Raw genomic sequence first — 57073 nt, 5'->3', positions numbered from 1 at the left:
CCCCGCCAAGGGCTCGATGAAGACCAAGATCAAGCGCGCCGGGTGGGACAACGCCTTCCTGCTCTCCATGCTCGGCCATATGCGATAGCCCTGCCATACGAAGGAAGCAAAATGGGGCCAGGGAGCATCATCGTGAATGCGGGCCGCCAGGCGGAGACTCTCGCGGACGGGCTACTCGGGGCTCCCTTTGACTGGCAGATCGAATTCAACCCGCAAGAAGACGTCGGCCAGGACAGCAGAGATAGCCGCCCCGGCGAACTTGTCTGGGGCAAATATGGGATCGCCGTTTCGGCTGTAGTCGATCATGGCATTCGCGGCTATGTCGCGCCGATCCTAACTGACTCTTGGACTGTGGAATCCACCCGATCCCTACGCCCGGTCGCCAGGGTCGGGAAATGGGATTGGGTTCTCGATGTCGGGGGAGGACGTACGTTTCGAATTCCGGTCGAGGCGCGAGTTCCGCAAAACTGACGGCGAATGGCGCTCGGCTGCCACCACTGAACGACGCTGAATTTCACGCCGGCCGAAGCCCAAGCCGATGCGCCGTCCAGCGAAGCAGGAGGACGATTTTCGCGCTCACTCGATATCGAACAGATCGAGCTGGTTCCGACGCGCTTTCGGTCGCGCCAAGCGCACGATCTGTATGGAGGGGCTAGACCTGTGGGAAATGCTTGGCCGGGGCATTCCCTTCGATCAGGTAGTTGAGCGAAAGGTTCGGCGCACGGCGGAGAGCCGAGAGCCCTTCGTGCGGGTGCGCGACCTCTTCCAGAGACTGCCCTCCCCGCCTACGAGCCGACATTCCGAAGGTCCGCTAGGAGCCCATCCGTTCATCGCCAGACAGGCAGCGTTCACCGCCCTGAAGCGGACGCACCAATCGACCGCAATGAGCCCCTACCGGCCCTTGCATCTCATCGCTGGCGGCCATCTGAAACCGCCTGAAGCGAAACTCCCAGCAAGTCGTGGGATGTGTAAGGCCATCGCCATACGCCATTGAAATTGTTGATTAGAAGCGGAGGCCGTCTCACCTCCCTTTTATCTTGCCCTCCCCATGCTCTCCCGGCTCCTCGTCGCCAAGCCCTCAACCGCCTCCACTATTCCACCGAAAGCCCGAAGCGTTGTCACGGGCAGACCGGTCGGCGCGCCTTTCGCTCGGCGGGTGGAAGTGCGCGGCGGGACAGACGCCCGCCGCGCCGCCGCTAGTCGTTGTGCGGCTGCTTTGCGACCAGGTAGTCACAAGCCTTCTGTGCATGGGCAGCCGCGGTGAACAAGAACCGTGGCTCAGCTTTCAGTACCGCCAGCCAATAGCCGAGGTAGGCCGCGTGATCCTCGCGCGGCGTCAACTCGAGACCGAGGTCAGCACACAGGAAGGCCGCGCCCAGCTCAGCGACAAGTTCCTCGCGCGCATAGCCCTCGTCACCGAAGCGCTTACCACACCGACGCCGGCCGCAAGATCGACGCCTGGACCACGGCCGATCTGCAGCTGCGCTGGACGCCGCAGACCTCGGTCGAAGCGCTCGACGGACTGTCGGTCGCGCTCAACGTCCAGAACCTCTTCGACAGCGACCCGCCGTTCTACGATGGGCCGACCGGCATCGGTTACGACCCGGCCAACGCCGACCCGCTCGGCCGGTTTGTCTCGCTGCAATTGACCAAGCGCTGGTAGCGCCACCCCGATCCAAAGACCAGGACCATCCCATGCGATTGCCTTCGCAGATCGCGGCCCTGTGCCTGGCCGCGATCGCAGCCCCGGCCGGCGCGCGTTCCTTCACCACCGACGACCTGCTCTTGGCCGAAGAGTTCGGACAGATGGCGTTCACGCCCGATGGCCCGACCCTGATCTTCGAGCGCCAGCGCCCGATCACAGAGGCCGGGCCGTTCGAGTACGACACCTACCCGCCGCTTCGCCGCAGCCGGATCTATGTCGCGAGGGTCGGCTCGTCTGACCCGCCGCAGTTGTTGCTGAAAGCGCGAGACGATGAGGGCCATACGGCCGGCCCGCTCTCTCCCGACGGTAAGGCGATGGTGGTCCTGCGCCTGAAGGGGCGCGACTGGGAGGCCGGCGTCGTGCAGTTGGCCAGCGGCAAGGTCCGTTGGCTTGGCGTGATCCCGGAGCTCGCCCAACTTGGCCAGACCATCGCCTGGCGCTCGGACCGCGAGCTGGTGATCGCTGCGCGCGCAACCATTCCGCTTCGACTCCGCGCCGGCTGGCAGGCTCGCGATGTCCTGCAGGCCAAGTGGAAGGCGACCGCCCGCGGCGAGACTGCGCTCGCCCAAGTCAGTTCAGCCGGGGCGTTCTCCGGCGAGCGTGCGGGCGGCGGACGGCTCGTGCTTGCTGACGTGACGAGCGGCAAGGTCAGCGATCTCGCCAGCGGGGACTTCTACGACCTGCAGATCTCGCCGGACGGCCGCCAGGTCGCCGCGATGGCCAACCTGGAGGCCCTGGCGCCGACCGCGGCCCCACGAGCGGTCGCCAGCCCCAACCGACGCCGCAATCTGGTCCTGGTCGATCTCTCCAGCGGCGCGGCCGTGACGCCCTGCGGCGACTGCGATCTTGCCCCCCACTTGATGGCCTGGTCGCCCGACGCCCGCGAGGTGCTGGCCTATGGCCGCCGCCCAGACTGGCCCCAGGCCGCGCTGATCCGGCTTGGCGTCGCCGGCGTCCGCCAGATCGCGACAGGAGACGCCGCCCTTGCGCTTGGCCAGACGAGCGAGGGCCATGTCATTCCCTACGCCGGGTGGCTGGGCGCGACCCCCATCGGCTATCTCGAGCCGGCGGCCGGCCGGCGCGACTGGTATGCGCTGGGCGATCAGCCACGCAATCTCACGAGCGCCCTGCCTGCTGCGCCGGCTCCAAGGCTTCTGGCCAACGATGGCGAGGCGATCTTCGTCACAAGCGCCGGGCAGGTCTGGCGCGTCACACTCTCGCAGGCAGCTCAGATCGCCGAAGGCGCCGCGCCGCTGGCCGCGCCGGGCCTCTCCTTGTCCAGCCGGGAGCGTCAGAACTCGGCGCCCGTGGTCGGCTGGTTTCGGATCCAGCGCGATGGTCGCCCCGCTCTGATCTCGACGCGCGGCGAGACGGCTCCCGCATCAAACGACCCCGCGCCGCCGATCGCTATGCCCGGCGCCAGCGCGAGCGTGGTCGCCACCGACCACGGGGGCCTGGAACTGCAGCTGAGCGCGCCGGCCCCACGGACGGTGATGACGCTCAATAGCGAGTTCGCAACCATCGACTTCGCGCCGGTCACCGAGATCAGGGCGACCGGTCCGGGCGGCGAGCCGCTTTTCCACTATTTGCTGACGCCCCGCCGCCCGCGGACCTCGCCGCCGCAACTGATCGTCATCCCCTATCCCGGGCTGAGCGCCTATCCGCCGCCTCGCCCTTATGGCGGCGGCACGGGACGCTTCCCGGTCAACGCCGAACTCATGGCCGCCGCCGGCTACGCCGTCCTCATCCCGGCGCTTCCGCGCTCGCGGCAGGCAGAACCCGGCGAAGGCCTCGCCGATCAGATCCTGGCGGCGATCGACCTCGCCGCGGCGCAGGCCGGCGGGTTCGATGCGAGCCGCCCGATCCTCTGGGGCCAGAGCTTTGGCGGCTATAGCGCTCTGATGGCGGCCAGCCAGAGCCGGCGCTTTGCGGCGGTCGTCGCCTCGGCCGCCCCGGCCGACCTCGCCAGCGTGCGCGGCGTCTTCGATCCGCATGGCGAGGTGCTCCCGGCCGACGGCCTCAGTCCCTACCTGCTCGGCTGGTCGGAACTCGGCCAGGCGAACCTGCGCGCCTCGCCCTGGGAGGCGCCGGGCCTCTATGTCCGCAACAGTCCCTTGTTCCAGGCCGGCCAGATCGAGGCGCCGGTGCTGCTCATCCACGGCGACATCGATTTCGTACGGCTGAGCCAGGCCCAGGAGATGTTCACCGCACTCGCGCGCCAGGCCAAGGACGTGACCCTGATCACGGCCTTTGGCGAGGGCCACATCGTCTCCTCGCCAGGCAACGTCCGCGAGGTCTATCGCCGCGCCTTCCTCTGGCTCGGCGCGCGGGCAGGCCCACGGCGCGATGGGCCGTGACGGCTATGGCCCAGTGTTGCGCGCCGTTCGCGCCTCCCAGCTGCGGACCCAGAGTTCCAGGGCCGCGCTGGTCATGATCGCCCCATAACCGCCCCTCCAGGCCAGTTGCTCGACCGTGAGCATCTGCTCGAGCGCCTGGCGATCAAGCAACCCTTCGGCCGCCAGCCGGCCCTCGAGCAGCAGCGGCCGCAGGTCTGCCAGGCCTGAAGCGATCAGGCGCCCATAGTGGCTGGTGAGCCGGCCCTTGCCCTGACGCGCGATGACGCTGGCGGGCAGCCGTTCGGCGAAGGCGGCGCGCGCGAGCGCCCGATCGTGTCCGCCCGCCGTCAGTTGCACGACGGCGAGCGGCAGACAGGCCTCCATCACCGGCTGGCTGAGCAAGGGATGGCGCAGCCTGGCCGCCGTTCCGCGCCGGCTCGCGCCGTTCAGCGACAAGGCCGCGGCCAGGCACGCGACCTGCAGCGCCTTGGCCGGCGGGAGACCGGCTGCGTCGGCGAGCCAGGGATGGACGCCGGCCGCCCTGGCTCCGTCCCAGGCGGCGGGCGAGAGGTGCTGTGGCCGGGCCTTTATTCCAGGCGCGCCGACCCGCGCGCCGAGCGCTTCGCGCAGGATGCTCCAGGCCGAGCGGCCGGTTCGCCTGGCGAGCACCGCGAGCAGCGCCGGACGAATCGCGCCCGGAAGCGCATCGGCGGCGATCAGCGCGCTGGGCGCCTGGAAGAACAGATGATCGCCGCCCTGGCCGGTCATCAGGACATCGGCGCCCAGCTCCCGGCAGCGACGGGCCATATCGCGGTCATGCTCGAAATCGAGCGCATTGAGCGCCGGCCGCGCCCCCGTCGCCCGTTCCTCCAGCGCGGCGAGGTCGAACGCCGGCGGGGGCTTTTCGATTTCGATGAGCTCGAGCCCAAGCCGACGGGCGATCTCACGCGCAAACGGACGCTCGTCGGCGCCAAGCTCGCGCGAATAGTAGTTCACCGCGACCACGTCGCGGCCCTTGAGCGCGCTGGCGACGATCGCCGAGTCCAGGCCGCCGGAGAGTTCGATCACGGTCCGCGTCCCGGCCTGCGCGCCGACGACCTCGTCGACCACCGCCCGCAGCCGCTCCTCTGCCTGCCCCCCGCCGCTTTCCCTCCGACGGGCGACATGCGCCGGGCGCCAGATGGGCCTCGCCCCGTCGCGCACCGACCAGAGCTCGCCCGGCGCGATGGCCTGCACGCGGCTCAGGGCCAGTTCGCCAGAGGCCATGGCCGGGTCGGCGAGGATCGCCCCGAGCCGCCCCCAGTCGACGCCCAGGCCGGGCGGCAGCCAGCGGCCCAGCCAGGCCGGCAGGTCGTCGGCGATCAGCAGGGCCTCGCCAAATCGCCAGGCCAGCGCGTCGAGTTCGCCGGAAGGACAGCGGAGCACCGACCAGGATCCGCCCGGCCCGTTACCGAGGACCGCGACATAGCCGCCCCAGGCGGTTGCACAGAGAAGTTCGGCCATCTCCCGCGCAGGCCGCAAAGCGATCGGCGTAACGGCGCCCGCGCGCTCGTGCAGGTCCCCGATCAGAACGCCGCCTGCGATCGCGCGGACCGGCGGCGGACATGGTCCGCCATGCGCCACCGTCAGGCCGTCCGCCCGCAGGGCGATCGCCCAGTCCTCCGGCGCGGCCCGCTTTAGATCGGAGAGCCATACAGGCCGTTCCCCCGGCCAGGCGATGACCAGGTAACTCATGGCTCGAGCGCCAGGATCGGCTCAAAGCCGGCGACATGTTCGAGATGGTCGTCGAGCACCAAGTCCCCGGCCTGAAGCCAGCAGTGGGCCTCGAAGGTGTAGGTCTGCACCCCGAACACCCAGCTTGCCGAAACGCCGTGGCGTCGCAGAAAGGCGAGCAGAAAGCAGCTGCGGTAGAGGCAGACGCCCTGCGCCGGAACCCAGGGCAGCATCCTTGCGAAGTCGTGCGCCAGGCGCCCGACCAGCGCCTCGTCCCCACATGCGCCGTTCGCCTTGCGCTGCGATCGCGCGATCATCTCGCCAAAGGGAACGCGCCAGTAGCTGCGGGCAAGCTCGCTCCACGCCAGCGCCATCGTAAGAGGACGGGCGCGCCGCCCAGGCCGGCGGGCGGCGAGATCGCGCGCCGCCGGCGGGGCGACGAAACGCAGCTGGGCTGGCCCCGTCTCGATCGCGCCGGCCTCGACAAGCGCCTGGGCCAGATCCTGGGCGCCGACCCTGAGCGCCGTCGTTCCGGCGCTCAGGGCGATGTAGGGCGCGCAGCCCGGAAGGCAGGCATAGGAGCCTTGCCTCAGATTAAGGAGAACCAGGTCCTCGCCGCAGCAGGCGGCGTGGACGTGGGGCGAGAGGCGATGGGTCATGGCGGTGATGAGATTGCGAAGGAGCGAGCGCCGCCCCGGGAGCGCGGCGCTCGCAAAGTCGCCTTACGGGTGCGGCTGGTAATCCAGCTCGTAGTCGGCGCCCACGATGCCGCGGGTCAGGGACTTGGCGTCACCGAAGGTGATGAGCTTGAACTTCGAAGACATGGCTGCCTCCTTGCTGGTGTTCGTCGCGGTCTTGCGACAGGACCAGGAAGCATTCGCCTTGAAATTGATTCAAAGCATATTTCGACTATTGCGGGACTATATTCTCATCCTGCCCGGCCTGGCTCCGCAGCGCCGCGACGATGGCGCGGCCGCTCGACAGCCTGCGCTCGTGATAGGCCGCCAGTTCCTGACGCAGGTCATCGATCTCAACGACCCCTAGCAGCGCCGACAGCTCGCCTTCCACGTCGCTGAGCACACGCTCCTCGACACGGCGAGGCGCGGCGAGCCGGTCGGCGAGCAGGCGGTTGGCCCTGGTCAGCGCAGCGCTGTGGCTCTGGTGGACGATGTGGGCGAAAAGATCCTCTGCGCTTGCGGCCGCGCTCGGTTCGAGACCGGGCCCACGGGCGCCTGCGCGCGACAGCGCAATGTCCAGATAGGCGCCCTGCAACTCATAGAGATCCGTCAGGTCGACGACATCGAGGCGCCAGGCGAAGTAGCCCTGTCCCCGGCGGTCCTCGATCAGGCCTTCGCCGGAGAGCCGCGACAAGGCCTCGCGGACAGGCGTGGCGCTGAGGTCGAGATCGTTCGCCAGCTCGGTGATCGCCAGGCGCTCGCCCAGTACATATCGACCTGCCCGCACGCGTTGACGCACTGCACAGATCGCCTGCCCGAATGGATCGCGATCCTTCTCCATGACCTGCCTGAACCGCCCCGATCCGCCTCGACCACTGGTTGTCGTCTCTATGGCAGGGTGGGAAGAGACGGCGGCCCCGAAAATCCCGCAGACGGAGAAAATCGCACCCTACCCCGCGCTTGCGGCGAATATACGCAAACTTCTTTCGCAACCAACTGCCGTTTCCAAAAGGTTTCCACCGCGAAAACACGCGATGCGGCGCCGGCGCGGCGCCCCACAGGATTGCGGGGAGCACGCTGGCGCAAATTCAGCTAACGATGGGATGCTCGACAGCCGGAGGTTGCGACGCATGACGACAGGCCTCGGCGAACGCCAGAGCCTTTCCGCCGCGTTGGAAGAGATCCGCCGTCGTCGCGGACTGCGACGGCGTGACGTCGCACGCGCCATGGGCATGAAACTTCGAACCTACGAAAACTTCGAGAGCGGGCGCGGGCCGATGACCTACGCGCGCCTGGCGGCCTTCGCGGATGCGACGAACTGCGACCTCGTGGCGCTCCTGCTCTGCCATCACCTGGGCGGCGCGCGGCTGGCGCTGGCCTGCGCCGACAACAAGGCCGCGACCATCGCCCTTTCCACGCTTCAGGACATCGACGCCGGTCATCTGGTCGGGGTCGGCGCTATGACCGCCGCCAACCTGCTCAGCGCCTTCGAGCTGGCGCGCATCGAGGCGCTGGCGGCGCCCGGCGACGACGGCGGGGCGATCCCGATCCTGGCGCCGCGGCAGGTCGAGTGCCTGCGTTGGGTCCAGGAAGGAAAGAGCTCGTTTGCGATCGGAGCGATCCTTGGGATCTCGCAGCACACCGTTGACGACTACATCCGCGAGGCCTGCGCGCGACTGGGGGTGAGCACCCGAATCCAGGCGGTGTCGCGCGCCATCGGACTTGGCCTTCTCTCGCCCTGATGCTCACGCTTCGCCCCCTGCGACTTGAGGGGTCGCCGGTTCAGGCGATCGCCTTTGAAAGTCTTACCGTGGGTTGAGACCATGCAGGGAGACACGCGGTGTCGAGGGCAAGAGACGTGTGGTCATGGGCGCGCCGCTGCGGTTGAGTTGCGCGCTGGCCGGCCTGATCGTCGGGCTGACCGGCGCCAGCCAGTTCGTCGGCTGGACGTTTTCCGCCGCGCCGGCGCTCGGCCGCCCCCTGCCGCTGAACCTGGGCGTCCCCCTCTACGCGCCCTGGGCGCTGCTGGGCTGGAAGGACCTGCTCGCCAGGCAAGCCCCCGCCGTCTGGCGTGCGGCTGCGTGGATCACGATGCTGGGCGCCCTGAGCGGCCTTGGATTTGCGCTGCTCGTCGAAAGGCCTCAGTCCCACACTGCGAGTGACTGGGGCGGCCTGAAGCAGGCCCGGCGCGCCGGGCTGCGGCATCGCTGCGGCTGCATTCTGGGTGAACTCGGCGGCCGGGTGCTGGCGACGGAAGATATGCGCCCCAGCCTGGTGACCGGCGGGACCCGGTCGGGAAAGGGGCGCGGCCATGTCACGCCGACTCTGCTGAGCTGGCCGCAAAGCGTGCTCGTGCACGACCCCAAGGGCGAACTCTGGCCTCTGACCGCCGGCTATCGGGCGAAACTGTCCCACGCGCTCTATTTCGACCCGCGCTCGCCGACGACCGCACGCTGGAACCCGCTGGCTGAGATCACGCCCGGCGACGGCGAACTCGCCAGGATCCAGCGACTGGTGGCGATCCTGTCCGATCCTGGCGGCGTGCGCAGCGAAGAGGCGATCTGGGACAAGGCCGCCTGTGAGATCCTCGAGGCGGTCATACTCCATGTCCTCTACTGCGCGCCGGACGAGGCCAAGACGCTGCTGACGGCGCGCGAGATGCTGGCCGACCTGGACGCCAGCGCCGACCTCATGCTGCGCACCCATCATCGCCCCGGGCCGGACGGCGCGCCGGCCTGCCATCCGTTCATAGCCACCGCGGTCAAAGGCTATGGCGCGATGCACGACCGATTTCGCACATCGGTCCAAGGGACGGCGCGCTCCTATCTGAAGTGGCTCGCCGGCGAAGACGTCGAACGCGCCTTGGCCGCCTCCGATTTCGCGATCAGCGATCTGATGTGCGCCACGCGGCCGATGTCGCTCTACGTGCAGGTGGCCCCGGCCGACGCCGTCGCGCTCCGCCCGCTGGTCCGCCTGGTCTTCCATGCGGCGACCCAGGCCCTCACCAGCCACCCGAACCGCGATAGTTGCGGGCGGACCAAGGCGCACCGGCTGCTGCTGGTGATGGACGAGTTCCCACTGCTCGGCCGCCTGGAGTTCTTCGAGAAGAGCCTTCGCCTGATGAGCGGATATGGCCTGAAGGCGATGTTCGTCGCCCAGAGCCTCAACGACATCGTCGAGACCTATGGTCCCAACAACACCATCCTCGACAACTGTCACACCTTCACAGCCTTTTCGGCGCTCGATCCCCTGACCCAGGACAAGGTCAGCCGCCTCTCCGGCACGGCGCTGCGGCCGCAGGTCAGCCGCAGCGGCCCGCCGTTTCCGCAGGCCGGCCGCCACTCGGTCAGCATTTCGCACATCGAGCGCCCGCTGCTGACGCCTGGCGCGGTCGGGGCGCTTGGCGAGCGTGAGCAGATCATCTTCACCCCTGGAGGAAAGCCGATCCGGGCGCGCAAGCTGCGCTACGACAAGAAGGCGCCGTTCCGGGCGCGCGCCGCCCTGCCGCCGCCCGACCAGGGCGCAGGCCCCGACGTGCCGCCGCGCCGCCCACACCCATGGCAGGGCCGCCGAGCGCTTGGGCAGGCCGACGAGCATTCGCTCGCGCCGTTCAAGGAAGCCAAGGCCGCCATCCTCGACAAGCAGACCGCGGCCAAGGTCGCTGAGGCCATCAGCCAGGTCGCCCAGGATTACGCCGCCCAGAACGCGGCGATCGACCACCTGCGAGGGATGAGCCGCGATGAAAGCTGAGCCGCGCACCGCTCGGGTGCAGGTCTATCTCACCGACCCCAAGCTCGTGTCGGCCCTCAACCGAGAGGCGCGCCAATGCCGCCTGCCGCTGAGCCAGGCCGCCGGACGGGCGATCGCCAGGGGACTGCTGCGCACCTCGCAGCCCGACGCCGACGACAGGCTGCTGCACCTGGATCGCTCGCTGCGCGACCACATGCGCTCCACCGCCCGCGACGTGCAGATCATCCAGGAGCTGGTGGTGGAGCTGGCCCGGGCGTTCTTTCTGCGGTTGCCGGATGCGGTGATCGACAACGACCCCACGGTCCAGGCCGCGGTCGAACGACGGATCGAACTGCTGCTGCATGCGACGGCCTCGCGTATCGCCTCTGGAAGAGCCGTTCGCCATCAGGACGACGCCCCCGTCCATCCGTCGGCGCGCTGATGCGCGACCATCCGATCGTGCGCGAGCGCAAGCTCGAAGCGCTGCGCCATGCGCTGGGAGACGACGTGTTGCGGGCGCTCTGCGATCCGCTGGTGGTCGAGATCCTGGTCAATCCGGACGGGCGGCTCATAGTCGACCAGATCGGCCTTGGACGCATCGACACCGGCAAGCTGATCGCGCCCGAGGCCCGCGAGCGGGCGGTGCGGCTCATCGCAGATCATGTCGGCGAAACCGTCGGACCGCAGGCCCCGCGCCTGGCCGGCGTGCTGCCGACCGGAGAGCGTTTCCAGGGCATGCTGCCGCCGGTGACCCGCCAGCCCGCCTTCGCCATTCGCAAGCGCCCTGCCGTCGTCTTCAGTCTCGACGACTATGTCGCAGACGGATCGATGAGCCCCGACCAGGCGCAGATGCTGCGCCATTGCGCGCAGACCCGCGGCAACCTGCTGATCAGCGGCGGCGCGGGTTCGGGCAAGACCACGCTGGCCAACGCCATCCTCGCCGAACCCGCCTTCGCCAGTGACCGGATCATTCTCATCGAAGACACGCCCGAACTGCAGTGTTCGGCCTGGGACGTCCTGCCGCTTCTGACCAGGCGCGCGCCTCACGCCGTCAGCCTGCGGGACCTCGTGCGCGATGCGCTGCGGCTGCGGCCCGACCGGATCGTGGTCGGCGAGCTGCGCGACGGCGCCGCCGCACTTGAAACCCTGAAGGCGTGGAACACCGGGCACTCGGGAGGCCTGGCGACCCTGCACGCTAATTCAGCCCGCGACGCGCTTCGCCGCCTTACGGATCTGCTGGGCGAAGTGTTGAGCTCGCCGGCCATCCCCCTCGCAGCACAATCGATCGACGTCATTGTGCACATTGCGCGCACCAAAGCCGGGCGGCGTTTGGAAGAAATCCTATCGCTGTCCGATGGCCATCGGCCGCCTGTGAGACAGTGAAATAAACACCAATATATTAGTCATTTTGTGCGGAATTCCCCCACAAGCACCATTATTTTGGTTCCGACTGGCGCTTGACGTCGCCATTAACCCATCTCCTCACAATCGCCATTATATGGGGGATTAGATGGTCAAATATGCATCAAATACCCATATTCGGGTTTCTACATGTCAATCTCCGAAGCAGCCCTGCAAACCCGCATCAATGAGCTCGGCGAGCGCCTGGCCGCCGTCAGGCTTGGCCGCAACCTCACCCAGCGCCAGCTGGCCCAGGATGCAGGCCTTTCGCTCAACACCCTGCGCCGCCTCGAGGCTGGCGAAAACGTCTCGCTCGACACGCTGATCCGGGTGCTCGAAGTCCTGGACCTGGCCGACCGGCTCGAAGTCCTCACCCCGCCTCTCGACGTGCGGCCGGTCGACCGCGTCCGGATGACCACCAGGGCCGAGCGCAGGCGCGCACGCCCCACGCAACCGAAGACGCCTGAACCGTGGACCTGGGGCGACGGCGAATGACCGACGCCATCGTTCGCCTTTGGGGGCGCGACATCGCAGCAGTGAGCTGGCAGGACGACCGCGATTATGCGGTGTTCCAGTACACGCCGGAGTTCGCCGCGAGCGGCATCCTGGTGGCGCCGCTGACCATGCCGCCGCGTACGACGCCCTACGACTTTCCCGCCCTTCCGCGCCCAGCCTTCAAGGGCCTGCCCGGCCTGCTGGCGGACTCCTTGCCCGACAAGTACGGCAACGCCCTGATCGACGCCTGGCTGGTGCGGCAAGGCCGCGAGGCGTCCACCTTCAACCCGGTCGAGCGGCTCTGCTACATCGGAACCCGCGGCATGGGCGCGCTGGAGTTTCATCCGACCCTGCTGCGCGCTGGGGACCGCTCACGGCGCCTTGAGATCGACGCCCTGGTCGAGCTCGCCAACCAGGTGCTGAGCCAGCGCACGGACCTAAAAGGCGTGCTGGCCGGCGAGGACGACCATGACACCCTCGAGGAGATCTTGCGGGTCGGCACCTCGGCCGGAGGCGCCCGGGCCAAGGCGGTGCTGGCGTGGAACGCCCGAACCGGAGAATTCCGGTCAGGCCAGGCTCCTGCCGAACAAGGCTTCTCCTACTGGCTGATGAAGTTCGACGGCGTCAGCAACAACCGCGACAAGGAGCTCGCAGATCCACAGGGCTTTGGCCTGATCGAGTACGCCTTCTACGAAATGGCGCTCGGCGTCGGCATCGAGATGTCGCCCTCCCGCCTGCACCAAGAGGGCGGGCGCAGCCACTTCATGACCCATAGGTTCGACCGCACGGACACTGGCGGCAAGCTGCACATGCAGTCCTTGGCCGCACTACGGCACTACGATTTCAACGCCGCCGGCGCCCACAGCTACGAGCAGGCGGTGGAGACGATCCGCCTGCTCGGCCTGGGAGGCGAGGCGATCGACCAGCAGTTCCGAAGGTCGGTCTTCAACATCCTCATTCGAAACCAGGACGACCACGTCAAGAACATCGCGTTCCTGATGGATCGCGCCGGAGACTGGGGCCTGTCGCCGGCCTTCGACGTCGCCTACGCCTACAACCCGTCCGGCCCCTGGACGAGCGCGCACCAGATGAGCCTGAGCGGCAAACGCGACGACTTCGAGCTCGAGGACCTCGTCGTCTTTGGCGGCTTCTGCGGGCTCAAGCGGCGCAAATGCCTTTCGATCATCAAAGAGATCGCGCAGGGCGTGCGCCAATGGCGAACCTACGCGCAGTCCGCCGGAGTCGCCGACGCCGACATCGATCGGATCAACGCCGCTTTGCGTCTAGATCTCACGCCGCCTTAAAACCTGGCCGCGCTTCGTCGGCATCCGGCAGCCAAGTCGCAGCGGAACGCGACGAGCCGCTATCACCCTGAAACGACGCACGAATTCGCCACCACCCGAAGGTCGTGTTCGCCCGCCGCGCAGCTCTGAGCCGACGCGCTTGCGATGTGCCGCCAAGTCACCGGCAACTTGCCGGCAAGTCTTTGTTTTTATTATATTTTATTCGTTGACATCCAAGCAAATCCGGCTTTGCCTTGAGTCGTCGCCGCATCCATCTGCGGCGCGCTGACAAGGACCCCATCCATGCGCAACCCTCTTGCGCGCGGCCTTTGCGCCGCGACGGCTTGACCTGGCTGGCGCCGCGGGAAGAGACCGCGGCCTTGGACCGCTGGCTGTTCGACGGGCTCTCCAGGAGCGGCCGCGACTGGCGCGCCAGCCTCGAAGCGTTCTCGCGTCAGGCCGCTGGCCTGCTGGCCCTGCTCACCGAATGCCTGCCGCATGCGCGCCCGCTCGACGACGGTGAACTGCTGAGCTGGCTGCACGCCTGCATTTCCACCTCACAGCTTGAGATCGCCCCGCCGCAGACCCCGGTCTTCCTGGATGCGCAGCTGGCCGATTGCGACCTCACCGGCGGGCTCTCGCCGCGGCTTGGCGGTCAGCTCCTCAAGGTGATCTCCCTTCGAGGTCTCCCGGCCGCCACGCAGCCGGGTCTGCTCGACGGGCTGGGCGAGCTGCCGTTCGAGCACCGCTGGTGCGCCCGCTGGATCGCGCTGTCCAAGGACGAGGCCGAACTCGAGATCGCCAGGATCCGCAAGCGCTGGTTCTCCAAGCGCAAGGGCGTGGGAACGCTGCTGCGCGAGGCGCTGACGCGCGAGGAGGTCCCGCTCCTCGACACCGATGCGAGCGCCAAGACGCTGCAGTGCGACGCCGCGCTCGAAGCGCTCGGCGCCGACGCCTGCGCCTTCGGCTATCTGACCATGACCATCTGCCTGCTCGAGGGGGACCCCGACCTGGCCGCTGAGCGCGCCCGCCAGGTGCTGGCCGCGCTGAACGCCCGCGGGTTCGTCGCCAAAGAAGAGGACTTCAACGCCGTCGAGGCCTGGTTGGGCTCGCTGCCCGGGGAGCCCTACGCCGATGTTCGCCGCCCGCTCGTTTCAACCTTGAACCTCGCAGACCTCTTGCCGCTCTCGGCGGTCTGGGCCGGGCCGCAGCGCGACGAGGCGCTCGCCGGCCCGCCGCTCGCCATCGCCCGCACGGCCGGCGCCACGCCCTTTCGGCTTTGCCTACACGTGGGCGATGTCGGCCACGCGATGGTGGTCGGACCGACCGGCTCCGGAAAGAGCGCGCTGCTGGCCTTCCTGGCGTTGCAGTGGGGACGCTACCGCGGCGGGCGGGTGGTCTTCTTCGACAAGGGCCGCTCGGCCCGGGCTGCGACCTTGGCGGCCGGCGGCTGCTGGCGCGCGCTCGAGGCCGGGGCGAGCGAGCCTCTGCAGCCGCTGGCCAGGATCGACGATGAGGCCGAGAAGGCCTGGGCGGCCGAATGGCTGGAAGATCTCGGCCTGGCGGCCGGCCTCGCCGAAAGCCCCGATCGGCGCGAAGCGATCTGGACGGCGCTGGCCGCCCTGGCGCAGGCCCCCGTCGCCCAGCGCACCCTGAGCGTCTTCTGCGCGCTGGTTCAGGACCGCGAGCTTGCCGCGGCCCTGGCGCCCTTCACGCTGGCCGGACCTCATGGGGCCTTGCTCGACGGCGCCGCCGAGCCGGCGCGGGCCGGCGCCTTCCAGACCTTCGAACTTGAGACCCTCATGGGCTCGCGCGCGGCGCTTGGCGCAACGCTCACCGCCCTCTTCCATCAGCTCGAGCGCGACTTCGACGGGCAGCCGGTGCTCCTCATCCTTGATGAGGCCTGGCTGTTTCTCGATCAGCCGCGCTTCGCCGCCAAGATCCGCGAGTGGCTCAAGACCTTGCGCAAGAAGCGGGTCGCCGTGGTGTTCGCGACCCAGAGCCTGGAGGACGTCGCCGCCTCAAGCATCGCCGCCAGCCTCATCGAGAGCTGCCCGACGCAGATCTTCCTGCCCAATCCGCGCGCCCTGGAACCGGCCAGCGCCCGTCACTACGAGGCCTTCGGTCTCAACGCCCGCCAGCTCGAGCTCATCGCGTTCGCCCCTCCCAAACGCGCCTACTACCTGCGCCAGCCGGCCGGGCGCCGCCTCTTCGACCTCAAACTGACGGGCGCGGCCTTGAGCGTCTGCGGCGCCTCCAGCCCCGAAGATCAGACGCTGATCGACGAAATCTGCGCGCGGGCCGCGCCCGCCGACTTCGCCCGCCAATTCCTCAAAGCCAAGGGACATCACCATGTCGACGAGATCTTCGATGCGCTCTGCGCCGAGGACTAGGCTTGCCGCCGTACTGGTCCAGGTCCTTGCGCTGTCTCTGGCGACCAGCGACCCGGCGCGCGCGCAGCTGACCGTGTTCGACCCGGCCAACCACGTCGAGAACGCCCTGCAGACCGCTCATCAGCTCCAGAGCCTCACCAACGAGGCGCAGATGCTGATCAACCAGGCCCGCGAACTGGCCGCCTCGCCCTACAGCCATCTCCTTGAGACCTCCCAGGCCCTGAAGGACATCGGCGACCTCGCCGCCAGCGTCAGGGGCATCGCCGCCGACATCGCTCGCCTGGAAACCCAGTTCGAAGACCTCTACCCGTCGGCCGTGGAGGGTCTTGATCCGAGGACCGCCCTGTCTCAGGCGAGCGCGCGGGCGACGACGGCCCGAGCCAGCGCCCTCGACCTGGCCAGCACCGCCGCACAGCTCGAGCAGCTGAGCCAGGGCCGGGGCGCGCGGCTGCAAGGCGCTCTTTCGGCGAGCCAGGCCGCGGCCGGTCAAGCGAGCCAATCTCACGGGCGATGCGGTAAACATAGACCTCAAGCGCTTGTTTCGCGTGCGGCGCGTTGCTGGCCAACAGCGTGACCATGTCCCCGCTCAGCCCCGAGAGGCCCAAGAGACCCGACCGTCGGTAGAGCAGATCGCTCACGGCCGCCGGACTCATGCCCCTGGATTCGAGCAGATATAGGATGACGCCCGGATCTATGGACCCGCTGCGGGTGCTCATGGGCGGCCCGTCGAGCGCGGAAAAACCCATCGTCGTGGCGACGCTCCGGCCGCGGTCCATAGCGCAGAGAGAGCCCCCGCTGCCAAGATGCAAAACAATGGCCCGACCACCGGCTTTCTCTCCATCCCGCTCGCGCAGCACGCCGGCGATGTAGTCGTAGGACAGGCCATGGAAGCCGTAGGCCACGACGCCATCATCGATCAGCTCTCGCGGCAGGGCATAGAGTCGGGCCGCCTCCGGCTGTTCCGCATGGAAGGCCGTGTCGAACACTCCGACCTGCAGTACGCCCGGAAGGCGCCGTCCGGCGATCTCCACTCCGCGCAGATTGAATGGCTGGTGAAGCGGCGCAAGCGAGCACAGTTCCTCCAGCTTCGCGCGGACCTCCCCGCTCAGGATGCAAGGCTGGCGGAAATCCCGTCCGCCATGCACGATCCGGTGCCCGACCGCGGCCAAGTCGGCGGTCCATCCGTCGCCCTCCAGCCAGTCGAACAGCCGCTCAAGCGCCGCATCGAGGCCCGCTTGTTCGCCCCAGAGCTCGTCAATCCGTGTTGCGCCCTTGACGCCGGCGCGCATCCGAGCCGTTCCATTCAGCCCGGAGATCTGGCCCTCCATTTTCAAGGGCAGATCCGCCACGGCCTCATAGACGGCGAACTTCACGCTGGAAGACCCCACGTTCAGGGCCAGAATGAAACGCCGCTCTCTCATCTCACATATTTGGCGGGCTTGTGTTGGGTGACGAGGATCGCCAGCGCGCAAGAGGCTAGGCGCGAAGCTTCCGGTTCGGAGCGGCTTGTAAGCATGATTGGGACGCGGGCGCCGAGAACGATCCCTGCCGATTGCGCGCTCGAAAAATAGAAGAGCTGCTTGGCCAGCATGTTGCCGGATTCAATGTCGGGGACGATCAGGATGTCAGCTTCGCCTGCTACCGGTGAGACGATGCCTTTAGCCCTTGCCGCTTCCGGCGATACAGCATTGTCGAAAGCCAGGGGCCCATCCAGCAGCCCCCCGACGATCTGCCCGCGATCGGCCATCTTGCACAAGGCGGCCGCATCGAGGGTCGAGATCATTTTGGGATTGACGGTTTCGACAGCTGAAAGAATGGCCACTTTGGGCAGCGGCGCGCCCATCGCGTGAGCCAGATCAATGGCGTTCTGCACAATGTCACGTTTGGTGGCGAGATCCGGCGAGATGTTCAGCGCCGCATCGCTGATCAGTAACGGCCGCGGGTAGCTCGGCACGTCGAGAACAAATACGTGGCTCATCCTGCGGTCTGTTCGCAGACCGGAGGTTGGCGCCACGACCGCCTCCAGCAGTTCGTCCGTATGCAGCGCGCCCTTCATGATGGCGGCCGCCTGCCCCTTCGCCGCCATCGCACAAGCTGTCGCTGCGGCCTGATGGCTGTGCTCGACATCCACGAGTTCGAACGCCGAAATATCCCGTCCGGCGTCTCTGGCCGCGGCCTCGACCCTCGCCCTGGGTCCAATGAGTATCGGGGCGATCAGCCCGCGTTTCGCCGCCTCTACCGCGCCCGTCAGGGATAGAACGTCGACGGGATGGACCACGGCCGTCAACAGCGGCGGCTGATCTTCGGCCATCCGCATCAGTCGTTGGAGTTGGCTCCCAGGGTTGGAAGCGCCCTTTCCGGCATCCTTCTCAGCGATCATCACGTTCTCCGGCGTGGCCCCTCATCGCACGCAAGCCTGGAGATCATTGCGCGCCGCGGCGACTGCGGCCAAGACTTTGGCATCATGTCGCCAGCCGCCAGACGCGCGGCCGCACTGGCTGTCACCGTGAGCCAGAGCACAGCGGACGCCGGCCTGTCGCCATTGATACCTACCGGAGCGGCTCCTGACCCCCGCTTGACCTGCATCAACTCCCTCCGTGGGGCGTGGCTCAGAATGAGAGCGCCACGATCCTGTGGCTGGAGCTATCGCCATGCTGAAAGTCATCGAGGTCCTCGCAGAGTCCGAAACCAGCTGGGAAGCTGCTGCTCGCTCCGCCGTTGAGGAGGCCAGCCGGACGCTGCGCAATGTCCGCTCGATTTATATCAAGAACTTCGAGGCGCAGGTCGCGGACGACCAGATCGTCAGCTACCGCATCAACGCCAAAATCACCTTCGAACTTGAAGAAGGCCGTTGAAATGGCCGTCTCGATAGCGTCGTTTCGGGGCCGCCCAGCGATAGGGTAGAGGCTCGGAGGCGTCGCCCCCCCCAAAGCGCTCCGCGCTGGACAGGGCGTGCGGCCGAGCGGTGGGCTTGCCGCCAGGCTAGGGCCTCGCTGAAACCCTGGAATACGGCGGCTCGTCGCTGCACCGACCCACGCGCACGGCGCGCGCGAATGCTGTCGTTAGGCCCTATTGGCTAATCAGTCTCGTCACGCAGGAACTTCTGGTCGTCATAAACCGAATGGATAGATGTCCGGCGCCCCCTCCGCGGCGATGCCTGGCAATGGGGACAGTGCAGAGGTCTCCGCAATCCAAACGAGCGCATCGAATTGCCCTGACAAGCTTGCGTGGAAATAGTGGCTCTGGAGCTCAGTATCGGGGCGGTAGATCACGCCGATGGCGCGCTCCAAGCGAGGCTTCGACAGCGATTGCGCAAGATCGGAGTTCGCGCGCCAGTCGATCAGAGCGCGTGGGCGTCCCCCGGCGTTGAAGACATGCTCCCAACTCTCCGGCCGAGCAGGGACAATGCTCATCGCCCGTGGCTCAAGACCCCATTCATCGGCTGCAAGAACGCTCCCCCGATCGGTACTAAAGCCGATCGAAACGCAGCGCGTGCCGAACGCCTCCTTGCAGAGTTGCCCGATGTTGAACTCGCCCGACGCTCCCATGGCGGTCGCTGCCGCATCGCCGATGTGGGAGTTGTGCGCCCATACGATCGCCTTGCTGTCAGATCCGCGCGATTCCATGAGCCGCAGCAGGGTCGCAAACATGTGCCCGTCGCGGCGGTTCCAGCTCTCGACCGAACTGCGGTACATGGCGCGATAGTAGGTTTCGGCCGCGGCCACCACACGCGCGTTCTGCTCGGCGTCCAGGTAGTCATGCCCATCCATGGCGCTGTAGGCGAAACGCTTCTGCACCATCGACGCCAACTGCCCCACGACGGCGTCTTCGCAATCGGCGGCCCCAAGGCGGGCGGCCGCGCCGTAGTGGCTCGGATGCTCAAAGAAGGGACTGAGACATCCGTATCGGTGGCGAGCCTGCGCCGCCGCCGCAGGGTCGACGCGATCTAGATAGTCGATCACGTGTGCGGCCGATTCCGTGAGACTGTAGACGTCGAGTCCGCGGAGCTCCGCGCGATCATCGGGCTCGCGGGGCAGGTTCCACGCGCGCAAGTCACGCAGAAAGCCGTGAAACTCGGCGTTGCGCCACATCCAGCGCGGAAACCTCAAGAAGCTGTCCTGTTGGCCCCAGACGCCTCTATTTCGCACGAACCGATCGAGGTCGGCGACGTCGGGCCAGTCGGCTTCCAGCGCCACAATCCGAAAGCCGTGCCGCTCGATAAGGCGCCGGCTGATGGCGGCTCTGGCCCGATAGAACTCCGACGTGCCGTGCGTGCATTCGCCGAGCAGGACGATCCGAGCGTCGCCGAAACTGTCGAAGGCGGCGCCGAAGGCCGGATCGTCATAGTCGGGCAGCGGTCGCGCGGCCTCCCGAACTTTGGCGGACAGGTCCAACGCTGCATCTGCGTGCGTCATGACGATCCTCCTCAGGCGTCGAGAGCGCCTTTGCGATAACGTGTCGCGCGGCTCGGGGCTTGAGCCGCGTCAAAGCATGGATCGTCAGAGGGGCTACGCATCAGGACAAGTGCGGGAGAAGCCTGATGCAGCCGCCGCCTTGGTTCTGAGGCGTCTCCCGCCAGCCGCCCCCAGACGTCCGGTCAGCCGCGACGATTGACTTCGCGCAGGGCGTCGACCACCTCGGCGTCTGACAACTGATGGAAGTCCCGGTACGAGGCGCCCACCCCATAGAAGGGCTCCGGTTGTTCCAAGCATATCACGTCGTCGAAGATATCGGTCAGTGTGGCGACAGCTTCTCGAGACGCAACTGGCGCCGCAAGCACCAGCCGCGCCGGCCCCTGCGTGCGCAATGCCGCGCCGGCGGCCCGGGCGGTTGCGCCGGTGGCCAGACCATCATCGGCGACGATCGCAGTGCGACCCTTCGGGTTCGGGCGCGGACGATCCCCAAGGTAAATCGCGCGCCGACGTTCGATCTCCGCGAGTTCGCGCGCGCGCGCTTGCTGCAAATAGGCGGTGTCCGCGCCGCTGCGGCGCGCGATCTCCGGGTTAACGACGGTAAGCGCCTCGTCCCCATCCGTCACGGCGCCGACCGCCACCTCCGGATATCCTGGGGCGCCGATCTTGCGCACGAGCACAAGATCGACCGGGGCTCCGAGCCGCCTGCCAATCTCAAGTGCAATGGGCACGCCGCCTCTCGGCAGCGCGTAAACGATCGTCTCGCCGTAGCCGCGTTCCGCGATGACTTCAGCGATCCGCCGTCCAGCATCAGTCCGGTTTTCGAACATGCGTGGCCTCCTGGCAGGACGCGGCGGATCGGCGCCTTTCCTGTCGGCGGCTACTCCGCGTGCTCCAGCGGGCCGACAATTTCTCGAACGGTCGGCGCATCCGCCTTGATCTTGCGCAAAGTCGCCGCCAGGACCCGCGGCTAAGCCGCGACGCCGCTGGCTTCCTCGAGTGCGCGCCGCACTGCGATCGCCAGGTCGCTGACCCTGAACGGTTTACGCAAGACCTCCTCGGAACTGACGAGATCCTTGATGTCGCGAGCCTCCGCATAACCCGTGACGAGAAGCACGGCCAAGCCTGGGGCTGCCAGCCGGGCCTTGGCGGCCACCTGCGCGCCGCTCATCCCTGGCATGGCGAAGTCCACGACCAAGAGATCGGGTCGATCGTCGTGTAGGCGACCGAGGCCTTCCCTGCCGTTGACCGCTTCGGTGACGACGTATCCGAGCGACTTCAGGCACTGGACGATGAAGCGGCGAACGCCAGGGTCGTCGTCGACCACGAGTATCCGTTCGCCCTGGCTGAGGGGGGTCTCGCTGGTCAGGATCTCACCGGAACGAAGCCGCTCGGCTGCATCGCTAACGGGTAGCCAGATCTCCATTACCGTTCCGACCCCGACCGTGCTGTCGACGCGGACTGTACCGCCCGACTGAATGGCGATGCCATAGACCTGGCTCAATCCAAGGCCCGTGCCTTTGCCGACGCTCTTTGTCGTAAAGAATGGATCGAAGACCTTGTGCAACACATCGGCGGGGATTCCGTGACCGGTGTCGCTTACCGATATGACAAGATGCCGACCTGGCTGCAGGCCTTGATGCCATTCGTCCGCCAGCCGGCTGCCTATCGTGACCACGCCCCCGTCCCCCATGGCGTCGCGTGCGTTGATCGCCAGATTAAGTATCGCCAGCTCCAGCTGGTTAGGATCGGCGTTGGCGCGCATCGATCCTGAGCGCAGATCAGTTCGCACCTCAACCTTATGGCCCAGGGTCCGGGTCAGTAGATCGTCCATGCCCGCGATCAGGGCGTCGATCTCCACGGCCTGCAGGTCGAGCTGCTGGCTGCGCGAAAAGGCCAGCAACTGGGCCGTTAGCTTTGTGGCGCGCTCGACGCCCTCACGGGCGTTCGCCGCCATGCGCGCAATGCGCGGGTCGTCGCTGCGCCGCTCGATCATGTCGACATTGCCGACAATTGCGGTCAGCAGGTTATTGAAATCGTGGGCGATTCCCCCCGTCAGCTGGCCTATGGCGTCCATTTTCTGAGCCTGGACCAGCGCAGCTTGGGCCTGCTCGCGGGCGCCGATCTCGGCGACCAGCCGCGCGTTGCTGCGCTTGAGCTCGCGAGTGCTCTCAGAGATCCGCCGCTCGAGGGTCTCATTCATTGAAATCAGCGCCGCTTCTGCAGCTTTGCGCGCCGTGACGTCGAGCGTGACGCCCGACATCCGGCGAGGCTTGCCAGGCGCCGGATCGGTGGGACGCCCCCGCACCTGAAGCCAGTGAACAGACCCATCGGGCCAGATCACCCGGTATTCGACATGATAGTCGCCGCCCTTTGTGATCGAGAGATCGAGGTTGGCGCGCCGCCGCGCAGCATCGTCGGGATGAATGGCCGCCACGGCCTCGGCTAGGGTGAACTCTTCATCGAAGCCGCGTCCAAAATGGGCCCGGGCTATGGGAGAGGTGGTCAGGGCCTGGCTTTCCAGGTCCAAATCCCAAGCGCCCAGGTCGCCGGCCTCTAGAGCAAAGCGCAACTGCTCTTCAGCCTTGGTTCGAATTTCGAGATCGTCCCGCGCCAGATACTGGCGCCGGCGCGCACGAACGGCCGAACGCGCCGCACTAAGCAGGGTCTCGGCGTTGATGGGCCGCTCCAACAGCACAATGTTGCCCATGCCCTGGAGCCGCTCGGCGTCAGCCTGGGCTCGCCGTCCCGCTTGTTTGGTCACCAGAACGATGAACGGAAAATCCGACCATGGCGGCTGGTCCGCCAACCAATCGGTCAGCACCGAGCTCCCCTGCTCGGCAAGCGCCTCCTCGGTAATCCGCGCCGCCGTGATAGCTTATGCGAAGTGCGTCCCTCTCGACGCCTCCGGCCTCGACCCGTTCAAGCGCGCTGAGCACGCCCAGTCCGTGGTCCTCGTGTATCACGACATCTCCGACCCTCAGATCTGGTTCGGCCAGCAGAGGGACGGAGTTCCCAACGCCCGCGCCGCGCGGTGCGATGCGCCCCCCCAGCACGTCTGCGGCCGCGACGACCAGCAGCTTGGCTCCCCGGTCGTGGAACCCGCTGTCGATATCGGCCTCGAGGCTGATGAGGCGGCCCGGCGCCGAAACCAAAGCCGCCTGCCAGTCGGTGATCGGCTGAGGCGAGAGGTCCAATTGGCGTTTCACAAGGCGCGAGACCGAGCGGAGCTCGTGCGGCAGACCGGTCAAGATCACCCTAATTCCGTCATCGAGCGCGTCGCGCAGGAACGCCGCAAGGTCTCGCCCGGGATTTCTGGCCGTGGGGAACCGTGGAACGAGGGCTACGCCTGAGGCGTCCAACGTCAGGCGCGGGCGTTTGGTGATGGCCGTTTTGAATGCCCTGAAGCTCAGGTAAAGCGACTTGGGCGCCAGGGGCGGCTCTATCTCTCCGGCGAGGCCAAGACGCCCCTCGTAAGCCTCCGCCACCTGCGCTGCGAACTCGGCGGCTCGCAGCTCCGCCAGCGGATCGAAAAGCAGCGCCGCCCCCGCCAGCCTCTCAAGCACGCCGCCCATCCGCCCGTAGATTTCCACGGAGCGATGCTCGGTGCCCGGTCGTCTGGATTGGTCGTGCGACTTCAGGATCAGCTCAGAGGCGGGACCGACCCGCACAGCCTCGACGAGTTCCCCGGTCCGTTGGGTCAGGGGATCGAAGCGTTTGATCTCAATAATTCGGTCGTCGTCATCGAGGCCGAGCCGCACAGGTCCGCCCGCCGCGGCAGGGAAGATGTCGACGACGCCTCCGCGTATGGCGATCTCGCCCGGTTCGTCGATCCGATCGTCGAAGACGTAGCCTGTCCGGTGCGCGAAGGTCTCGAGCCCGCCCCGATCGAGACGCTCGCCGCACGCCAACTCCAAGAAGGCCTCGCTCATGGCTCGCGCCGGGGGGATGCGTTGCAGAAGCGCTTGGACCGGAGCCACCAGGATCCGGGGGCGATCCCCCGGCTCGGCGAGCCGCGCAAGAACGGCCATCCGACGTCCCATCACATCGCGTGAGGGCGAGGCCCGGTCGTAGGGCAAGCAGTCCCATGCTTCCAGAACCAACACCTCCAGGTCCTGAGCGAAGCAACGCAGGGCGCGACCGACCTCCTCCGCCCGCCGCTCGCTCGAGGCCGCATAGACCAGCCCAACAGCCAAGCGGTCCCGAGGCGTCGCCGCAATGCGCATCGCGCACCAGGCGGGCGGCGGCTGCCTCGGGGGACCGCCGTCATCAGACGCAGGCGCCGCCTGGCCGGAGGGCGCCAATGGGATGTCCCCAGCCGCGTCGATGCGGCTCAGCGCCTTTGACTTTTGCTCCATGGTCCCTCCGTCAGCGGCTGCATCAACCCGCGGGCGGCGCACACGTTCCTCGGCCGTGACCGCCCGCGCCGGCCCGCCAGATGCCGACTTCCCGGCTTTGCCCGCTGGTTGGCGCGGACAGAGGCGGCAGCCCGAGGCGGCGGTTTGACCTGGTTGCAAACCCGCAACCTAACCGACTGACATTCCAGCAATAATACGCAAGCAAGATGGCTAACGGACGGGCCCATGGAGGCGCCGTTCTCGCTCGGATCCTCGGCACAGTCGCCGATGGCGGGGGTCAGGACTGCGCCGCCCTGCTGGCTTTGTTGATGGCCCGGTCTAGATCCTGCGCCGTATAGGGCTTGGGCAAGAAGGCGCCATCGTCCGGCACCGGACGGTCGACCCGCTTGCCGGAAGTGACCACGAGCCTGACCGCAGGCCATGTGCGGTGCACGAGTTCTGCGAGCTCCATGCCGTTCAATGAACCTGGCATGTCGACATCGGTGAACAAGAGACCCACATCCTTGCGGGATTGAAGGATCTGCAACGCTTCGTCGGCGGTCCTCGCGGGAATAACCTCGTGGCCCGACTCTTCAAGAATCTCACGGGCCACCCATTGGACGAGCGGCTCGTCCTCGACCAGCAGAATGATTTGGGATGCACGGGACATGCCTATACAGGCGCTCCAACTGCACGTGGTTCCCGGTCCAATGGTTACACGCCAGGCTGCGGCCCCTTAAACAGCCGTATCAGCCATGCGCGCCAAGCTTGAGCGGTCCCCTCTGCGCCGGGCCGCCTAGTTCGTCGGATAGATGCCGTGCATCACGCGATCGAAGTGGTCTTCCAGGGCGGTCGTACAGGGGCAGGCTCGCGCCGCCAGAGCGCGCTCGTCCTTGACGATAAACCGTCCACGCCGGGTCGCGATCAAGCCGTCATCGCGAAATCGCCGCACGATCCGGGTCACGAAAGTGCGTCCGACGCCAAGCATCTGGGCCAGCTGCTCCTGGGTCATTTCGAATTCGCTCGCGCCGGTTCTGGCGACAGCCGCCAGCAACCATTTAGCGGTGCGCTGGGTGATCGTGTGCGTGGCGTTGCAGGCTGCGGTCTGAAAGACCTGAGCCAGAAGGCAATCGGAATATCGGGCGAACCAGTGGCGCAAGGTGATCGAGTCTAGCTTGGCTTGCTCAAGGGCGGAGGTTTTCACCCGCAGGAAGCGCCCGCCAAATCGCACCTGAGCGGTGGCGTAGGCCGGTAATGAGCCGTTGGAGACGATTCCGCCGATCGCTCCTTCGCGTCCAACCAGCGCAACTTCGACCGCCTCCTCATTGCGATCCGCGCCCACGCAGAAGGCGGCCATAGCCGCGCCGCACGGAAACCACGTATCGACGACATCCGCGCCAGCCTCCTGCAGAACATCATGCGGCTTCAGATCGAACGCCAGCACGTGCGGGATCAGCCTGGCGCGATCGGCCTCGGTCAGCCTGGCCAGCAGGAGGTTGGCTGTAAAGTCGGCAGGCTTCGGCTGGGTCATGCTTGGCCGTTTCGCCGAACCGACGCCTCCTTGGCGCAGTGTCCACAAGTGGACCGACAGCCCCGCCAGCCAATGTTACTCGTGAACATAGCTTCTCCAGATGGTGTTGATCAGCGTGCAGATTTTAAGGAGCGGCCGGGGCCGCGATGCGACGTCGATCGTCCACCAGCGTCACCCCCCGCCCGCGTCCTCTTGTTGGGCCAGGCCAGGGCGCCCACGGCCCCGGCGGGGCTACAACGCCAGATCTCACCGAGCGTTGCACGGCCAACGATTTGGGGGTCGTTCCCACGCCGCTCCCGTGCTCCCGAGCCGCCATCGTCTCGCATGACCGATCCTGTCGACCTCACAAACTGCGATCGCGAGCCGATCCACATCCCCGGCAGCATCCAGCCGCACGGTGCGATGCTGGTCTGCGACCCGTCGAGCTATCGGGTGCAGTTCGCTTCAGAGAACCTTGCCAGGACAATCGGCCATGATCGCGACCCGCTCGGCGCGGAGCTTTCGGCGATCATCGGGCCCGAAGCGGCGCACGACGTACGCAACGCCGCGGCCCAGGCGGGCGGGTCTCAGATCGCTGGAATCGTGTTGGCGGCGAGACTGCCGCGGACCGAAGACCTGTTCGACCTGATCGTCCATCAGCACGGAGGGCGCACCTTCGTCGAGATCGAGCCTTCGGACCGTTCCGGCAAGAGCGCCGAGGACGCGCTTGAAACGACCCAGAAGCTGATCCGCCGGATCGGACGGGAAAGCGAAGTGCAGTCCATCGTCAGGTCCGCGGCCAGGCTGGTGCGCGGAATGCTGGGCTACGACCGGGTCATGGTCTACCAGTTCTTGCACAATGGGGCCGGACGCGTCATCGCAGAGGCCAAGCGCCCCAACCTTGGCAGCTTTCTGGGGCAGCATTTTCCCGCCTCCGACATTCCGGTTCAGGCGCGCAGCCTCTACCTCGCCAACACGATCCGGATGATCGCCGACGCCAGCTACGCCCCGGTGCGGCTTGTCCCGCCGCTGGGCGCGGGCGAGACGCCTGTCGATATGACCTTCGCCCAGATGCGCAGCGTCTCGCCCATTCACTGCGAATATCTGGCCAACATGGGCGTTCACGCCTCCCTGTCCATTTCGATCGTGGTGGATGGTGAACTTTGGGGGCTGATCGCGTGTCACCACGCGGTCCCGAAGGTGACGCCCCTGCCTCTGCGGATCGGAGCCGAGTTGTTCGGCCAATACTGTTCGTTGCAGATTGCGCTGGCCGAACGCCGCGAGGAGGTGACGGCGGCGAAGCTCGCGAGCGAGCGCCTCGACCAGATCGTCAGCCGCTTGAACTCCGAAGCCCCCTTGGCGGAGAACTTGCGCAGTCACCTGCCCGACCTCGCCGCCCTTATTGACTGCGACGGGGCGGCTCTCTGGTCGGCGGGAGAATGGACCGCCGTGGGGGCGGCGCCGCCCTCCGCGGCTGCGCCAGTTCTCATCGAGAAGCTGCGGGCTCAGGGTGCGGCAGATGCTATATGGTGGACGCAGAACCTGCAGGGGTTGCTCGGATCTGAGCACTATGGCCGCTCTGTCGCCGGCGTTCTCGCCGCCCCGCTGTCGTCCACGTCCCGCGACTACTTACTGTTCTTTAGGTCCGAGGAAGCCCACGAATTGGAATGGGCGGGCGAACCTATCAAGATTTCGCTCAGCACGCCTCAGGGCGAGCGGCTTAGTCCGCGCGGCAGCTTCGAACTTTGGCGCGAGGAGGTGCGCGGGCTCGCCAGGCCCTGGACCCGCGCCGAACAGGCCGTCGCCGAAGCGATCCGCACCTACCTGCGCGATGTGGTTCTGCGCCACAGCGAGCGATCGGCCGAAGAACATAGCCGCCTTGAACATCGTCGCCGGATCTTGAATGACGAGCTCAATCACCGGGTTAAGAACATCATCGCTTTGGTGAAATCGATCGCCCAGCAGACCGGCGCCCACGCCCAAAGCGTCGCCGACTACACCGTGTCTCTGGAGGGACGTCTGCGGGCTCTCGCTTTCGCGCACGATCAGTCGCTCGCCGGTCAGAACAGCGGCGATCTGGCGACCCTGATCGAAGCCGAGGCGGGCCTCTATCGCTATCGGGGCGCGCCTGAGCGGGTGGTTCTTTCGGGGCGGCCGGTGCGTCTGGATGACCGCGCCTTCGGCGCGGTCGCCTTGGTGATCCACGAACTCATGACGAATGCGGCCAAGTACGGCGCGCTGTCGCTGCCAACCGGCTGCGTCGAAATCTCATGGGGGATCGCTGAGAACGGCGGCTGCGAGATTGACTGGGTCGAAGTCGGTGGACCCAAGGTAGAGCCGCCGCAACGGACAGGCTTCGGTTCAAGACTGATCCAGTCGACTCTGGCCTACGATCTCGGCGGCGGCGCAGAAATCAAGTACCTGCCTGGGGGTGTGCAAGCGAGGCTGACGATTCCGGCGCGGCATCTCGCCCTCATTGCCGCCGGAGCCCCCGCTCAGCCCCGTTCGGAAGCGCGGCGAACCTCGCTTGAAGGCCTTGATGTCCTACTGGTGGAAGATCAATCGTTGATCGCCATGGATCTCGAGGACACTCTGCGGCAACTCGGCGCCCGCGAGGTGCGGGCCTTCCCCTCGGTCGCCGAGGCGATCCATTGCCTCGCGGAATTTACGCCGCACATCGCCGTGCTGGACTTCAATCTGGGGACCGAAACATCCGAGGCGGTCGCCGAACGGCTGGAGGCGCGCCAGGCCCCGTTCATCTTCGCGACGGGATATGGGGACAGCGTCATGCTGCCTTCGCGCTTCGCGTACGCGCCGGTTATTCGCAAGCCCGTGAGCGCGATTGCGCTCGCTGCGAAGATCGCCGAAGCCCTCGGCGCCGCCCTGCCGCGCCCTAGGTCGTAGCGTATGGACGCCGGACAACGCCCTGGGTCCGGTGACGCGATGGCATGAGCATTCGCGTTCCTGAGAACTTTAGATCCTCTCAGCGAGTTGGGAGGATGCTCGAGCACGCATCGAGCCTAGACTGGGAAACGCCGATGTCCCACTTGAACCTCGCAGCCGTCAGCGTCCTTGCCGGCCTGCTGATCACCGCCCCCGCCGCCGCCCAGACGCCCGCGACGAGCGGCATGAGAGAAACCCACAAAATGATGTCGGACGCCGACAAATCCGCCTGGGCCAAGTGTAAGGCCATGCCGCACGAGGCGATGGCCAAGGACGCGACCTGCGCGCGGATCGCCAAGGATTACCCGCACGCAGGAAAGGCGACCAAAGACCTGAAACCCGCGCCTGAGAAGAAGTAGTCGCTGCCGGGCCCGCGCTACGAGCCGCGGGCCCGGGCATGCGCCCGATGCGGGGCTATAGGGCTTAGATCTGGCTGACGCTTCGCTTCATGACGCCGCGCGCTGCCCGGGAGGGTGCGCCTCGCGATGGACCTCTCCCTCGCCGACGCCTTCCCGCTGCGGCGCGCGATGAACGGCCAGGGCGAGCGCCTGAAGCAGATCGCGCGGCTCGACCGGCTTGCGCACGAGTCCGTCAAAGCCGCCGACGCCCAGGACCTCGCCTTCGCTCTCGATGCCTGCCGAGAACGCTATGATTGGAACGCTTCGATTGCGTCCCCCTTCCTCGCGAATGGCCGCTGCAGCCTCTCGGCCGCTCATTCCGGGCATTTGCAGATCCATGAGAACCGCGTCGAAGGCCAAGGTGCGGGTCTGCTCGACCGCCTCGCGCCCGTCCGCAGCCTCTGCGACCTCAAGGCCTAACGCCTCAAGGAAATGCCTGGCGATCTGACGGTTGGCGCGATTGTCGTCGACGACCAGGACTTTCCCGCCGAGGATCGGGCTGACCTCATGATCGGAAACATGATCTTCAGGCGCTGACGCCTGCGCGGGGATCTCAAGCCAAAAGGCGCTCCCTTCACCCAGCACGCTTTCAACACCGACGGCGCCGGCCATTGCTTCGGCGAGTTGGCGGCATATCGCCAGTCCCAAGCCGGTCCCCCTCCTGTCGACGCCAGTCTCAGTTTGAGCATATCGGTCGAACACCAGGGGAACTTGCCCGGGCGGGATCCCTGGCCCTGTATCGACGACTTCGATCCGCAGGACGCAGCGGTCCGCATCATAGTTCGTCCTCAGTCGCACCATCCCAACGTCAGTGAATTTGACTGCATTGCTGAGGTAGTTGACCAGGACCTGCCGCATACGCAGTCCGTCGATCATCAGCCTGCAGTCTTCCGAGGCCTCGTACTCCAGTTGAATGTTCTTCGCGCGCGCTTGAGGCTCAAGCAGCTCAAGCGCCTCGCGCCCGAGCGCATGCAAGGCGGTTGGTCGCGGGCGGATGGCGAGCTGCCCAGCTTCCAGCTTTGAAAAATCGAGGAGGTCATTGACGGTCTGCAGCAAGGCTTCCCCGGCGGTGACGATCCTTTCCATCTTCCCTGCCAGGTTCGGCGGCGCCTCATCTTGCGCGATACGGGCGAAGCCGATCATGCTGGTCAGCGGGGTGCGCAATTCATGCGTCATGTCCGCCAGGAAATTCGCCTTCAGATCGGCCGCCGCCTCCGCAGCCTGACGGGCCTTGCTTTCCTGGGAGAGCGCTTCTTCCTGCGCCAGCGCCGCGGCTCGGCTTGCGCTCTCAAGCTGCTCGCGAAGGACACGCTTCTCCCGAAGCGCAGCCGCTGCAACGAGGCTGGTCAGCATGAGCGAGGCGAGGAATCCATGCAGCAAAAGCATCGCTTCGGTTCCGGCGCCCTGGGCGGCGATAGGCCCGCGCCCCCACAATGTCGCGGCGATCGTCGCTGACCCGACCATGGCTCCGCCGACAGCAGCGCCGACGCGCTCAAGCTTGAAAACCGCCCACATCACCGCCGGCGCAACCAGAAACAGCGCAGGTGTCGCAGAGCTGCTTAGAACCGCGAGCAGGACAAGCCCGAGGATCACAAGCGAGAGCAGCGCCCCCGGGTCCGGCCGGCGGTCCGCAAGGTCTTCGCGCAGGTCGCTCAACGCAAGAAGCAGCGGGGTGACCACCAGCAGCCCCATTGCGTTGGCGACCATCCACCGGGCCATTTGACCGGCCGGGCGATCAAAGGGCTCGCCAGCCAGATGCACCCCGGCCAGCACGGTCCCGAGTCCTGGGGCGACAAGGCCGCACACCATGACGAACGAGACGAGGTGACGCCGTTGTGAAAAATCTAGGCGGTCGCCCACCGCCCATCGGATGAGCAGGAGGGCGACAACAACCTCGGCCACATCGCTTACCGCATAGTGCGTGGCCGCCACGAGCGACCTTTCAAAGCCTGGATAGGCTAGAAAGTTTCCGGCGAGGCCCGCAACCAGCAGCGCGGGCCAGTCGCGCGGCGCGGCTTTCAGGGCCAGCGCCAGCAAAAATCCATTGGCCAGCCAGATCGGGGCGACTCTTCCGGATCGCTCCGGAATTTCGATGCAGAGCCAAGCCAGGCCATACACGACGCACAGCGCCAGCGAGAAAAGCGTCGCCTGCCGGACACGCGCCGCAAGATGACTTCTGGGGGAAACCTTGACCACGATCCACCCCCATGACCGCTAGGGGTTAAGATGCGGAAAAGGGGTCGGATATCGACCGCGGTCCGCCGCCATTCAGCCGCCCGCTAGCGCCTACCCGCTGAGCGGTAGCCGAGGATCATCAACACCGATGACGCGCTCACCGCTTGCGACGGCTCCTCTTCCCTGGCGCCTTGCTCGCACGATGGGCTGTTGTCATGCTGCCCTTTCTTCGAAGCGAGCGACGCCTACATGCTCAGAACCTGCAAACTCCTGGTTTCGGCGGCTGTATCGCTGACCGTGCTGTCTATCAGCTCATGGGCCATGGCGACCGAGCGTCCGTCGGTGACGGCCGGCAGGAAGGTAGCCGAACGCAATTGCGCGGCGTGCCACGCCATCGACGATGGCGAAAGTCCTTTGAAGGAAGCCCCGCCCTTTGCGCGCCTCAAGTACAGATATGGCCCAGGCGGATTGGCTCAGCTGCTCGAAGAGGGGATGATCAAGAACTGGCCGAGATCCCTTGAAGAGGGCGCGGCGCCAATTCACCCTCGCATGCCCGCGTTGGACTTGGGGGAAGACGAGGTCAATGCGCTCGCGGACTATTTGCGAAGCCTCGAAGGACGCGACGCCGGTCAGCGACGTCGCGCGCCGAGGTGAGACTCGGACGTAGCGCTACCCTAGGATCGCCCGGGCGGATTGGTCGGGGCCAGACCCGTGCTTGAGACCAGGTCCTTGGTGTATCGGGTCCGAGGCCTAACCAAGACTTATGGCCAAGGCGTGAACAGGGTCGACGCCCTGCGCGGCGTCGATCTTGACGTTATGAAGGGCGACCTTCTGGTCCTCCTTGGGCCTTCGGGCTCGGGCAAATCGACCTTGCTGAACATCTTGGGCGGACTGGACAGGGCTTCGGCCGGCCACGCCTGGTTCTACGATTGCGACCTGACCGCCAGCGACGACGACGCCCTGACGGAGTATCGCCGCTCCAGCGTGGGTTTCGTCTTTCAGTTCTACAACTTGATCGCCTCCCTGACCGCGCGGGAGAACGTCGCTCTCATCACAGAAATCGCGGAAAATCCGATGCAGCCGGCAGAAGCGCTCGCGCTCGTCGGGCTGGAGGCCAGGATCGATCACTTCCCAGCCCAGCTCTCCGGCGGAGAGCAGCAGCGCGTCGCCATCGCCAGGGCGATCGCCAAACGGCCGCAGGTGCTCTTATGCGATGAGCCGACCGGCGCGCTCGATAGCATGACCGGCGTACGCGTGCTGTCGGCCATCGACCGAGTGAACCGGGAGTTGGGCACCACCTGCTTCGTCATCACCCACAACGCGGTGATCGCTGAGATGGCCGACGAGGTGATCAAGTTTGGCGACGGACAGATACTAAGTCGCCATAGAAACCAGAGTCGAAAAGCGCCCTCAGAGCTTGCTTGGTGACCGGCGCGCCCTCCGTCTTCTACGTGAAGCTTCTGCGGGACGTCTGGCGCCTGCGGAGCCAGTCGCTGGCCATCAGCCTTGTGGTCGCCGCCGGCGTGGGCATGGTCATCATGTCCTTTGGCTTGATCCGTTCGCTTGAGGCGACACGCTCGGCCTATTATGACGCCTACCGCTTTGCGGACGTCTTCGCGCCCGTCCGCCGCGCGCCTCAGTCAGTCATGCAGGATGTGGCCAGGATTGCGGGCATAGCAGCCGCTGAGAGCCGCATCAGCACGACCGCGATTTTGGACGTCCCAAGCGTCGCTGAGCCGGTCACAGCACGCATCCATTCGCTCCCATCAAGCGGCCAGCCTGCGCTGAACCGGTTGTTGCTGCGCTCAGGACGTCTGCCTGACCCGTCGCGGGCCGGCGAAGCGGTGGCGAGCGAAGCATTTGTGAAAGCTGCGCGGCTCGAGCTGGGAGACCAGGTGCCCGCCCTCATACGCGGCCACCAGGTCAAGCTGACGCTTGTCGGCGTGGTGATATCCCCTGAGTACGTCTACGCAGTCGCCCCGGGGGGGATTTTTCCGGACAACAGGCGCTACGGGGTTCTGTGGATGGGGCGGGAGCCCCTTGCGGCGGCGCTCGACCTCACCGGCGCCTTCAACGAGATTGTCGCAACGCTTTCGCCCGGCGCCGAGCCGCAAGATGTCTTGCGCCGGCTGGACGCGTTGCTCGAACCCTATGGCGCTCCGGGCGCTTACACCCGTCACGAACAGGCTTCAGATCGCTTTGTCTCGAACGAGATTGATCAGCTTGCGGCGACCATCGAGGTCCTCCCTCCGATTTTCCTCGGCGTGGCTGCATTCCTGCTGAATATCGTGCTCGCCAGAGTCGTGGATGCTGAGCGCGAGGTGATCGGCCTCCTAAAGGCCTTCGGTTATCGCGACGGCGCGATCATGCTGCACTATGCTCAGCTGGCTATTTTGTTGTGCCTGGGCGGCTTGCTGCTTGGCGGACTGATCGGCGTTTGGCTTGGGAGGGCCGCAGCAGGCCTCTACCAGGCCTATTTCACATTCCCTTTCCTCGAATTCCGCGCCGGAGCGGACGCCTTTCTCGTGGCGTTCGGGGCGACGCTGACGGCCGTCCTGGCGGGCGCTTTAAGCGCCGTGTGGCGCGCCGCCCGGTTGACGCCGGCCGAGGCCATGCGCCCTCCGGCTCCACGTGACTACTCTTCAAGCGCCGTGGCCGGGACGCCCTTGTTGCGGCTGGACGAGCCTACGCGAATGATCCTCCGCGGCCTGGTGCGGCGCCCGGTGCGCTCTGGTCTCACCGTGCTGGGAATAGCCTGCGCGCTGGCGCTCTACACGGCGTCGGCCAGCATGGACGATAGCGTCGACTCCATGATCGACATCGCTTTCGGGCAAGCGCAGCGAAGCGACGTTACGGTGACGTTCGCGGAAGCTCTTGATGCGCGGGCGCTTTACGAACTGCAGCACATGCCCGGCGTCACGCGCGTCGAGCCTTTTCGGTTTGCGGACGCTCGCCTGAAGGCAGGCCCGCGAGAAGAGCGGGAAGCCCTAAGCGGCGGGGAAAGCGGCGGCGACCTTAGCCGATTGGTGGACCTCGATGGCCACGTGCTCGAGCCCCCTGCCCGCGGCGCCCTGGTCTCAAGCCGGCTTGCACGCCTGTTGAGCATCAAGCCCGGCGACACAATCACCGCAGAAGTCACGGAGGGCGAGCGGCTCAAATTCGCAATCGAGGTCGTGGCGGTCACCGACACCCCCATCGGCGGGTCCGTAGTACTGGATCGGGCCGTGCTGAACAGGCTTTTGCGGGAGGGTGACAGCCTGTCCGGCGCACATCTTCGGGTGGATGGCGCCCAGTCGTCCGCGCTCTACGCGGCGCTGAAGAAGACGCCCAATCTCGTCAGCGTGACTGTGCGTGAGGCGACCTTGCAGGGCATCGAAGACACGATTGCCGAGAGCATCGGTCTGCTGAACCTTTTCAATGTGGGCTTCGCGGTGCTGATTGTGTTCGGCGTCGTCTACAACAGTGGTCGCATTAGTCTTGCCGAACGCGCCCGCGATCTGGCGTCGCTGCGCGTGCTGGGATTCCGCCGGCGGGAGGTCGCTTACGTGCTGCTTGGAGAACTGGCGTTGCTGGTGCTGCTCGCGCTCCCAATCGGGTTGCTATTGGGGGTTGGGCTTTCGCGGTTTCTGATCGAGCGGTTCAGCGGCGAGCTTTACTCCCTGCCCGCGACGGTGAGCGCCCAGACCTTGTCGCAGGGCGTTCTGGTCGTCGGCGGAGCTGCGGCGATCACCGCCTTGTTTCTGCGTGATCGGCTCGATCGGCTGGACCTTATCCGGGCCCTGAAGACCCGCGAGTGAGAATGAAGAATTTTCTCACAGGTCCAAGGATCATCGGCGCGCTCGTGATGGCGGCTCTGGCCCTGAGCCTCGCCGTTCTACTGCGATCACCGCCGGTCGAAGTGGACGTCGGCGTCGCCAGCCAAGGTCCCATGGCAGTGAGCGTGGAGGACCTTGGTGAGACCCGGGTCACCGATCTCTACACCGTCTCCGCCCCGATCACCGGCGAGCTCCTGCGGGTGGGGTTGAAGCCAGGGGCGAAAGTCGTAGCCAACCAGACTGTGCTCGCGCGCATTCAACCGGCCGAGCCCGGACCGCTGGATGCACGCCTGTTACGCCAAGCCCAGGCCAATATTGGCGCCCTGCAAGCAGACCTGGCGGCTGCGCGCGAGTTCGAAGCACTCTCGCGCCGCGAACTGACACGGGTCGAGCCGTTGGCCCGGCGGGAATTCGTGGCGCAGGCGGCGTTGGATCGCGCGCGCTCGGCGCATGAACAGTCGCTGCAGGCGGTCGAGGTCGCCGCACAGCGGCTCGAGGTGGCGCGCGGCGCGCTGATCGTTGCAGACGGAGAAGCCAGGGGGCGGGGCGCGAGCGCCGTGACCTCCCCTGTGTCTGGCTATGTCTTAAGCGTTCCACAGGAAAGCTCGCGCGTTGTTGTCGCCGGTACGCCGCTCGTGGAGGTGGGAGATCCGGCTCGCCTCGAGATCGTGACCGAGATGCTTTCGACCGATGCCGTGCAGGTGCAGCCTGGAGCAAGGGTCGAAATCCTCGCTTGGGGCGGAGAGGCGCCGCTCGCCGGTCGCGTCCGTCTCGTTGAACCGTCCGGCTTCACCAAGGTGTCGGCGCTGGGCGTCGAAGAGCAGCGGGTCAACGTCGTGATCGATTTCGTCGGACCGCGCGAAGCCTGGGCTAGGCTAGGCCACGGTTATCGGGTCACGGTGCGGATCGTAGTCTGGGCGAGCGATCAGGTTCTGCAGGCGCCGGTGAGCGCGTTGTTTCGCAGCGGCGGGCGCTGGAACGTGTTCCTTGTCGACGCAGGCGGGCGCGCTCGCCTGACGAGCGTCGAAATCGGCCGGATGAATGACGAGACCGCAGAAATCCGCCGCGGCCTCGCGCCGGGCGCGCGGCTGATCCTGCATCCTGGTCAGCGTGTGACGAACGGCGTGCGCGTGCGCGCTTCGCCGGACTCGGGCGCCGCAACCTCGGGGACCTAGATGGTCGCGTCCAAGCTCGCGGCGGGGGGCGCACGAGGCCCGATTTCGTCAATTGCGGCAGCTGTTCAGTGGGAAATCAGGACGGGACATGGAGGCGCCTTCAGAACCGCGTCCGTCGCTCCGCCGAGCACGAATTGCCGGATCCGCGCGTGTCCAAAGCCGCCCATGACCAGCAAATCTACGCCCTCAGTCCTTACGTAGTTCGCCATCGAAACGCCGATCGATTGACCTTGAGAAGGACGTTCATCGGCGGAGGCGCTAACGCCGTGAGCCTCCAGATGACGCAGCAGATCGCTCGCCGATCCGGACGCGGCCTGCGGCTTTTCCCCGAGCGCGACAAACACGCGGACCTCCGAGGCGCGCGCGAGCAGAGGCAAGGCGTCCGCCACCGCCCTTGCGGCCCTGACGCTGCCGTCCCAGGCGATGGCGACCTTGCCGACCCCCGAGCCGGGCGCGAATTCCTGGTCGTCAGGATAGAGCAGCACCGGCCGACCGGAGCCGAATAACACGGCCTCGGCCAGGCTACGGTCGCCCTCAACCGCCGCCCCTTGAGGCGTAAGGCACAGATCGTAGGTGCGCGCCGCTCGGGCCACCGCGTCTCCTTCCTCGTAGAGGGAGGCGCAGCGGGTCTCCACCCGCAGCGGTTCGCCGAAGGTCTCGGCCGCGACCTGGGCGCATAAAGCTTCAAGTCGAGCGGTTGCAGCACTGCGCGCTTCCTCAAGTTCGCCCTGGCGATCGAGGTCTATCAGCGCATTGGCCAGAACGTTGCCGAACTTCGGGATGTCCACGCGCATCGTGAGCAGCGTAAGCTCGCCCCCAAGTCGCTTGGCGAGCGCGACCCCAGCGCGAATGGCTCGGTCGGGCGTGGAGTCGGGGTAGCTGAGGACGGGAAGCAGAAGATCTGCAAAGGCCATGGCTTATCCCTTCATGAGCAAGCGGACGCAGACCTCCGCCGCCCTTCGAATTTCATCAGAATGAAACGGACCGGCGAAGGCAATAGGCCCGACAGAGTTCGCCGGCCATTGGACCTCGCCCGCAGCGCCGCGGGACCGCCCCAACCGATCGTCCTGAAGGCCAGGGTGCGCGGCCGGACCAGCGCGGCCAAGGTGCACGCTGCGTTTGAGGTGACCAGAGAGCCTGAGTAGGAGGTTCGCCCCCCCCGCCCGCCCCGATGGCGACTAGTTGGCCGCTCTGGGCTGCACGACAGCGGACACCGCTCGATGATCGGAGAAGGTCGCGTGTTCACACTGGTAGTGGGTCAAAAGGACGTTTCCCCCAATGACGATGTGATCGAAATCCCGCGTCGGTCGCCAGGCAGGAAATGTCGGGGGCGACGGCCTGTGCAGAAGCCCCCCGGTCGCCTCGCGGAACGCCTCGAAGGGCGCGCTTCGCGCTCCGCAATTGAAATCTCCCAGCACCGCCCATGACGGTGCGCCGCTCAGCGCCTGCGCCACGGCGTCTAGCTGCAGGTGCTGGTCGGACGCACCGAGACTAAGATGGAGACAGGCGACCGTCAGATCATCTCGGCCGGCGATTTCCGCGACGAGGCATCCGCGGCCCGTCACCCGACCGGGAAGCTTCAGATCCCGAACACTGGCTATCGGCCAACGGCTGAGGATGGCGTTGCCGTGACGCGAGATTCCAGGAATCCTCCTGTTTTCCTGGACGGCGACGTGGTCATGGCCGGAGAGTTCGGCAATATCCTCCACTTGCGAGCGATAGCCTGCGCGTCGCCCGCCAAGGTCGACCTCCTGCAGGCAGACGATATCGTAAGGGGCGATCTCCCTGGCGATGTTCTCCAGGGTCCGGGTCTTGGACGGCGCATGCACGAGTTGCAGGTGAGCGCGAAGCAGATAGTCGCGATAACGGCTCGTCCCGATGCCTGCCTGGATGTTCCACGTCAGCAGCTTCATGGCCCTGCGCCCTCGCGCGCCGGCTCACTCTTGCGGCCTCGCCGCCGCCAGCGCCAGGCCTCCTCGACGCAGGAAGGATCTCCGAGATTGCGTGGGGCCACGACGTCCTCCCACCAGAAGGGCGCATGCATCGCCACAGGCATGAGCCGTCCACGCACGTTCAACGCGTCAACCGCGGCCACAAGCCCTCCCTCGCCGCAAGCGCGCGAAACCGCATCAGGGCTGACGCCGAGATAATGCGCAAGGAGTCGGTCGCGAAAACGGCTGATGGCGCGCGAGGTCTTCGGGGTCTGGCTCTCCACTACAAGATCGCATTCGGTGTCGAACCCGCCGGATCGGTTGTTGAGATTGGCTGAACCCACACGGACGATACGATCATCGATCACCATCACTTTCGAGTGGACCACGATCGGCGCACCCGCCGCCGTTCGGGGCGACAGCGCCCGAAGACGGCCGAAAGCGTCCGCGGCTCGCAGGCTCCTGATCAGCGGATTTCGTGCGTAGTCCATCGTCAGGTGATCGAGCAGACTTGGAGCGCGTCCGCTGAGAAGCAGAATGACCTCAGGGCCGTCACGCTCATCCAAGCGCGCCGCCAGGGCGGCGGCGACGGTGCGGCAAGTGAAGTACTGGTTCTCCAGATAGATTGTTTGGCGCGCGCTTTCGATGCATCTCATGGTCAGCTGGCGGATTTCGTCGATTGCAGGCAGACTCCCCCGACGCGGCTGCGTGCGCGATATGCCGACCTGCACCTTTGAAAGGTGAGACGTCACGCCGCTCGGCCACATTGACTGCGAGGGCTCGGGTGTCGGAGACGGAAGCTGCGTTCCAGCAGCCTCAGACCAACGTTCGCGAAAGAGCTCTCCAAGCGCTTGGGACGCAGCGCCTTCGATCATCATCGTGACCTCATGCCGGGCTGGATGTCCTGCATGGTTGGGCAATACCCGGCGAGGTTCGATGTCACGGTGAGCTGGGCTGTCCCACCGGTTGGCGACAATGTCCCCTCCGCCGCAAAAGGCCAGCTGATCGTCGATGACCACCAGCTTCTGATGATGGCAGGCCCCGAACGGGAGACCGTCAGCTTCGCGGAATTGGACTCCCGTCCGAGCAAACGCCCGCTTTGCACGATGGCCGCGGATGTCCTGATGTCCCATGACGCCGAACGGAGATTTCCAGACCAGCACGCGCACATCTAACAGGGGCCTGGCGCGGACCAGTCCGATGAGAATTCTCCCGACCTCATCGGGATCGTCCGGGCCCTCGGCTCCATCAGGAGCCAACCGCGTGCGCGGATCGAACGCCCAGCCCAGAATGTAAACCGACCGCCTCGCCGACTGCAGGACCTCCTTGAGCGTTGCAAAGTAGCTCTTGTTGTCGATGAGAAAGGCGGCCCGCTCTGAGGGTTCGATGCGCCAGCAGGTTTCGCCGCGTCTAAGGGCGCGACCGTCAGTCTGATCAGGGGCCTGGTCAACCGACGCCGACATCATCGTCCGCTGAGAGGGATAAGTTGAAGGCGCCGCAAAGGCTCATGACGAGTCGGTAGGCTAGAGGCTCATTCCTGTCAAAAACTGCGTCGTGCTCCCGGCGTCCGCGGACGTCCACGCCGCAGCCGATCAGCGAAGCTCAGCCCACTCGATCAGAGCTTCGTGGGTCACGACGACGCCGTCAGCCCGTCGCCAGCTGATTTCCCTCAGTCTTTGAGGGTCGCGATCGGCGACCAGCAAACGCCAGATCTCGCTGAGGGCGTCTGCATCCTGCGGAAAGGCCCGTATGGTTTCGGCCGGTTCACCCGCGCAGCGACGTTTCGTAATGACGCTCGAAAGCATTTCTCACCCCCAACGGCCCCCGACGTCTTGGGACGGCGTTTCAGCATGAGGTCAGGCCTGCGTTGGTCAATCCGGCGAAACCCCGATCAATCCGGACCTCATTCGCCTCCGTCCCCGCCCCGTCGCCTTACTGGCCGCCGCGCGCGGAAGTGATTGGAAACACGAAGACGATAGCGTCAGATTGCAGGCGGTTAGAGGGCTGATCGTGGCTGGTCCGGACGATGAGTTCCATGAGCACGGCCAGGCCGGCGCCGAGGAGTTGGACTTGCGCCTTCTCTTCGAGACGATGTCCGAAGGCGTCGTGCTCTGCGAGCCCATCTGCGACCCCAGCGGACGGCTTGTAGATTACCGCTTCCTGCAGGCGAACCCTGCCTTCAAACGTGGATTTCGGGCGAGCGGGGAAATCGTCGGCCGTCGCTTCAAGGAACTGAGGCCGGATGCGACGCCGAATTGGTTCGCCAATTTCCAAGGCACTGTCGAGACCGGCGTCCCACATCGGTTTCAGTATCACGATACGGCGCGTCACCGCTGGTACGACGTTCACTGCACCCGTTTGTCATCCAGACGCTTCGCGCACTTCTACATAGACATCACATCGCTCAAACGTGCGGAGGCCCATCAAGCCACGCTGCTGGACGAACTCAACCATCGGGTCAAAAACAACCTGACGATCGTGGCGAGCCTTTTGAACTTGCAGGCCCGCGACGCCTCGCCCGAGGTCGCCGAGCATCTGCACGCCGCCATCAACCGCGTCTACGCCGTCGCCGATCTTCATGCTGAGCTTTACCGGCGCCATCAGCAGGAACATGTGGCGATGGATCATTACCTGGCCGATCTCGTGGCGCGGCTCTCCCGGTCGGTGGGCGATGATCACGTACGGCTCGAGGTGGAAGCCGAGCCGGTTCATGTCTCGCTCGATCAGGCCGTGCAGATCGGACTTCTTGTCAACGAACTTGTCACCAACGCCGTCAAGCACGCGTACCCAGAACAGGAAGAGCGCGGCGTCGTGCGCATCGCGCTGGCCGTCATGGAGGACTGGCTTAGGCTCGTCGTGTCCGACGAGGGGCGCGGCATGCCGGCGGCTGATCAGCTTCGTCGCGGGCTGGGAAGCCGAGTGATCGAAAGCTTCGTGCAGCAATGCTCTGGCAAGCTGGCCATTGAAAGCAGCAACGCTGGCACGAAGGTGGAGGTGAAGATCCCCTGGCGGCCGCCCGGCAGCTCAACCCCGCTGCCGGGCAGGCTGTTTTGACTGGAAGGCGTCGTAAACGGGCCGGCGACGTCAGCAGCTCGTCGCTTAGCAGCATCAGCGGAAAGCGAAGACCTCGTGGCGAACCTGCGCAGGGGGCAGGCCGTGCGAGATTGCAAGTTTGCGGACCTGATCCAGCAGCACTTTCGCCCCGCACACAGCGATGTCGAGCGTCAGCATCGCTCATGATAAGACCTGTTCGTCTCCCTCCGCCGGGATGGTGCAGGACCCTAGCCATCCCTCACAAGAGCCGAAACAGCCGCGCCGAGTGCTTCGAGACTGAATGGCTTGACGAGGATGTGGCTGCGGGGGACGCCCTGACTTGACCATTCGTGCCCACTGTCGCCGGTCACGTAAAGCACCGGGAGCTCAGGATCGAGGGCTCGGGCGCATCGAGCCAGCTCCCATCCCGATTGTGCGCCCAGCCTAACGTCCGTCACGAGCGCCACGATCCGGTCAGCTGGGTGGGACCTTAGGACGTCCAGCGCCGCAGAGAGGTTCGGCGCGGCCTTGACGACGAACCCCGCCTCCTCGACCGCCGCGCCCATCAGTTCAAGCACCAGGGCGTCATCATCGACAGCGAGGACAACGCCAAGCGAGTTAATGGACACCGAGAAACTCCCTGCAACGAAGCAGTATTACTAAATACAACGCGACTCACAACGACATTATATTAGCTTCCGCGCAATCAAATCACGCAACCTTGAGATTTAACTGCGCTTGTTCTGATTTCGAATCCACCCCCACTCAATAACTTCAATTGAAATCGAACGTTCCCGAACATCCAGGATCGTCGAACGCCATCCCTCTGGTCATTTCTGCCGTTGCGCCATGAGCGGTGGAGCGCCCGGTTCAGCGGCGCCCCGCGCCGCAAGAAGATGAAGCATCCTGACGGCCAATCGCCTGTCTTGAGACGACAGGCTGTCGACGATCGCAAGAACCTCCGCGGCTTCAGGAGATCTGATGAGCAGATCAGCGCTGCTGGCCGCACCTCGTTCCTCGGGCGGCAACAATAACAACGGGCTGACGTCGAGGCTTCGGGCGATATGGCACAGTTTGGAGGCGCTTATTCGATTTTGCCCGCGCTCGTATTTCTGAATCTGCTGAAAGGTGAGGCCGACGGCTTTGGCCAACTGAGTTTGCGAGATCGACCTACTTTGTCGTAACAATCGCAAGCGCCTTCCGACCTCAATGTCGATAGCGTCCGGGACATTTCCGTTCATCCTAGAAGGCGCTCCTTATTGTTCATCGGCCCGGCGGCCCAATAACGGCCGCGCGAACGCCAGTCGCTCCCCACGTCCCTGAGCATTCGCGTTCCGGCTTGGCGATCCAGGCGCGACGGACGTTCGAACCTCAAGCTTCGAGAACTCAAACTGGCTGAAGGCGGCGGGAGCGGTCACGCTTGCGGGGCGCTGGTTGCATCTACGAGGCAGGACGCCCTCGGGATCACGATCTGCGCACAAAATTTCGCCGCGCGATCCGCGAAGCGACGGCGAGGATTGGCTCAGTCCGGCGCAGAGCCCGATATCGATCTGCTGTGGCGGAGAGTTTGCGGCCAAGGCAGGGGCTCGGCCCAGGCGAGTTGTCGGGGCATTCGCCGCCGCTCAGGGGTGATCGGACCGGCCTGATGGACGCGGCAGGTCATTGGCGCGTGGGGTCACGAGCCGATGCCGTCGCTAGGCTTCGATAACGACCGCGCCTTCAGTCCTCGAAGCCACGCGTTGCTGCACGGCGCGGACCGTTTTCAACAGCGCCAGGGCGCTGGATCCGCTCATCAGCCGCGGCTCGAACTCGGGCCGCAAAGACAGGACCTCCAGAATCGCGTTGTCGGCCGAACCGACGTTGCAGCCGCACATTGCCCAGCCTGCGAAGCTTCTGGAGGGGGTCGTCACATCTTCGACCAGCTTAAAGTGCTGGTGTCGGCGGTCTCGGCGCACCTTGCGGCAGATCATCTCGACGCTCTCAGATGGCCCCTCCAGAGCCTGGATGAACTGATTGCGGTAGAGGACAAGCATGCCCGTAACAGCCACTTGCGCGTTGTTGCGCACCGACGTCTTCAGGATGGAGCCCAGCAAGGCGTCCTGGTCGTCCAGTCCGGGCGCGACCAAACTCGTGTAGATAAGCCGTCTCATTGCAAGGTCAGGCTGCGGCCCGACCCTTCAGAGGGGCGAGCACCTCGGGGCCGACCAGGCTCTCGAACGCAGGCCGAGCCAGGGCGTAGCCCTGAATCAAGGTTGCACCGAGGACTTGCAGCGTTTGCAGCTCGTCGTCCGTCTCGACGCCTTCGCAGATCGTCTGGACGCCAAGGGCAGCCATGAGATCAAGCATGGATTTTACGATCTTCTGCTTAACCTCATCGCGGTCGATGCCGCGAACAAGTTCCATGTCGAGTTTGACTATGTCGGGCTGGAATTTCGATAACAGGCCCAGTCCTGCATAGCCGGCGCCAAAGTCATCGATAGCCGTCTTGAAGCCCATGGCTCGATAGGTGCGCAGGATGTTCAAGAGGTGATTGGTGTCCACTTTTTCGTCTTCGGTGAACTCGAAGATAATCCGGTCGAGGGGGAAACCCGTGCGCAACGCGGTCGCAAGCGTGAGCCGAATGCAGGCTCGGGGCTCATAGACAGCGTTCGGCATGAAGTTGATCGACAGACGCGCGCCGTCTCGAGGCAGATCCAGAGCTGTCGCCATCTCGATCGCCTTCACACGACACTCCTGGTCGAAGGCGTAGCGGTTTTCGTCGGCGACCTGGCTTAGAACCGAAAATGCGCCCTCCCCCCCGACGCCGCGCACAAGCGCTTCGTGGGCGAAGATCGTCTTGCCGGCGATATCGACGATTGGCTGAAAGGCCATTGAGAATGGGGAGCCGAAGCCTGAGCCGTCCCGACATCCCTGACATCCGGTCGCCATGGCGCGCATTCTCCCCACTGATAAATAGCGGGCCTCTCTAACCCTTTGCAGGTTTATGGAACCTTGAGAGAAAGGCATCCTGGCCAGGCCGGTCGCCAAGCGGACGGCCAGGTGCGGCAGTTCAGTCCGGCTCAGTCCGCCCGCAGGTTGGTGGCGGTCAGCTTGCCGCTGCGTTGATCCTGCTCGACCTCGAAGCCGATGGACTGGCCATCGCGCAGTGTGACAAGGCCTGCGCGTTCGACGGCGGAGATGTGGACGAATACGTCGGCGCCCCCGACATCCGGCTGAATGAAGCCGAAGCCTTTTGAGGCGTTGAACCATTTGACGACCCCAGTGGCCGTTCCAAGCGACGTCCGCGCCCCGCCGCGGTCGCCGCCGCCGCTTGGCCCCCGGGCCCTGCGCGGAGAAGCCGGCGCGGCGATCAACAGCTGCAGGCTCGTCGCCGTCGTCTTGCCGCTGCGGCGGTCGCGCGTGGGCTCATAGGCCACCTCGTCGCCCTCGTTGAGGCTGTCGAGGCCGCTGTCATGCAGGGCCGTGACATGGACGAAGATGTCTTCGCCGCCATCGGTCGGGCTGATGAAACCAAAGCCCTTGTCGGCGTTGAAAAATTTGACGACGCCCTGCGCCATTCGAAGCTCCCTAGGATGACTTGCCGCGATCTGACCGCTTCTGCGCGCGCAGCCGATCATTGCCTTTGCCAGCGCAGCGCTCGGAACTCAACGCCCGAGCCACTGGGCTGGCGCCGCTGGCGCGCCTGAAATTTTCGCAGGGCTCGTCCGCAGCCTTGAGCGTCAGGCGCCTGTCGCGAAGGCCACGGCGTGAACCGATAGTTCGTCTTGGACTAAAGCCGCAGCAACGGGACGCCAGCGGTCGGCCTGCAAGATGCCGAAATTGTCGGAATTTGACTTTGTCCCCGCCTTGCGCGACTGTCAAAAACCATGCGTAATGTGAAGTCGATCCGCCCGCAGGGGCAAGGCGAGCTCTGTAAAGTCAAAGAGCACTAGGGCCCGATCGGGGCCATAGGACTGGCCGACCGACCTCGGGCGACAATTTTCTCAAATTGAACTTCGGAATTACTGCGCATCCGCGCGATGCCTCGCCGACATCGTCGGCCGAAGGCTCATGTCTCGCGCTCACCCAAAGCGCTGCGCCGAACGCCTCTCGCCGATCTTCCGCCTCCGCCGCCCGGCGGACGCCCCCCCCCCTCGCCCACGACGCAGCAACGTCGCCGCGGTCCGCAACGGAGTTATGATATGCGCCCCCTGGAAGCCGCCTTTTCACCCCCGATCATTTACGCCACCGGCTCCGACCACGAGAAGCTGAACCAACCGCTTGTCTCCGAGGCCGGGGCGGCTGCGACGCCTCTGTTGCGTCAGGAGATTTCGAGGCTGTCGCCCGCCGCTGGAGCTCTGGAACCGTTCGTCGGGCTGGGCACGGAAGTGACCTTCCGAGACCTGCGCACCAAGCACCAGCGTACGGTAACGATCGTGCTCCAGCCTTCCGCGTCGCCTGCGCAGAACGAGGTCCCGGTCTGCGAGACGCTTGGCGCGGCGCTGCTTGGCCTCCCTGAGGGCGCAGTATTCCGATGGACCGAAGATGACGGCCGCATCCGAGCTGTGAGAGTTCTACAGGTCGGTGCGCCTGTGTCCGAGCCGCCGCCCCCGCCCGGGCGGTCGATTTGATGAACCTGGCGCGCCCCTGATCCCCACAGCGCCCAAAGCTGCGATGTCGGAAGATGACAGGAGGTCATGGGACATGTTCGGCAGGGTGGTGACTTTCGTCCTCGTGCTTGTCGGCTCCGTCATCCTGATCGCCACCATGGCGGCGGGGCTTAGCGCATTCTAGGACGAGGCCGGCGCGCGACCGTTCGCTCAGGACCGAGGACCACCCAAGCCGGCGCGTGGTCGCTCGCGCCGTCCATGCCTCGTACCGCGCGGTCTACGCCAGCATCGATAAGCCGGCCCGCAAGGCCCGGCGAGAGCAGCAGATGATCAAGTCGGAGCCCTTTATCGTTGGGCCACCGGTGACGGATATAGGCCCAGAACGTCCAGAGCGGCCCGCTTGGATGCACCGCTCGCAGCCCATCGACCCAGCCCGCCTCGAGCAGTTGCGCAAATTGCGCGCGGGCCTGTGGGTCGACGAGCGCGTCTCCCGCCCACTTGTTCGGTTGGTAGATGTCGGCCTCGGTGGGAACGACGTTGAAGTCGCCCGCCAGGATCACCTGCGCGCCTGTGCTCATCAGCGAGGCCGCGTGGGCGGCCAGCCTCTGCTGCCAGGCCAACTTGTAGGCGAACTTCGGTCCCGGGTTGGGATTGCCGTTCGGCAGATAGATCGAGGCGACAAGAACGCCGTCGACAGCCGCTTCGATGTAGCGGACCTGCACATCCTGCGGATCGCCCGGCAGCGCCCGCCGCGTGAGGACCGGAGCACCTCCGCGTGAGAGAATGGCGACCCCGTTCCACGTCCTCTGGCCATGCCAGACCGCCGAATATCCGGCGTGCGCCAGCGCCGCCTCCGGGAACGCGTGATCATCGGCCTTGAGTTCCTGCAGGCAGACCACATCGGGCTGCGCCGCCCCAAGCCAGTCCAGGAGGTTGGGCAGCCGCTTGTTGATGTTGTTGATGTTGAACGTGGCGACCTTCACCTGCGGCCCTCGCTCGGCTCGGCCCAAGATGCGGGGGCGTCAGATGGCGAGGGGCTGGGTCGCGCCCGCACGGCCCGCTGAACTGTCATGACCCCACAACGCTCCGCCGGCGCGAAGGTGGCGGCGCACGGCCCGCCCCCCCCCGCCTGAACTTGCCGGGCGGCTCAAGCAGGTGCGCGCACCCCGCATCCATTGGCGGGCCCAGGCATTAGACCTTCCATGGCAAACAATCCTGACACCAACCCTGCCGGCGACGGCGAGACCATACGTGCGGAAGACGCTAGCGCGGGGCAGAAGACTGGGCATATGCGCTGGGTTCTGGCGATCAGCGCGATGCTGGCCATCGCTGCGCTCCTGGTCGTTTGGCTCGCCCTTTAGCGGCGCGCTTTGCCAAGCCGATCCACGACCCCCTGGCTGGGCAGAGCTAAAGCCTCGATAGAAACCGAGCTTGCCTGCCAGGTCAGCGGAGGGGGCTGCCCAGCAGGCAAGGGCGATCCGGACGGCTACCCGGGCAGCGAACCCAGACCTTGGCGGCGTCGGCCGCGCCGCGCCGAGCCCAGAACCCCGGGGGATCACATACGGTGTCCCGGCCGGTCTCGCTCATCCGTTCGGAGGATCGGCCTGGGACCTGGCGAGTTCGCAGGTCCGCCAGGCCGACGCCCCCTCGCTAGAAGCGGACGCGTCGGCCTGGGCGCCGGGGCGCGCGACCGCCCCGGCGCCCGACGGCGGCGGGTCAAAGGCCGCGACTTTGTTCACGCGTCTTCCACAGGGACCAGCCGATGCCTGCGAAAAGCAACGCCGCGGTAATGGCCAGCGAGACCGGCGCAGGAAACTTTTCCCAGCCCATCATCTCGGCGAAGAACACCTTGCCGCCGATGAACACCAAAAGCGCGGCCAGCGCATGCTTCAGGTAGGCGAAGCGCGCCACCACCGCCGCCAGGGCGAAATAGAGAGCGCGTAGCCCAAGGATAGCGAAAATGTTCGAGGTGTAGACGATGTAGGGATCGGTGGTGATTGAGAAGATCGCAGGCACCGAGTCGACCGCGAACACGACGTCGGCCAGTTCGACCATGACCAGCGCCATGAAGAGCGGCGTGGCGAACCAGACCCGTTTTCCCGTCCGGCCGGGCTGTTTCACGAAAAAGCGCGAGCCATGAAGGTCGGGCGTGACCCGGATGTGGCGCACCAGCCAGCGGTAGACCGGATTGTCATGAGGATCCTCCGGCGCCTTGTCGGCAAAGAACATCTTTGCGCCCATCACGACCAGGAAGGCCGCGAAGATGAACAGCACCCACTCAAAGCTGGCGACCAGGGCCGCGCCGAAGCCGATCATCACGCCGCGCAGGACGATCACGCCCAGGACGCCCCAGAACAGCACCCGGTGCTGATAGGCTCGCGGCACGGCGAACGCCGCGAAGATGGTCGCGATGACGAATATGTTGTCTAGCGCCAGGCTCTTCTCGATCAGAAAGCCAGTGATGTACTCAATGCCGGACTCGCGGCCCAGCTGATGCCAGACCCATCCTCCGAAGGCCAAACCGAGACTCAGATAGCCGGCCGATAGCAACAGGCTCTCTCGCACCCCGATTTCGTGCTGTTCGCGGTGCAGAACGCCCAAATCCAGGGCGAGCAGAACGGTGACAAGGCCGGCGAACGCCAGCCACATCCACAAGGGCTGACCGAGGACGGCCGCCGTAAGCATGTCCATGATGTAAGCTCCCGAGGGCGCGGGCGGCGCTCTCGGCGCCGCCCGGCAAGGCTAGTGACGCGTGCGTACGGGAATGGGCGCCAGCGCCAGTTCGGCGCAGCCCATCGCGCGTCGAAGCTCATCGAGGTCATGCAGCAAGGCGCTTGCGTTGGCTCGATACGAAGGCTCCTGCCGGATGCTGCGGATCAGGCGTAGAAGCCGACGATAGCGGTGGCGCAGGCGCCAGATTTGGATGTTTTTCATGTGCTCCTCCTAATTGGAGGCGCGCCCGGAAACCGTCAGGCAAGCGGGAATGGCAACGGACCCCAGGGCGCACCTGTGCGGTCCGACATCACGATCGCCGTTGATCGTCAGAGGGGCCCGGTTCCGCGCGTTTGAGATTGGTGCGCGATGCAGGTTTCGCAAGAGGCCTCAGGACGAAGGCGACGTAAGGCGTATTTCAGCCGGTACATTTGGATGTGGGCAAGCCCCGGGGCGGCCCGCTGCGGCGTGGCGGTCCAGCGCCGACAAAAGCCTCCGGCGCATGCGGTCCTCTGTTACTTCTTCGAAGCTAGGTAGAGGATGATCGCAGCGCGCTGGTCGGCCGCGGGAACGCCGACCAGCATTTTGGTGCCGGGGAACTTGGCGGCCGGGCGGGCCAGATACCCGTCTAGCGTCGGCTTGTCCCACTTCGCCCCCGATTGCTTCAAGGCTGAAGAATAGGCGAACCCCGGCACGGCGCCGGCAGCTCGCCCCACAACTCCGCGAAGCGGCGGCCCGAGCTTGGCTGCGCCCCCGGCTTCGATCGTGTGACAGGCGCTGCAGCGCTGCTTGAACAGGCTCTCCCCGCTGGGCGCCTGCGCCGCCGCGGGAGCGGCGGCCAGCAATCCGGCGGCGGCGAGCGCCAGCATCGTTTTCATGTCGCGCTCCTGGCGATGGCTTGCAGGTTGTCGGCGTGCCTCTGGCGGGTGATCGGGTAGAGCAGCACGCAGACCAGCGCGCAGATGTAGAGCCCGACCAGGATCGGCACCTCGTAGATCGCCAGCCGGTTCAGCGTCTCCTGCGGCACCTGTCCGGGCTTCGCGCCCACCGGGAAGCCGGCCAGGTCGATGATCGTCGTGGCGATGATCACCCCGGCCCCCGACACGCACTGCAGGGCGAAGCTGTTGGCCGCGAAGTAGAGGCCCGGGGTCTTGCGGCCGGTCCGGGCCTGGGCGTCCTCGACCACGTCGGCCATCATCGCCGCCGACAGGATCGAACCGACGATCGTGAAGACGGTGTTCAGGAAGCTGGCCAGGATCAGGATGGTCAGCAGGGGAGTCGAGCCGTTCTCGGGCAGCACGTCGACCACGCGCAGCATGTAGAGCGACGGATTGACCGTCATCGACAGCACCAGCATCGCCGCTGCGCCCCACTTCTTGCCGATCCACTTCGACAGCCGCCCGGCCAGGAACACGCCCACCGCCACCGAGGCGAAGTTGCCGGCGATGATGATCGAGATCTGGTCGTTGGTCAGACCCCAGAAGAACAGGCGGAAATAGACCAGCATCGAGCTCGCGACGCCGCCCGCCATGGCCCCGAACACCGTGGCGCCGACCATGATCAGGTATGGCCTGTGCGAGACGGCGTTGAAGATCTCCCGCAGTGTCTGGAAGAGGTTGAGCCCGCGCGAGGCCGGCGTCGGCGCGAAGGTCTTGATGTGCTTGTGGGTCGCCAGCGACGAGCCGAGCATCGCTGCGACCATGATCAGCGCCCCGACTAGCCCGTAGGTCGCATAGCCCTGCGGATTGAGGGTGCCGACCGGATACGCCTCAGTCGGACGCAGGAAGACGCTGAACGAGGCGATCGACAGCAGCAGGCCGGCGATCCAGCCGAAGAACTGCCGGTAGCTCAGCAGGCTGGTGCGCTCGTCGTAGTCCTCGGCCAGTTCGACGACCAGCGAGTGGCTGGGGATCTCGAACAGCGAGATCGAGAACCGCACCGCGATCGACAGGCACACCAGGTAGAGGAACAGCTGCCCGTGGGTCAGCGCCGACGGCGGGTTCCACAGCAGATAGAAGCCCAGCGCCGTCGGGATGATCGAGGCGTACATGAACGGATGGCGCCGGCCCCAGCGCGAACGCCAGTTGTCCGACACGTGGCCGATCAGCGGGTCCATCACCGCATCGACCACCAGCGAGATCATCACCGCCAGACCGACCGTGCTGGCCGGCAGCCCCAGCGCCTGATTGTAGAACAGGATCAGCAGCGTGCCGAAGCCGTTGTCCTTCACCCCGAAGGCGATGGAGCCGGCCCCATAGCCGATCTTGTCGAGGACGCTCTTTCGCGCCGCTGGCCCGTCCATGATCCCCTCCCCGCCCGGCGCGCCGGGTCGATCGGCGCGCCGCAGAACCTTGCGGCGCGCCCTGTTCTCGTTGTCAGTCGCTAGAGGTCGCCGAAGCCCTTGCCCTGCGCGGCCAGCCGCTCGAGCAGCGGCGCCGGCTTCATCGCCGGGCCGACCTGGGCCTCGAAGCGCTTCAGCGCCTCGACCACGGCCGGCAGGCCCACCTGGTCGGCGTAGAACATCGGGCCGCCCTTGTCGGTCGGCCAGCGGAAGCCGTGCACCCAGACCACGTCGATGTCCGAGGCGCGGATCGCCTTACCCTCTTCCAGGATCCGCGCGCCCTCGTTGATCATCGGATAAACCAGCCGCGCCAGGATCTCGGCGTCGTCGATCTTGCGCTGGGGCAGGCCCTTGCGAGCCGCGAACTCGGCGATGATCTTCTCGACCGTCGGCGACGGCAGCGGATTGCGCTCGGCGTCGTAATCGTAATAGCCCGCGCCGGTCTTCTGGCCGCGGCGGTCCATCTCGCAGAGCACGTCACGCAGGGTCTCGCCCTTCGACTTGGCGGCGTTCCAGCCGATGTCCAGGCCCGACAGGTCGCTCATCGCGAACGGCCCCATGCGGAAGCCGAACTCGCGCAGCACCCGGTCGACGTCCCACGGCATCGCGCCTTCCAGGATCAGCAGGTTGGCCTGGTCCTGGCGCGGAAACAGCATGCGGTTGCCGACGAACCCAGGCCCGACGCCCACCACCACGCCGATCTTGCCGATCTTGCGGGCGACTTCCATGGCCGTGGCGACCACGTCCTTGGCGGTCTTCTCGCCGCGCACCACCTCGCACAGCAGCATCACGTTGGCCGGCGAGAAGAAGTGCATCCCGACCACGTCCTGCGGCCGGCTGGTCGCCGAGGCGATCTCGTCGACGTTCAGGTAAGAGGTGTTGGATGCCAGGATCGCACCCGGCTTGGTGATCCGGTCGAGGTCCGCGAAGATTTGCTTCTTCAGCCCCATGTCCTCGTAGACCGCCTCGATGATCAGGTCGCAGTCGGCGAGCGCCTCCAGCGACAGCGCGCCGGTCAGCCGCCCGATGCGGGCCTCGGCCTCCTCCATCGAGAAGCGGCCTCGCTTGGCCGAGTTCTCGTAGTTGCGGCGCACGACCGCCAGGCCGCGGTCCAGCGCCTCGGCCTTGGTCTCGACGATCGTCACCGCCATGCCGACATTGGCGAAGTTCATGGCGATGCCGCCGCCCATGGTGCCGGCGCCGATGATCCCGACCTTGGCCACCGGCCGCGTCGGCGTGTCGGCCGGAATGTCCGGGATCATCCAGCAGTCCTGCTCGGCATTGGCGAGGTAGGCTTCGGCGTCCAGGGCCTTGGTTGCAGTCATGACTTTGGTCTCACGCGATAGATCACTGGGCGGAGGGCTTCGGACGCAGGTCCGGGCCCCAAGTGACGACCGGCGGATTTTCGCCGGCCAGGGCGACGTCGGTCTGGCCGCGCACGTAATCGCGCCAGTTGTCGCCGTTGAAGACGTAGAAGCGGTCCTCGATCAGGGCTTCCAGGGTCGCCTGGGCGATGTCGCCAGGCTGAACGCCGCGGCCCTGAAAGGCCTCCGAGCCCTTCACGTGGGCCGGGTCGTTCCATTCGCGGTCGCTCCAGGGCTGATCGCCGGCCGGGCGGTTGCGGTTCGACTTGTGGATCTGGGTGTCGACCATCCCGGGGCAGACCACCGAAACTCCGACCTGTGTGTTCCAGGCGGCCAGTTCCGAGTGGAGGGATTGGCTGATCGACAGCACCGCCGCCTTCGAGGAGCAATAGGGCGAGTGCTCGCCGCCGCCGTTGAACGAGGCCAGCGAGGCGGTGTTGATCACGTGCGCCGGCTCGCCCTGCTCGATCAGCAGCGGGACGAACGCCTTGACCCCGTGGATCACGCCCCAGACGTTGACGTCGTGCACCCAGCGCCAGTCGTCCAGGGTGAGCCGCCAGATTGGCCCGGTGATCGACACCCCGGCGTTGTTGACCAGCACGTGCACCTTGCCGAACGCCGCCAGCGCCGCCTCGCGCATCGCCTCGACCGAGGCGAAGTCCGTCACGTCGGCGCGCACGCCCGCCACCTCATGGCCGGCCGCGCTCAGCTCACCGACCGCGCGATCCAAGGCGTCCCGCTGAATGTCGGCGATCACCAGCCTCATGCCCCGGCCGCCAAACGCGTGGGCCATGGCCAACCCGATGCCGCTCGCGCCGCCGGTGATGACGGCGACCTTTCCCTTCAGATCCTTCACGATCCAAGCCCCTCAGAGATGTCGCTGAAACCAGTCGAGGGCCATGGCGCGGGCCTCGATCAGGTGGTCGTCGTAGACGCGGTAATGGGTGCACGGGAACGTCGCCCGCTCGGTCGTCACGCCGTTGGCGCGCAGGATCTCGTGCGCAGCTCCCCCCTGCAGGGACGGGTCGTTGTACTCTTCGAACTCGGCGTCGATGAACAACGTCGGGGCGGTCACCCGCCGCGCATGGTCTAGCGGCGCATGCCCGAACTGGCGCGCAACGTCCGGCGTACCCGCCAGCCCGGGCGAGCCGTCGACGCCCTGCGGCACAGGCGGATCAAGCACTCCGCGGGCCTTGTCCGACATCCGCCGCTGCGCCAAGTCGCGATACCAGTCCTCGCGCGGATGGCCATAGCCGCCGATCTGGGCGACGACCGCCTTCACCCGGGCATCCATGCCGGCGACGCTGACCACGTGGCCGCCGCCATAGCTCGACCCCCACAGGCCGACCCGCGCCGGATCGACCCCCTCCTCGGCGATCAGCCAGGCGAAGGCGTTGCGCACGTCAGCGATCTGATCGACCGGATCGACCACCTCGCGCAGAACCCGGACGGCCAGGGTCTGGACGCCGCTCTCCGTGAGCATCGGTGAACTCGGAGTCGCGATGATGCGGCCGTCGGACTGCCCCCAGCCGCGATAGTCGAAGCTCAGCGTGATGAAGCCGGCCGCGGCGAAGCTCTCGGCATAGAGCTCGATCAGGTGCTCCTTCAGCCCGCCCCAGCCGTGCGCCAGCAGAATGGCGGGCAGTAGGCCGCCCACGCCGCGCGGCCGCAGGACCTCGGCCGCCAGGCGCGAACCCTCGCTCCAAACGATCACGGATTTGCGCTCGACCTCGTACGCCACGCCACCTCCTCCTCGACTAGGCCGCACGTTATCCAAGCCCCGACGATTTGCAAACTGTCCACTCAAATAATTTGCGACTCTCGACGTTGATCGCTATTTCATAAGCCATCCGTCGCACCGGACAGAATACTACCACCTCAACCATGGGCGCTACCGCCCCACGGAGAAGCAGATCTTGCGCGAAGCCGTCATCGTCTCCACCGCCCGCACGCCCATCGGCCGCGCCTTCCGTGGCGCCTTCAATGACACTCAGGCCCAGGCGCTCGGCGGCCACGCCATCGCCCACGCCGTGCAGCGCGCCGGCGTCGATCCGGCCGAGATCGACGATGTCGTGATGGGCTGCGCCCTGCCCCAGGGCTCGACCGGGTTCAACACCGCACGCCAGGCCGCTCTGCGCGCCGGCCTGCCGCAGTCGGTCGCCGGACAGACCATCGACCGCCAGTGCTCTTCGGGCCTGATGGCCATCGCCACGGCGGCCAAGCAGATCATCGTCGACGGCATGACGGTCACCGTCGGCGGCGGCGTCGAATCGATCTCGCTGGTTCAGAACCAGCACATGAACAACTATCGCTCGGGCGACCCGGAGCTGGTCCGCTCGGCCCCAGGCCTCTACGTCCCCATGCTGGAAACCGCAGAACTGGTGGCCGAGCGCTACGGCGTCAGCCGCCAGGCCCAGGATGAATACGGCCTGCAATCGCAGCAGCGCACCGCCCAGGCCCAGGCCGAAGGCCGCATGGACGCCGAGATCGCCGCCATCACCACCACCATGATCGTGGTCGACAAGGCCACGGGCGAGCAGTCGAAGCGCGAAATCACCATCGCGGCCGACGAAGGCAACCGTCCGCAGACCACGCTGGAGGACCTGCAGAAACTGCAGCCTGTCTTCAAAGGCGGCCCCTTCGTCAAGGAAGGCAAGTACGTGACCGCCGGCAACGCCAGCCAGCTCTCGGACGGCGCCGCCGCCGTGGTGCTGATGGAAGCTAAAGAAGCCGAACGCCGCGGCATGAAGGCCCTGGGCGCCTATCGCGGCATGGCGGTCGCCGGCTGCGCGCCCGAGGAGATGGGGATCGGCCCGGTGTTCGCGGTGCCCAAGCTGCTCAGGCAGGCCGGCCTCACGGTTGAAGACATCGGCATCTGGGAACTGAACGAGGCCTTCGCCAGCCAGGTCCTCTACTGCCGCGACACCCTGGGCATTCCGAACGATCGACTGAACGTCTCGGGCGGCGCGATCTCGATCGGCCACCCTTACGGCATGACCGGCGCCCGCTCGACGGGCCACGTCCTGATCGAAGGCAAGCGTCGGGGCGCCAAGTACGGCGTCGTCACCATGTGTGTCGGCGGCGGGATGGGAGCCGCGGGTCTCTTCGAAATCTTCTAAGGCACCTCGCCGGGCGGTCGGCGGCGGATCGCATCCTGCCCGCCCCACCGGCCGTCCGCACCTTGAGGGGCCGCCGCGCGCGGCCCCTTTTCTTGCCTAGACTGCGCCGGGGGTCAGCAGCCCCTCGAAGAACGGACGCACATAGAGATCCACTTCCTGGCCGCGCTCCAGGCCCGGCGTCCAGAAGTGCAGCTCGGCCGCAGCGTTGATCATCGCCGTCAACATCTGGGCGGTGATGTTCACGTCCACCGGACGCACCGAGCCGTCGGCGATGCCGTCCGACAGCAGGGCGGCGAAGCGATCCGACACCCCGTCGAACTTGGCGTGCAGCTGCGGCTGGATCGACACCGGCGCGGTCGTCAGCGCCGAGGTGCGCAGCAGCGGCGAAGTCCCCGACAGCTGGCACTCGACCAGGGCCGCCGCAGCTGTCATCAGCGCCTGCAGGCCATTGGCCGAGACCCGCTCGGCCTGACGGATCGCTCGGCGCATGATCTGGAAGGTGCGCTCGAAGCAGGCCACCACCAGCTCGTCCTTGGTTTCGTGGTGATAGTAGAACGCGCCCTTGGTCAGGTTCAGCCGCGCCGAGATCTTGTCGACCGAGGCGCCCAGATAGCCCTCCTCGTTGATCAACTGGGTCGCCGCGCGCAGGAACAGCTCGCCGGCATCCGCCTCGTCTTCGGATATCAGGTCGGGCAGAGGCAGCGGGTCCCAGCGCGCGCCGCCCGCCATCAGACCATCCAGCAGCAGCGACTGCGTGCGGTCGGCTGCGCGCTCGTAGTCCTCAGGCTCCAGCTTGCTCAGCCAGACGACTTCCCAGAACGCCTCCGACAGCAAGAGATGCGTACGCGCATTGCGCTCCAGCCGGGTCAGCGCCTCGGCGCCAGCCCCATCAAACAGCGAACGGATGCGCCGAAACATGGCGACATAGGCGACATTGACCGCCTCACGATTGAGCGCGCGCACGTCGTTGAACACGGCGACGTGCTCGGCCTCGCCCAGCGCCACCGCGTGGCGGAAGTCGAAATAGGCGCGATTGAACGCTGCAATCCGCTCGCGCGCCGTTTCTGCGCCCAGGGCCTGCTCGACGAACCCTTCGTAGCGCGCGACCGCCAGCAGGAAGCAGGCCTCGGCCAGCTCTTCCTTGTTCTTGAAATAATAGATGACTCCAGTCGGAACGATGCCGAGCTGGGCGGCCACGTCGGCCAGCGTCATCCCGCGCACGCCCTTTCGGTTCAGCGCCTGCACCGCGGAGGCCACGATGTCTTTCTTACGGCGCTCGAAACGCTCGCTGGTGCGTCGGGTCATTCGGGTCGGGGTCTCGGTAGGGCCGTGCTCCGTACTAGATGCAGTCGGACGCCGGCTCAACCAAGCGCCTTTCCCTTGTAGTCGTCGCGCAGTTCGCGCTTGAGCACCTTGCCGATGTGGCTGCGCGGCAGGTTGTCGAGGAACACCAGGTCGGCCAGCCGCTGGGTCTTGCCGAGCTTGGC

50 protein-coding genes and 3 pseudogenes are annotated in these 57073 nt (G+C 66.1%); 19 read left to right on the top strand and 34 right to left on the bottom strand.

The genetic code is table 11. The features are described 5' to 3' along the window. Nucleotides 1-471, top strand: a 471-nt coding sequence (locus tag GGQ61_RS22065; RefSeq protein ID WP_221221178.1) for a hypothetical protein, incomplete at its 5' end; no start/stop codon positions are given. Nucleotides 472-1196: 725 nt separating this feature from the next. On the opposite strand, the pseudogene GGQ61_RS20515 reads toward GGQ61_RS22065, so the two are convergent. Next, a pseudogene (locus tag GGQ61_RS20515) lies at nt 1197-1406 on the bottom strand (zincin-like metallopeptidase domain-containing protein); the annotation flags it as partial. Between the two features lie 289 nt (nt 1407-1695). Here GGQ61_RS20515 and GGQ61_RS20505 point away from each other — a divergent pair. Then, nucleotides 1696-4062: a S9 family peptidase gene (locus GGQ61_RS20505; RefSeq protein ID WP_183776927.1), complete on the top strand. Its 2367-nt coding sequence runs from the start codon at nt 1696-1698 to the stop codon at nt 4060-4062. Between the two features lie 3 nt (nt 4063-4065). Here GGQ61_RS20505 and GGQ61_RS20500 read toward each other — a convergent pair whose 3' ends face one another. The 3 genes from GGQ61_RS20500 to GGQ61_RS20490 all read right to left on the bottom strand — a co-directional run bounded on the left by GGQ61_RS20500 (nt 4066) and on the right by GGQ61_RS20490 (nt 7272). Further along, nucleotides 4066-5775 (bottom strand): asparagine synthase-related protein, encoded by a 1710-nt coding sequence (locus GGQ61_RS20500; protein ID WP_183776926.1) that lies wholly within the window; start codon nt 5773-5775, stop codon nt 4066-4068. Continuing rightward, entirely contained in the window at nt 5772-6413 is a 642-nt protein-coding gene (locus GGQ61_RS20495) for a lasso peptide biosynthesis B2 protein (protein WP_183776925.1), read from the bottom strand. The genes GGQ61_RS20500 and GGQ61_RS20495 overlap by 4 nt, the downstream gene beginning before the upstream one ends. A gap of 250 nt (nt 6414-6663) precedes the next feature. Beyond that, nucleotides 6664-7272, bottom strand: coding sequence for a GntR family transcriptional regulator (locus tag GGQ61_RS20490; protein WP_183776924.1), 609 nt, complete (start codon nt 7270-7272; stop codon nt 6664-6666). A gap of 289 nt (nt 7273-7561) precedes the next feature. Between GGQ61_RS20490 and GGQ61_RS20485 the strand changes: the two genes are divergently transcribed. The 7 genes from GGQ61_RS20485 (at nt 7562) to GGQ61_RS20455 (ending at nt 15732) form a co-directional block, all read left to right on the top strand. Beyond that, entirely contained in the window at nt 7562-8173 is a 612-nt protein-coding gene (locus tag GGQ61_RS20485; RefSeq protein WP_183776923.1) for a helix-turn-helix transcriptional regulator, read from the top strand. 124 nt (nt 8174-8297) lie between these two features. Next, the gene (locus tag GGQ61_RS20480; RefSeq protein WP_183776922.1) at nt 8298-10181 is read left to right on the top strand and encodes a type IV secretory system conjugative DNA transfer family protein; all 1884 of its coding nucleotides are present in this window, start codon (nt 8298-8300) and stop codon (nt 10179-10181) included. Continuing rightward, nucleotides 10171-10602, top strand: coding sequence for a hypothetical protein (locus GGQ61_RS20475; protein ID WP_183776921.1), 432 nt, complete (start codon nt 10171-10173; stop codon nt 10600-10602). The genes GGQ61_RS20480 and GGQ61_RS20475 overlap by 11 nt, the downstream gene beginning before the upstream one ends. Continuing rightward, nucleotides 10602-11543, top strand: a complete 942-nt coding sequence (trbB, locus tag GGQ61_RS20470; protein ID WP_183776920.1) for a P-type conjugative transfer ATPase TrbB — start codon at nt 10602-10604, stop codon at nt 11541-11543. Before GGQ61_RS20475 ends, trbB begins: the two co-directional genes overlap by 1 nt. A gap of 168 nt (nt 11544-11711) precedes the next feature. Further along, on the top strand, nt 11712-12056 hold the full coding sequence (locus GGQ61_RS20465; RefSeq protein WP_183776919.1) for a helix-turn-helix domain-containing protein: 345 nt from the start codon (nt 11712-11714) through the stop codon (nt 12054-12056). Then, on the top strand, nt 12053-13360 hold the full coding sequence (locus GGQ61_RS20460; RefSeq protein WP_183776918.1) for a type II toxin-antitoxin system HipA family toxin: 1308 nt from the start codon (nt 12053-12055) through the stop codon (nt 13358-13360). Before GGQ61_RS20465 ends, GGQ61_RS20460 begins: the two co-directional genes overlap by 4 nt. Nucleotides 13361-13719: 359 nt before the next feature. Then, on the top strand, nt 13720-15732 hold the full coding sequence (locus GGQ61_RS20455; protein ID WP_246371132.1) for a VirB4 family type IV secretion/conjugal transfer ATPase: 2013 nt from the start codon (nt 13720-13722) through the stop codon (nt 15730-15732). 251 nt (nt 15733-15983) lie between these two features. Here GGQ61_RS20455 and GGQ61_RS22760 read toward each other — a convergent pair whose 3' ends face one another. After that, nucleotides 15984-17153 carry an acetate/propionate family kinase gene (locus GGQ61_RS22760; protein WP_425501024.1) on the bottom strand — a complete coding sequence of 390 codons (1170 nt, stop codon included), beginning with the start codon at nt 17151-17153 and terminating at the stop codon, nt 15984-15986. Further along, on the bottom strand, nt 17150-18112 hold the full coding sequence (locus GGQ61_RS20445) for a bifunctional enoyl-CoA hydratase/phosphate acetyltransferase (RefSeq protein ID WP_183776915.1): 963 nt from the start codon (nt 18110-18112) through the stop codon (nt 17150-17152). The genes GGQ61_RS22760 and GGQ61_RS20445 overlap by 4 nt, the downstream gene beginning before the upstream one ends. A 271-nt stretch (nt 18113-18383) precedes the next feature. Between GGQ61_RS20445 and GGQ61_RS20440 the strand changes: the two genes are divergently transcribed. Then, nucleotides 18384-18587 (top strand): dodecin family protein, encoded by a 204-nt coding sequence (locus tag GGQ61_RS20440; RefSeq protein WP_221221177.1) that lies wholly within the window; start codon nt 18384-18386, stop codon nt 18585-18587. Nucleotides 18588-18842: 255 nt separating this feature from the next. On the opposite strand, the gene GGQ61_RS20435 is transcribed toward GGQ61_RS20440, so the two are convergent. The 6 genes from GGQ61_RS20435 to GGQ61_RS20410 form a co-directional block, all read right to left on the bottom strand. Then, entirely contained in the window at nt 18843-20147 is a 1305-nt protein-coding gene (locus GGQ61_RS20435) for an erythromycin esterase family protein (protein WP_183776914.1), read from the bottom strand. A 182-nt stretch (nt 20148-20329) separates the two neighbouring features. Next, nucleotides 20330-20974 (bottom strand): phosphoribosyltransferase, encoded by a 645-nt coding sequence (locus GGQ61_RS20430; RefSeq protein WP_183776913.1) that lies wholly within the window; start codon nt 20972-20974, stop codon nt 20330-20332. A 140-nt stretch (nt 20975-21114) separates the two neighbouring features. Beyond that, nucleotides 21115-22968, bottom strand: coding sequence for an ATP-binding protein (locus GGQ61_RS20425; RefSeq protein ID WP_183776912.1), 1854 nt, complete (start codon nt 22966-22968; stop codon nt 21115-21117). Further along, entirely contained in the window at nt 22874-24076 is a 1203-nt protein-coding gene (locus tag GGQ61_RS20420) for a CarD family transcriptional regulator (protein WP_183776911.1), read from the bottom strand. Before GGQ61_RS20420 ends, GGQ61_RS20425 begins: the two co-directional genes overlap by 95 nt. A 703-nt stretch (nt 24077-24779) precedes the next feature. Further along, nucleotides 24780-25151 carry a response regulator gene (locus GGQ61_RS20415; protein WP_183776910.1) on the bottom strand — a complete coding sequence of 124 codons (372 nt, stop codon included), beginning with the start codon at nt 25149-25151 and terminating at the stop codon, nt 24780-24782. A gap of 126 nt (nt 25152-25277) precedes the next feature. Then, nucleotides 25278-26012, bottom strand: a complete 735-nt coding sequence (locus GGQ61_RS20410) for a Crp/Fnr family transcriptional regulator (protein ID WP_183776909.1) — start codon at nt 26010-26012, stop codon at nt 25278-25280. A 324-nt stretch (nt 26013-26336) separates the two neighbouring features. On the opposite strand from GGQ61_RS20410, the gene GGQ61_RS20405 reads away from it, so the two are divergent. Both GGQ61_RS20405 and GGQ61_RS20400 read left to right on the top strand, forming a co-directional pair. Further along, nucleotides 26337-28895, top strand: a complete 2559-nt coding sequence (locus tag GGQ61_RS20405) for an HWE histidine kinase domain-containing protein (RefSeq protein ID WP_183776908.1) — start codon at nt 26337-26339, stop codon at nt 28893-28895. Nucleotides 28896-29029: 134 nt separating this feature from the next. Continuing rightward, complete coding sequence (locus GGQ61_RS20400; RefSeq protein WP_183776907.1) at nt 29030-29293, top strand: hypothetical protein; 264 nt, start codon at nt 29030-29032, stop codon at nt 29291-29293. A gap of 87 nt (nt 29294-29380) precedes the next feature. On the opposite strand, the gene GGQ61_RS20395 is transcribed toward GGQ61_RS20400, so the two are convergent. After that, on the bottom strand, nt 29381-31528 hold the full coding sequence (locus GGQ61_RS20395; protein ID WP_183776906.1) for an MASE1 domain-containing protein: 2148 nt from the start codon (nt 31526-31528) through the stop codon (nt 29381-29383). A 228-nt stretch (nt 31529-31756) separates the two neighbouring features. Between GGQ61_RS20395 and GGQ61_RS20390 the strand changes: the two genes are divergently transcribed. The 4 genes from GGQ61_RS20390 to GGQ61_RS20375 all read left to right on the top strand — a co-directional run bounded on the left by GGQ61_RS20390 (nt 31757) and on the right by GGQ61_RS20375 (nt 36497). Beyond that, the gene (locus GGQ61_RS20390; RefSeq protein WP_183776905.1) at nt 31757-32161 is read left to right on the top strand and encodes a c-type cytochrome; all 405 of its coding nucleotides are present in this window, start codon (nt 31757-31759) and stop codon (nt 32159-32161) included. Between the two features lie 120 nt (nt 32162-32281). Beyond that, complete coding sequence (locus GGQ61_RS20385) at nt 32282-32935, top strand: ABC transporter ATP-binding protein (RefSeq protein WP_343056239.1); 654 nt, start codon at nt 32282-32284, stop codon at nt 32933-32935. After that, on the top strand, nt 32932-35304 hold the full coding sequence (locus GGQ61_RS22390) for an FtsX-like permease family protein (protein ID WP_183776903.1): 2373 nt from the start codon (nt 32932-32934) through the stop codon (nt 35302-35304). The genes GGQ61_RS20385 and GGQ61_RS22390 overlap by 4 nt, the downstream gene beginning before the upstream one ends. Nucleotides 35305-35306: 2 nt before the next feature. After that, complete coding sequence (locus tag GGQ61_RS20375) at nt 35307-36497, top strand: efflux RND transporter periplasmic adaptor subunit (protein WP_183776902.1); 1191 nt, start codon at nt 35307-35309, stop codon at nt 36495-36497. A gap of 65 nt (nt 36498-36562) precedes the next feature. On the opposite strand, the gene GGQ61_RS20370 is transcribed toward GGQ61_RS20375, so the two are convergent. The 4 genes from GGQ61_RS20370 to GGQ61_RS20355 form a co-directional block, all read right to left on the bottom strand. Continuing rightward, nucleotides 36563-37411, bottom strand: a complete 849-nt coding sequence (locus GGQ61_RS20370; protein WP_183776901.1) for a universal stress protein — start codon at nt 37409-37411, stop codon at nt 36563-36565. 264 nt (nt 37412-37675) lie between these two features. Next, a complete protein-coding gene (locus GGQ61_RS20365; protein WP_183776900.1) occupies nt 37676-38410 on the bottom strand; it encodes an endonuclease/exonuclease/phosphatase family protein in 735 nt (244 codons plus the stop codon). Next, on the bottom strand, nt 38407-39891 hold the full coding sequence (locus tag GGQ61_RS20360) for a phospholipase D-like domain-containing protein (RefSeq protein ID WP_183776899.1): 1485 nt from the start codon (nt 39889-39891) through the stop codon (nt 38407-38409). Before GGQ61_RS20360 ends, GGQ61_RS20365 begins: the two co-directional genes overlap by 4 nt. 129 nt (nt 39892-40020) lie before the next feature. Continuing rightward, nucleotides 40021-40233 (bottom strand): hypothetical protein, encoded by a 213-nt coding sequence (locus GGQ61_RS20355; protein ID WP_183776898.1) that lies wholly within the window; start codon nt 40231-40233, stop codon nt 40021-40023. Nucleotides 40234-40438: 205 nt separating this feature from the next. On the opposite strand from GGQ61_RS20355, the gene GGQ61_RS20350 reads away from it, so the two are divergent. Next, on the top strand, nt 40439-41482 hold the full coding sequence (locus GGQ61_RS20350) for a histidine kinase dimerization/phosphoacceptor domain -containing protein (RefSeq protein ID WP_183776897.1): 1044 nt from the start codon (nt 40439-40441) through the stop codon (nt 41480-41482). A 54-nt stretch (nt 41483-41536) separates the two neighbouring features. Here the strand turns inward: GGQ61_RS20350 and GGQ61_RS22555 are convergent, their stop codons facing one another. The 7 genes and pseudogenes from GGQ61_RS22555 to GGQ61_RS22380 all read right to left on the bottom strand — a co-directional run. Further along, a complete protein-coding gene (locus tag GGQ61_RS22555; protein ID WP_281372759.1) occupies nt 41537-41659 on the bottom strand; it encodes a hypothetical protein in 123 nt (40 codons plus the stop codon). Between the two features lie 50 nt (nt 41660-41709). Next, nucleotides 41710-42090, bottom strand: coding sequence for a response regulator (locus GGQ61_RS20345; protein WP_343056238.1), 381 nt, complete (start codon nt 42088-42090; stop codon nt 41710-41712). 201 nt (nt 42091-42291) lie between these two features. Then, entirely contained in the window at nt 42292-42702 is a 411-nt protein-coding gene (locus GGQ61_RS20340) for a helix-turn-helix domain-containing protein (RefSeq protein WP_183776896.1), read from the bottom strand. A 453-nt stretch (nt 42703-43155) separates the two neighbouring features. Beyond that, the gene (locus GGQ61_RS20335) at nt 43156-43611 is read right to left on the bottom strand and encodes a BLUF domain-containing protein (protein ID WP_183776895.1); all 456 of its coding nucleotides are present in this window, start codon (nt 43609-43611) and stop codon (nt 43156-43158) included. 7 nt (nt 43612-43618) lie between these two features. Beyond that, complete coding sequence (locus tag GGQ61_RS20330) at nt 43619-44389, bottom strand: EAL domain-containing protein (RefSeq protein WP_183776894.1); 771 nt, start codon at nt 44387-44389, stop codon at nt 43619-43621. A 131-nt stretch (nt 44390-44520) separates the two neighbouring features. Beyond that, a pseudogene (locus GGQ61_RS22385) lies at nt 44521-44727 on the bottom strand (cold-shock protein); the annotation flags it as partial. A gap of 102 nt (nt 44728-44829) precedes the next feature. Continuing rightward, nucleotides 44830-45018: pseudogene (locus GGQ61_RS22380) on the bottom strand (cold-shock protein); the annotation flags it as partial. Nucleotides 45019-45642: 624 nt separating this feature from the next. On the opposite strand from GGQ61_RS22380, the gene GGQ61_RS20320 reads away from it, so the two are divergent. Then, nucleotides 45643-46071, top strand: coding sequence for a GreA/GreB family elongation factor (locus tag GGQ61_RS20320; RefSeq protein WP_183776892.1), 429 nt, complete (start codon nt 45643-45645; stop codon nt 46069-46071). A gap of 149 nt (nt 46072-46220) precedes the next feature. On the opposite strand, the gene GGQ61_RS20315 is transcribed toward GGQ61_RS20320, so the two are convergent. From GGQ61_RS20315 to GGQ61_RS20280, 8 genes are all read right to left on the bottom strand, one after another. Then, a complete protein-coding gene (locus GGQ61_RS20315) occupies nt 46221-47033 on the bottom strand; it encodes an exodeoxyribonuclease III (RefSeq protein WP_183776891.1) in 813 nt (270 codons plus the stop codon). Nucleotides 47034-47766: 733 nt separating this feature from the next. Then, entirely contained in the window at nt 47767-48741 is a 975-nt protein-coding gene (locus GGQ61_RS20310; RefSeq protein WP_183776890.1) for a TerC family protein, read from the bottom strand. A 51-nt stretch (nt 48742-48792) separates the two neighbouring features. Beyond that, nucleotides 48793-48984: a hypothetical protein gene (locus GGQ61_RS20305; protein ID WP_183776889.1), complete on the bottom strand. Its 192-nt coding sequence runs from the start codon at nt 48982-48984 to the stop codon at nt 48793-48795. A 293-nt stretch (nt 48985-49277) separates the two neighbouring features. Continuing rightward, a complete protein-coding gene (locus GGQ61_RS20300; RefSeq protein ID WP_183776888.1) occupies nt 49278-49640 on the bottom strand; it encodes a c-type cytochrome in 363 nt (120 codons plus the stop codon). Beyond that, the gene (locus GGQ61_RS20295) at nt 49637-51064 is read right to left on the bottom strand and encodes an MFS transporter (RefSeq protein ID WP_183776887.1); all 1428 of its coding nucleotides are present in this window, start codon (nt 51062-51064) and stop codon (nt 49637-49639) included. Before GGQ61_RS20295 ends, GGQ61_RS20300 begins: the two co-directional genes overlap by 4 nt. A gap of 80 nt (nt 51065-51144) precedes the next feature. Beyond that, the gene (locus GGQ61_RS20290; protein WP_183776886.1) at nt 51145-52428 is read right to left on the bottom strand and encodes a 3-hydroxyacyl-CoA dehydrogenase NAD-binding domain-containing protein; all 1284 of its coding nucleotides are present in this window, start codon (nt 52426-52428) and stop codon (nt 51145-51147) included. 22 nt (nt 52429-52450) lie between these two features. Continuing rightward, nucleotides 52451-53323: an SDR family NAD(P)-dependent oxidoreductase gene (locus GGQ61_RS20285; RefSeq protein ID WP_183776885.1), complete on the bottom strand. Its 873-nt coding sequence runs from the start codon at nt 53321-53323 to the stop codon at nt 52451-52453. Between the two features lie 12 nt (nt 53324-53335). Then, entirely contained in the window at nt 53336-54208 is an 873-nt protein-coding gene (locus GGQ61_RS20280; protein WP_183776884.1) for an alpha/beta fold hydrolase, read from the bottom strand. 175 nt (nt 54209-54383) lie between these two features. Between GGQ61_RS20280 and GGQ61_RS20275 the strand changes: the two genes are divergently transcribed. Beyond that, the gene (locus GGQ61_RS20275) at nt 54384-55586 is read left to right on the top strand and encodes an acetyl-CoA C-acyltransferase (RefSeq protein ID WP_183776883.1); all 1203 of its coding nucleotides are present in this window, start codon (nt 54384-54386) and stop codon (nt 55584-55586) included. A 96-nt stretch (nt 55587-55682) separates the two neighbouring features. On the opposite strand, the gene GGQ61_RS20270 is transcribed toward GGQ61_RS20275, so the two are convergent. Both GGQ61_RS20270 and GGQ61_RS22375 read right to left on the bottom strand, forming a co-directional pair. Continuing rightward, nucleotides 55683-56891, bottom strand: a complete 1209-nt coding sequence (locus GGQ61_RS20270; RefSeq protein ID WP_183776882.1) for a TetR/AcrR family transcriptional regulator — start codon at nt 56889-56891, stop codon at nt 55683-55685. A 56-nt stretch (nt 56892-56947) separates the two neighbouring features. Continuing rightward, a partial coding sequence (locus GGQ61_RS22375) for a hypothetical protein (protein ID WP_246371133.1) occupies nt 56948-57073 on the bottom strand: 126 nt, incomplete at its 5' end.

Origin of the sequence: Phenylobacterium haematophilum (assembly GCF_014196295.1) — a bacterium.
Taxonomy (GTDB): Bacteria; Pseudomonadota; Alphaproteobacteria; order Caulobacterales; family Caulobacteraceae; genus Phenylobacterium; species Phenylobacterium haematophilum.
This window is presented reverse-complemented; position numbering and strand designations above follow the sequence as displayed.

Bases quoted from the DNA above. Each gene is read 5' to 3' on its own strand.
- GGQ61_RS20505 (WP_183776927.1), top strand. From the start codon at position 1,696: ATGCGATTGCCTTCGCAGATCGCGGCCCTGTGCCTGGCCGCGATCGCA.
- GGQ61_RS20500 (WP_183776926.1), bottom strand. From the start codon at position 5,775: ATGAGTTACCTGGTCATCGCCTGGCCGGGGGAACGGCCTGTATGGCTC.
- GGQ61_RS20495 (WP_183776925.1), bottom strand. From the start codon at position 6,413: ATGACCCATCGCCTCTCGCCCCACGTCCACGCCGCCTGCTGCGGCGAG.
- GGQ61_RS20490 (WP_183776924.1), bottom strand. From the start codon at position 7,272: ATGGAGAAGGATCGCGATCCATTCGGGCAGGCGATCTGTGCAGTGCGT.
- GGQ61_RS20485 (WP_183776923.1), top strand. From the start codon at position 7,562: ATGACGACAGGCCTCGGCGAACGCCAGAGCCTTTCCGCCGCGTTGGAA.
- GGQ61_RS20480 (WP_183776922.1), top strand. From the start codon at position 8,298: ATGGGCGCGCCGCTGCGGTTGAGTTGCGCGCTGGCCGGCCTGATCGTC.
- GGQ61_RS20475 (WP_183776921.1), top strand. From the start codon at position 10,171: ATGAAAGCTGAGCCGCGCACCGCTCGGGTGCAGGTCTATCTCACCGAC.
- trbB (WP_183776920.1), top strand. From the start codon at position 10,602: ATGCGCGACCATCCGATCGTGCGCGAGCGCAAGCTCGAAGCGCTGCGC.
- GGQ61_RS20465 (WP_183776919.1), top strand. From the start codon at position 11,712: ATGTCAATCTCCGAAGCAGCCCTGCAAACCCGCATCAATGAGCTCGGC.
- GGQ61_RS20460 (WP_183776918.1), top strand. From the start codon at position 12,053: ATGACCGACGCCATCGTTCGCCTTTGGGGGCGCGACATCGCAGCAGTG.
- GGQ61_RS22760 (WP_425501024.1), bottom strand. From the start codon at position 17,153: ATGAGAGAGCGGCGTTTCATTCTGGCCCTGAACGTGGGGTCTTCCAGC.
- GGQ61_RS20445 (WP_183776915.1), bottom strand. From the start codon at position 18,112: ATGATCGCTGAGAAGGATGCCGGAAAGGGCGCTTCCAACCCTGGGAGC.
- GGQ61_RS20440 (WP_221221177.1), top strand. From the start codon at position 18,384: ATGCTGAAAGTCATCGAGGTCCTCGCAGAGTCCGAAACCAGCTGGGAA.
- GGQ61_RS20435 (WP_183776914.1), bottom strand. From the start codon at position 20,147: ATGACGCACGCAGATGCAGCGTTGGACCTGTCCGCCAAAGTTCGGGAG.
- GGQ61_RS20430 (WP_183776913.1), bottom strand. From the start codon at position 20,974: ATGTTCGAAAACCGGACTGATGCTGGACGGCGGATCGCTGAAGTCATC.
- GGQ61_RS20420 (WP_183776911.1), bottom strand. From the start codon at position 24,076: ATGAGCGAGGCCTTCTTGGAGTTGGCGTGCGGCGAGCGTCTCGATCGG.
- GGQ61_RS20415 (WP_183776910.1), bottom strand. From the start codon at position 25,151: ATGTCCCGTGCATCCCAAATCATTCTGCTGGTCGAGGACGAGCCGCTC.
- GGQ61_RS20410 (WP_183776909.1), bottom strand. From the start codon at position 26,012: ATGACCCAGCCGAAGCCTGCCGACTTTACAGCCAACCTCCTGCTGGCC.
- GGQ61_RS20405 (WP_183776908.1), top strand. From the start codon at position 26,337: ATGACCGATCCTGTCGACCTCACAAACTGCGATCGCGAGCCGATCCAC.
- GGQ61_RS20400 (WP_183776907.1), top strand. From the start codon at position 29,030: ATGTCCCACTTGAACCTCGCAGCCGTCAGCGTCCTTGCCGGCCTGCTG.
- GGQ61_RS20390 (WP_183776905.1), top strand. From the start codon at position 31,757: ATGCTCAGAACCTGCAAACTCCTGGTTTCGGCGGCTGTATCGCTGACC.
- GGQ61_RS20375 (WP_183776902.1), top strand. From the start codon at position 35,307: ATGAAGAATTTTCTCACAGGTCCAAGGATCATCGGCGCGCTCGTGATG.
- GGQ61_RS20370 (WP_183776901.1), bottom strand. From the start codon at position 37,411: ATGGCCTTTGCAGATCTTCTGCTTCCCGTCCTCAGCTACCCCGACTCC.
- GGQ61_RS20365 (WP_183776900.1), bottom strand. From the start codon at position 38,410: ATGAAGCTGCTGACGTGGAACATCCAGGCAGGCATCGGGACGAGCCGT.
- GGQ61_RS20360 (WP_183776899.1), bottom strand. From the start codon at position 39,891: ATGTCGGCGTCGGTTGACCAGGCCCCTGATCAGACTGACGGTCGCGCC.
- GGQ61_RS20355 (WP_183776898.1), bottom strand. From the start codon at position 40,233: ATGCTTTCGAGCGTCATTACGAAACGTCGCTGCGCGGGTGAACCGGCC.
- GGQ61_RS22555 (WP_281372759.1), bottom strand. From the start codon at position 41,659: ATGCTGACGCTCGACATCGCTGTGTGCGGGGCGAAAGTGCTGCTGGAT.
- GGQ61_RS20340 (WP_183776896.1), bottom strand. From the start codon at position 42,702: ATGAACGGAAATGTCCCGGACGCTATCGACATTGAGGTCGGAAGGCGC.
- GGQ61_RS20335 (WP_183776895.1), bottom strand. From the start codon at position 43,611: ATGAGACGGCTTATCTACACGAGTTTGGTCGCGCCCGGACTGGACGAC.
- GGQ61_RS20330 (WP_183776894.1), bottom strand. From the start codon at position 44,389: ATGGCGACCGGATGTCAGGGATGTCGGGACGGCTCAGGCTTCGGCTCC.
- GGQ61_RS20320 (WP_183776892.1), top strand. From the start codon at position 45,643: ATGCGCCCCCTGGAAGCCGCCTTTTCACCCCCGATCATTTACGCCACC.
- GGQ61_RS20310 (WP_183776890.1), bottom strand. From the start codon at position 48,741: ATGGACATGCTTACGGCGGCCGTCCTCGGTCAGCCCTTGTGGATGTGG.
- GGQ61_RS20305 (WP_183776889.1), bottom strand. From the start codon at position 48,984: ATGAAAAACATCCAAATCTGGCGCCTGCGCCACCGCTATCGTCGGCTT.
- GGQ61_RS20300 (WP_183776888.1), bottom strand. From the start codon at position 49,640: ATGAAAACGATGCTGGCGCTCGCCGCCGCCGGATTGCTGGCCGCCGCT.
- GGQ61_RS20295 (WP_183776887.1), bottom strand. From the start codon at position 51,064: ATGGACGGGCCAGCGGCGCGAAAGAGCGTCCTCGACAAGATCGGCTAT.
- GGQ61_RS20290 (WP_183776886.1), bottom strand. From the start codon at position 52,428: ATGACTGCAACCAAGGCCCTGGACGCCGAAGCCTACCTCGCCAATGCC.
- GGQ61_RS20270 (WP_183776882.1), bottom strand. From the start codon at position 56,891: ATGACCCGACGCACCAGCGAGCGTTTCGAGCGCCGTAAGAAAGACATC.